Here is a 56,368-nt window from a genome sequence, read left to right on the forward strand (position 1 = left end):
AGAGAGAAGACGGACAAACCCCGTTTTACGGGGCATGCACATGCGGCATTTCGATTCACTCAAAACTTTCCCCGGACAGCCCTGCGTAAACGGGGTGAAAGAAGCTGGCCGCGACGCCGGCGCAATCCTTGCGACGTCGGCGACTGGCGAAATCATCGATAAGGCGTCCCTCGCCCCGTTTTACGGGGAGAGGATGCCGGCAGGCAGGTGAGGGGCGGCGCCAGCCTTGGCTAGGCATACCCCCCAAACGGAGACGATTGCGCCGCCGCTCTCTACCCACTCACCTTGAAGAAATCGACAAACGCCCTGAGCGCTGGCCGCATCTGGCGTCGGCTCGGATAATAGACAAAGAAGCCATCGAAAGAGGGGCACCAGTCCTCCAGCACGCGGATCAGCCTGCCGTCGGCCAGCGGGGCACGGACATAGTCCTCGAAGACGAAGGCGAGCCCGGCGCCGTCGACCGCTGCCTGCGCGATCAGATGGTCCTCGCCGACGATCAGCGGACCCTCGACGGAGATTTCGATCTCCTCGCCGTCCTTCTCGAACTCCCAGCGGTAGAGGATGCCGCTGGAGAAGCGGAAGCGGATGCAGCGGTGATCGGCGAGATCGTGCGGATGGCGCGGTTTGGGCATGGTCTCGAAATAGGAAGGAGCGGCAACCACGGCACCCCGGATCGATGGCCCGATCCGCACCGCGATCATGTCGCGCTGCAGGCTTTCGCCGAGCCGCACCCCGGCATCGAAGCCGCCTTCGACCACATCGGTGAAGCGATCCTCGACGACGATCTCCAGCACGATATCGGGAAAGGCCTGGGCAAAGGCGCCCAGCCGTGGCGCCAATGTGAGCTGTGCGGCGGTGCGGGGCACGGTCAGCCTGAGATTACCCGCCGGCCGGTCACGCGCCTCGACAGCCGTCTCCAGCGCCAGGTCGATCTCCGACAGCGCCGGCCGCAGCCGCTCCAGCAATTGCGCACCCTCTTCGGTGGGCGCAACGCTGCGCGTGCTGCGCGACAGAAGGCGAACGCCAAGCCGCGCCTCGAGGCTGGACACCGCATGGCTGACCGCCGACGGCGCGATGGCCAGTTCCCTCGCGGCGCCGCGAAAGCTGCCGCATTGGGCGACGGTCGCCAGCACCGCGAGTTGTGAGAGATGGGCTCGATTCATTGATCTATCTTTTAGTACAGGCCGTGCGGCCGAGCGACGATTATCGAACATAGGGCAAGGCGCTATTTTTGTCGCATCACAACAAGGAGACGCGTGATGCAAACCCGCAAGCTTGGAACTGAATTGAACGTCTACCCGGTCGGCCTCGGCTGCATGGGCATGAGCTTCGCCTATGGCGGCCAGGCGGAAGTCGACGCGATCGCCACCCTGCACCGCGCCGTCGAGATCGGCGTCAACTTCTTCGACACGGCGGAAGTCTATGGCCCCTACGAGAACGAGATTCTGCTCGGCAAAGCGCTGAAACCGGTGCGCAACAAGGTGACCATCGCGACAAAATTCGGCTTCAAGATTTTGGAAGAAGGCACCGGCATCGACCGCATGGCCGGCGTCGACGGCCGTCCCGAGCACGTCAAGGCCGTCGCCGAGGCTTCGCTGAAGCGGCTGGGCACCGACGTCATCGACCTCTACTACCAGCACCGCGTCGACCCCAACGTGCCGATCGAGGATACAGTCGGCGCCATGGCCGAACTGGTGCGCGAGGGCAAAGTGCGCGCGCTCGGCCTGTCGGAAGCGAGTGCCGCGACCATCCGGCGGGCCCATGCCGTGCATCCGATCGCTGCCGTGCAGAGCGAATATTCACTGTGGAGCCGCGACCCGGAAGACGAGGTGTTCGCCGTCTGCCGCGAACTCAGCATCGGCTTTGTTCCCTACAGCCCGCTCGGCCGTGGCCTGCTCACCGGAACGATCGCCAAGCCCGAGGCTTTGAGCGACGACGACTGGCGCCGTGGCCTGCCGCGCTTCCAGGCGGACGCCATGGCCGCCAACGCTGCCGTCATCGCCACGCTGGAAGAGCTGGCGGCTGAAAAGGGCGTGACCTCGGCGCAGCTGGCGCTGGCCTGGGTGCTGCACCAGGGCGATTTCATCGTGCCGATCCCCGGCGCGCGAAAAATCCATCATCTGGAGCAGAACACGGCAGCGGCCGGGATCGAGCTGAGCGTAGCCGAGGTGGCGGCCATCGGCGATGCGCTCTCGCCGGACAAGGTCGTGGGCAAGCGCTATACGGAGGAGTTGCTGGCGCTGGTGAATGGGTGAGTCAGGTCACCGTTGGAGGGGGCGCTTCGGCGCCCCTTTTTCATGCGAACGTGACAGCGAAGGTTGCGAGAAGTCAGCGCGAAATACCCCCCTCTGTCCTGCCGGACATCTCCCCCGCAAGGGGGGAGATCGGATGCCGTTGCTGCTTTCGCCAATCGCCAAGGTTGCAGGAGGAGCGACCAGGCCGAAGCTGCCAATCTCCCTCCTTGCGGGGGAGATGGCCGGCAGGCCAGAGGGGGGTGCCTCGCGCCGACGTCTTTGCTTCGGCATCACTACCAAGGCACCACCGAAATCTCCGGCCAGTGCTCCCTTGCCCGCGCGCCCTTCACCTCATGCGTCCGTTGGTTGTCCAACACCCGGTTCGGCACGATGCGGAACGAGAAGATGTCGTCGAGCCCGAACGGCGCAACCAGATCGAGCTGCCCGTCCGCATCGTATCGGACACCGACCGCATGGGTCTTCGACGCGAAATAGCTGACGGATTCGCTGGAACTCGAATAGCGCGGACAGTGTTGCCCGAACTTGAGCGGATACCACAGATGCACCCGTGCCTGGTTGCGCACCTCGACCGGCAGCCGCAGCCCTTCGAAATGCACCGCCGCCCGGCGGATCACCGCGTCCTCCGCCTCATAGGACAGGTCGCTGTCATCGAAATAGAACAGGTCGACATCTTTGATGCCGTAGCCCGACGGCTTGCCGGTCAGATGGTTCCAGACAGAGTTGTAGAGCGCGCCGGAGACGACCAGCCAGTCGGCAAGACCAAGCGCGCGGGCATGCGTCAGCGCTTCGCGAACAAGCGGATCAGCCGAGACGATCTCAAGAAACGCCGTGCGTTGCGTTTCGAAAGGAAGGCCGGAATAGCGCAGATGGTCCATCGCCCCTTGGAGGGCGATTCGCCACCTGCCTGCAAGTCTTGGTTCCTGCGCAATTCCCAAGGGAAAGCGCTATGCGCTTTCCATTGGAAAATCGCTACGCAGTTTTCCTGGAATTACTCTACCCGCGCAGAACGCCGCCGGTCTGCTTGCCGACATTGTCGACGATGCGCTTGGCCAGCGCCTCGAAATCCTCGTCGGTCAACGTCTTCTCGACCGGCTGGATCGAAACTTCGATGGCGATCGACTTCTTGCCCGCTCCAAGCGAGGCACCTTCGAAAATATCGAAGACCGAAACGCCTGATACCAGCTTCTTGTCGGCGGCGAGCGCCGCGCGCACCAGCGTGCCGGCCTCGACGGTCTTGTCTACGACGAAAGCGAAGTCGCGCTTGACCATCTGGAAGGCGGAGAGCTCGAGCGTCGGCTTGGTCTTCGTCGGCTTGGCCTTGGGCTCGGGCACGGCATCGACGAACACTTCGAAGCCGCAGAGCGGCCCGGAAACATCGAGGCCCTCAAGCGCCTTCGGGTGAAATTCACCGAACGTGCCGAGCACGGTTTTCGGGCCGAGCTTGATCGTGCCGGAACGGCCGGGATGATACCAGGCCGGACCGCCCGCCTCGATCTGCAGCCGCTCGACCGGCGCACCGCAGGCTTCGAGCGCGGCGATGGCATCGGCCTTGGCGTCGAACACGCCGACCGGGCTCGAATTGCCGGCCCAGTTGCGGCCGGAGCCGTCGAGCTTAGCGGTGCCACGGCGTACGCCGGCAGCAACGCGCCGCTGCTGGTCGGCGCCGTCGCCTTCGTAGGTGCCAGAGACTTCGAACAGCGCCACGTCGCCGATGCCCCTGTCGGCATTGCGCTGGGCAGCGGCAATCAGCCCCGGCAGCAGCGACGGCCGCATGTCGGACATATCGGCGGCGATCGGGTTGGCGAGTTTCAATGCCGTCTGGCCGCCACCGAACAGTTCGGCGTGTTTGGCCGGAATGAACGACCAGGTGACGGCTTCCATCATACCGCGCACGGCAAGCGCGCGCTTGGCCGTGCGGGTGCGGACCTGCAGCGTGGTGAGTATCCTTGCGTTGACCGCGTCATGCGCACCGAGCGGCTGCGGGGCGATGTTGTCGACGCCGTGGATACGCATCACCTCCTCGACCAGATCGGCCTTGCCGTCCACATCGGGGCGCCAGGACGGCACGGCGACGTTGACGGTATCGCCCGACCCCTCGGGCTTGAAGCCGAGGCGCGACAGGATGTCGAGGCTTTCCGCCTTCGCCACCTCGATGCCCGTCAGCCGCTTCACTTCCGAAAGCGGGAAGGAGACGATCTTGGGCGTGTGGCCCGCATAGCCGGCCACTTCGATCTCCGTCGGCGTGCCGCCGCAGAAATCGAGCACCAGCCTGGTCGCCAGCTCGACGCCGGGCACCATGAATTCAGGATCGACGCCACGTTCGAAGCGGTAGCGCGCATCGGTGATGATGCCGAGCGTGCGGCCGGTGCGCGCCGTGGTGATCGGATCCCAAAGGGCGGATTCGATCAGCACGTCCGACGTGTTCTCGTCGCAGCCCGAGTGCTCGCCGCCCATGATGCCGGCGATCGATTCGACGCCGTCTTCATCTGATATGACGCACATCTCCGGCGTCAGCGTATATTCGCGACCGTCGAGCGCCTGCACCTTTTCGCCATTGTGCGCCCGCCGCACGGTCAGATTGCCGGCGACCTTGCTGGCGTCGAACACATGCAGGGGCCGACCGCGGTCGAAGGTGACGTAATTGGTGATGTCGACCAGCGCGCTGATCGGCCTGAGACCAATGGCGATCAGCCGCTGCTGCAGCCATTTCGGCGACGGGCCGTTCTTGACGCCCTTGACCAGCCGCAGCGCGAAGCCGGGGCAGAGTTCCGGCGCTAGGATCGTCACCTTGACCGGGCACATGCCGTTGCCGACATGGGGCATGATAGCGCCGCCGACGAGACGGCCAAGTCCACTCGCCGCCAGATCCCTGGCGATGCCGTAGACGCTGGTGGCGTCCGGCCGGTTCGGCGTCAGGTTGATCTCGATGACCGGATCGTCGAGATGCGCGTAGGCAGCGAAGCTGGTGCCGACAGGCGCATCCTGGGGCAGGTCGATGATGCCGTGGTGCTCGTCGGACAGTTCCAGCTCGCGCTCGGAACACATCATGCCGTGGCTTTCGACACCCCTGATCTTGCCGACCGTCAGCGTCACGTCGATGCCGGGCACGTAGGTGCCGGGCGCGGCAAAGGCGCCGATCAGGCCCGCGCGTGCATTGGGCGCGCCGCAGACGACCTGCACCGGTGCCTTGCCGTCGCCGGTGTCGACGGTGAGCACGCGCAGCCGGTCGGCATCGGGGTGCTGCACCGCCGTCAGCACCCTGGCGATGACGAACGGCTTCAGGCTCGACTTGTCGTCGACATGCTCGACTTCGAGGCCGATCGAGGTCAGCCGCTCGACGATCTCGCTGAGCGAGGCGTCGGTCTCGAGATGATCTTTGAGCCAGGAAAGGGTGAATTTCATTGGACTGTTCCGTCTGGTCTTTTGACGCTTGATTTCAGATGTCTCGGCAAGTCGTCGGACATATGCAGGAAGGGAAGCTGCTCGCTGACATAGGCATGCAGCGTCGGCTTGAAATCGGCCGGCATGTCCATGGCGCCGAGCATGAAATAGATGTCATCCTCCAGCCGCTCGTCGACATAGGCGATGGGCGAGCCGCAGGTGCCGCAGAAGGAGCGCGTCACCGGGCCGTTCTCGAACATCTTCAGCGCCTTGCCGGTGAACGCGACCTGACCGGCCAGGAAGCCGACAAAGGCCGATACCGGCGCGCCGCTCGCCCGCCGGCAATCGCCGCAATGGCAATAGCTGACGTGATGCGGTTCGGCCGAAGCCTCGAACCGCACGGCGCCGCAACGGCAGCCGCCGGTGTGCGGCGCTGTCATGCGCTTAGGCCTCCGAACAAGGTCGGCATGTCGAGCGGCCGGAAGCCGTAATGCGACAGCCAGCGGACATCGGCGTCGAAGAAGGCGCGCAGGTCCGGCATGCCGTATTTCAGCATGGCGATGCGGTCGATGCCCATACCCCAGGCAAAGCCCTGATACTCGTCCGGATCGAGCCCGCCATGGCGCAGCACGTTGGGATGCACCATGCCGCAGCCGAGGATCTCCATCCAGTCGGAGCCTTCGCCGAAGCGCACCTCGCCGGGCCGCGAGCGGTCGCACTGGATGTCGACCTCGAGGCTGGGCTCGGTGAACGGAAAGAAGGATGGCCGGAAGCGCATCTTGACCTGCGGCACCTCGAAGAAGGCCTTGCAGAACTCCTCCAGCACCCACTTCATGTTCGCGACATTGGCCGTCTTGTCGATCACCAGCCCCTCGACCTGATGGAACATCGGCGAGTGGGTAGCGTCGGAATCCTGACGATAGGTCTTACCCGGAATGACGATGCGGATCGGCGGCTTCTTCGTCTCCATGGTGCGGATCTGCACGGGTGAGGTGTGGGTGCGCAAAAGCTTGCGCTCGCCCTTTTCGTCCGGCTGGAAGAAGAAGGTGTCGTGCATCTCGCGCGCCGGATGGCCTTCGGGGAAATTCAGCGCGGTGAAATTGTAGTAATCGCTCTCGATATCCGGACCTTCGGCTATGGAGAAACCGAGATCGCCGAAGATCGCCGCGATCTCGTCGATGACCTGGCTGATCGGATGGATGCGGCCGCGCTCAGCCGGCGACTGCCGCACCGGCAGCGTCACGTCGACCTTTTCAGCGGCCAGGCGGGCTGTGATCGCCACATCCCTGAGCTCGGCCTTGCGGGCCGTCAGGGCATCGGTGACGCGGTTCTTGAGGCCGTTGATGGCCGGGCCCTTCAACTGGCGCTCCTCGGCGGTCATGGCGCCGAGCGTCTTCAACATTTCGGAGATGAAACCCTTCTTGCCAAGAGCCGCGACGCGCACGGCCTCGATCGAGGCCTCGTCGGAGGCCGATGCGATGTCGGCAAGCAGCGAGGCCTCCAGGGCTTCAAGATTTCCGGCTGTGTCGTTCACGGCGAAACTCTCTCGATCGGGCGACCGGCACCATTTTGGTTCGTCGTCACCATTTTGGTTACATCAGGTATAAGAAAAACCCGCGCCAGCCGTGCCAGCGCGGGTTCCCCAAATCAGAATTGCGAATGCTTGGGAAGCGCTGGTCTTAGGCGACAGCGCTTTCAAAAGCGTTCGGCGTGGTGTTCTTCAGATATTCGAGCGCCACCTTGGCCTTGGCGACCAGGGCTGCGAAAGCCTGCGGCTCATGGATGGCCATGTCCGACAGGATCTTGCGATCGATCTCGATGCCGGCCTTGTTGAGGCCGTCGATGAAGCGGCCGTAGGTCAGGCCATGCTCGTGGGTCGCCGCGTTGATGCGCTGGATCCACAGCGCGCGGAACGAGCGCTTGCGGTTCTTGCGGTCGCGGTAAGCGTACTGCAGCGACTTTTCCACCGCCTGCTTGGCGATGCGGATGGTGTTCTTGCGGCGGCCGTAGAAGCCTTTTGCGGCTTTCAGGACCTTCTTGTGCTTGGCGTGCGAGGTGACGCCTCTCTTTACGCGTGCCATGTCATGATCTCCTTAAAAGCAATTCCAGGAAAAGTGCCCTTGCGGTTTTCCGTTCGGAATTGCGTAAAACAAATGCGTGTCCGGACCGAATGCCTTATTTGAGCGGGATGTTATCCAAAAAGTCTGCAACTTTTTGGCATCACGCCTTAGAGGCCGTTCGGCAGAAAATTCTTGATGACCTTCTTGCCATCCGGTTCAGCCAGAACCATCGTGCCGCGGGCATTTCGAATGAACTTGTTGGAACGCTTGATCATGCCGTGACGCTTGCCGGCCGCAGCCGACAGGACTTTACCCGTACCTGTGATCTTGAACCGCTTTTTTGCAGCGGACTTGGTCTTCATCTTGGGCATTTTGCTACTCCGTTTCTATGAGGTCCCTGTCGTGCCTCCGGCACTCCACGCCTCTTGTCTTGTTCGCTTCGGGCCGACCAAAGCCCGAAAAGCAAATGAAACCGCCACGGCATGCCCTGCCGGGCGGTTTTCTTGAACGGCGGTCCTATACGTCAAAGCCGGCTGCTGTGCAACACCTGTAGAGATGCGGCTCTGCCCTTGAGTCAGGGCAGCCGGAACAGCACCGGCAACATGCCCGACTGCTGGGCGCCATCGATCAGCTCGAAGGCCGGCAGCGCGACGAGGAACACCAGGCCGTCGAGCAGCGTGGTCAACAGCAGACGCGGCTTGAAGCTGCCGGTATCACCCTCCTGGTAGAGGGAAAGCTTCGGGAAGAAGCGCGGCACTCTCGCCAGATAGGCCTGATATGTGGCGGGAAGCGCTTCCTTGAGGAATTTCTCCTCGCGCAGGATGACGATATGGAAGGCGCCCGCGCACAGCACCGCGAACAAGATGATGCCGGAGAATGAGCCGATCTGGGCGCCGACACCGGCCGCGGCCACGGTCGAGAACACATAAAGGGGGTTGCGGGTGATCGAGTAGGGCCCGCCGGTCACCACCTCGGAAGCCTTGCGCCCACCTATGTAGAGCGTCGACCAAAGGCGCCCGACGATGCCGAGGAAAATCAGCAGCACGCCGAACATTTCAATCGACTCATGCACCGGCGTGTCGGGCGGAAACGTCGATTGGCCAAACAACAGCGCCGCGAACAGCACCGCCACGAGCCCGGCGAGCACCATCCGGCGCGTATGCTGGTAGTTACCCAGCCCGTATTTGAGTTCTTTGTCCAAGGTTGGAATCCGATCGTCGAAGAGCCCGATGCATGTCATGTCACCCAAAGTGGCCCCGGCTTTGGGAAGACGACATGCATAAAAAAGAACCGGCGATCCCAGCCTCTGCCAAGAAAACAGGCGTCCCGCCGATCGCCGGGACGCCTTGGGATGTAATTCAGGCGGATTTAAGCGCGATACCAAGCCTGACGCCATCGCGTCTCAGGTGTGTTGCTCAGCACACCTTAGCGCGGCGACAGCACCATCATCATCTGGCGGCCTTCGAGCTTCGGTTCCGCCTCGACCTTGGCGATGGTCGCCACTTCCTCGCGGACCTTGTTCAGAAGCTGCATGCCGAGTTCCATATGCGCCATCTCGCGGCCACGGAACCGCAGCGTCAGCTTGACCTTGTCGCCTTCCTCGAAGAAGCGGCGAACCGCCTTCATCTTGGTCTCGTAATCATGGCTGTCGATGTTCGGGCGCATCTTGATCTCCTTGATCTCGATGACCTTCTGGTTCTTGCGCGCCTCGGCCGCCTTCTTCTGGTTGGCGTATTTCAACTTGCCGAGATCGAGGATCTTGACGACGGGGGGCACCGCATTGGGCGATATCTCGACGAGATCGAGCCCAGCCTCTTCGGCGAGCAGCAATGCGTCGTTGATGGAAACATCGCCGCGGTTCTGGCCTTCGGCGTCGATAAGCTGGACCCGGGGAACCCGGATATCACGGTTGGAGCGCGGGCCATCCTTGGTCGGCGCCGCTGCTTTGAAAGGTCTGCGAATGGTCGTGGTCTCCTTGGCCGTTTCGTTCAGGGTTTGTCAGTGTTGATGCGTGACGCGTCAATGTGGTGAGCGCGCGGGCGGAGTCAATAGCACAGCATTGACAGAAAATCACCCTGATCGCTGCCCTGCACCAAACAAAGAACATCGCGAGCACTTTCCGCCTCGCCGCTGGCTGTGCCACAAGACCGACGTTGAGGAAAAAGCCATGACTGTCACGCCCCCACTCTTTCTGGATATCGATGGATCGCGCATCGCGGTGCGCCATACTGCTGGCTCCGCCCCCGGCATCGTCTGGCTCGGCGGCTACAAGTCGGACATGCTGGGCACGAAGGCGCAGACGCTGTCGGACTGGGCGGCAAGGGAAGGCCGCGCGTTCCTGCGCCATGATTATTCCGGCCATGGCGAATCCGGCGGCGCCTTTGCCGACGGCACGATTTCGACATGGCTTGCGCAAAGCCTTGCCGTGTTCCGGCATTTCACCAAGGGCCGGCAGATCCTGGTCGGCTCCTCGATGGGCGCCTGGATTGCGCTGCGCATGGTGCAGGAATTGCGCAAGGCGGGCGACAGCAACGTCTCCGGCCTGGTGCTGCTGGCGCCGGCGCCAGACTTTACCGCTGAACTGGTCGAACCGGTGCTGACCAAGTCGCAGAAACGCGACCTCGCCAAAAAAGGCTTCTTCGAGGAGCCGTCGGACTATTCCGCCGAGCCCTACATCTACACACGCGCCCTGATCGAGGATGGGCGCGACAACAGGGTGATGACGGGCCCGATCGACACCCATTGCCCGGTGCACATCCTGCAGGGGCTGGCCGATACGGACGTGCCGACAAGCCATGCGCTGAAGCTGGTCAGCCTGCTGCCGGCCGACGACGTGACCTTGTCGCTGATCCCCGATGGCGACCACCGCCTGTCGCGGCCGCAGGATCTCGACATGCTGGTGCGGGCCGTAGACACGATGGCACAAAGGGGAAACTGATGCGCCTTTCCATTCCGATATCCGCCTTCGTCGCGGCCATCGTCGGCTTCGGCGGCACGCTGGCCATCGTCATTGCCGCCGCCAAGGCGGTCGGCGCGACGCAGATCGAGACGGCGAGCGGCGTTACCGCCATCTGCCTGGCCATGGCGATCGAGTGCCTGTGGCTGTCCTGGCGCACGAAGATGCCGGTCATCACCGCATGGTCGACGCCGGGCCTGGCGCTGATCGCCGCATCGAGCGGCTTTTCGATGAACGAGGCGGTCGGCGCCTTCATCGTCACCGGCATCCTGTTGATCGCCACCGGCCTGTTCGGACCGCTGACGCGGCTGATCGCCAGGATACCGGCGTCGGTGGCATCCGGCATGCTGGCCGGCATCCTCGTCAGCTTCGCCATCAACGCGGTCAAGGCCATCCCCGCCGATCCCTGGCTGATCCTGCCGCTGATCGCGGCCTTTTTCGTCATCAGGCTGTTCAATCCGGCGGTGTCGGTGCTGGTCGTGCTGATCGGCGGCGGCCTCGCGGCATTTCTCACCGGCCGCGTCGGCGGCCTGCCGACACTGGAACTATCGACGCTGACGCTGATCGCGCCGCAGTTCAGCGCCGCCGCGATCATCGGCCTGGCGCTGCCGCTCTATCTCGTCACCATGGCTTCACAGAACCTGTCCGGCCTCGCCGTGCTGCGCGCCGCCGGCTATCACCCGGAGCCAGGCCCGCTGATCGGCGTCACCGGCCTGTTTTCGCTGTTGTCGGCGCCGTTTGGCGGCTCGACCACCAATCTGGCGGCGATTTCGGCGGCGATCTGCACCGGGCCCGACGTCCATCCGGACCCCACCGAGCGCTGGAAGACCGGCCCGTTCTATGCGCTCGCCTATCTCGTCTTCGCCATTTTCGGCGCGTCGCTGGTGGCGATCTTCGCCGTCCTGCCGCAGAGCCTGATCGTACTGGTGGCGGGTCTCGCGCTGATGTCGCCGCTTGCCAATGCTTTGTCGATCGCCTTGAAGGACGAAGGCGAACGCATACCCGCCACCGTCACCTTCGCCGTCACCGCTTCGGGGCTGACGCTGTTCGGCGTCGGCGCGGCATTTTGGGGACTTGTCGCCGGGTTGGTCGTGCTTTTCCTCGAAGCACTCAAAAAGCAACAATCATTTCAGCCGCTTGTCCGGATTTGGCGGACATTGTCTTGAATCGCCGTTTTCTTCTTCCCATTTCGATTCCACGCAGCCGGTCTTGGCTGTCTCCAACCGAAGGAATGGGAGAAAATGAACACATCCGCATTGATCCGCCCGGCCTGGACGCCGGCAACCATCGCGTTGATGGTGATCGGTTTCATGGTGTTCTGGCCACTCGGCTTCGCCATGCTCGCCTACATCATCTGGGGCGACCGCCTCGAGGGCTTCAAGCGTGACGTCAACCGTGCCACCGACGGCATCTTCGCCGGCTGCCGCCGCGGTTCCGACAAGGCCGCGCGCTGGGGTCACGGCTCCGCCCGCACCGGCAACGTCGCTTTCGACGACTGGCGCGAAAAGGAACTTGAGCGCCTGAACGAAGAGCGCCGCAAGCTAGACGAGATGCTCACCCAGTTCGACGAGTACGCCCGCGAATTGCGTCGCGCCAAGGACCAGGACGAGTTCGACCGCTTCATGGCCAACCGCAACAAGTCGACGGCGCCGACGAAGACCGACCCGGGCACCGGAACGACCACCAAGCGTGGCAAGGGCTCGAACCTGCTTGACGACTAGCGCATCGGCCCGAAAATCGACTTCGATTTTCTGAAAGCACGATGCGTAGATTCAAAAGTGTTAGAGCGTACTTTGTGCGTCCGATTGGACGCACGTCGCTCTAATGACCCGGCGACTGGTCACATCGTGAAAAAACGGCGTCGCGAATGCGGCGCCGTTTCTTTTTTGTTCTATTCGTTTTCCTCGAATCACGTATCGTCCGGCCATGTCTTTCGGCTTCTTCCGCAATTTGACAAAGACCAAGCCCGCGCCCGAAGAGCGCGAGCATATCGTTGCCGGCCGCTCGCTGCCGCTCAAGATCGTCGAGAACGACCGCGCAAGGCGGCTGACGCTGCGCATCGATTCCGGCGGTCGCGGGCTGCGCATCACCGTGCCGCCGGGCCTGCGCCGAGGCGAGGTGGAAAAATTCCTCGACCGCCATCAGGACTGGCTGGAACAGCGGCTGGCCAAGGTCCCGGCTCGGCCGCAGGTGCGTCCCGGCATCAAGATCCCGGTGCGTGGCGTGGCGCACCGCATCGTCCACGAGCCTTCAAACCGCGGGACCGTGACGGTGTCGAGCGATGAGCGCGGCCCGCTACTGATCGTGCATGGCGACCGCATACACCTGCCGCGCCGGATCGCCGACTTTCTCAAGCGCGAGGCCAAGAAGGAGATCGAGAAGCTGGTGCTCAAGCACACGCATGCGCTGGGCAAGCGCGCCAAGGCCGTCCGCTTCAAGGACACGTCGAGCCGCTGGGGCTCCTGCACCTCCGACGGCAATCTGTCGTTCTCCTGGCGGATCATGATGGCGCCGTCGCCGGTCATCAATTACCTCGTCGCGCACGAGGTTGCGCATCTCAAGGAGATGAACCACGGTCCGAAATTCTGGAAGCTGTGCGAGCAGCTTTGCCCGGACACCGAACGCTGCAAGGCCTGGCTGAAGCGCAATGGCGGCGCGCTTCAGGCGATTGCGTTCGAGTAACGTCAATCGTCATTCGCGGCGTTGAGTTCATCCGGTCGCAACCCCTCGTCGCCATGATGCGGCCACGGCAAAAAATTGCCGTCGAAGGCATCGCTGCCGAAATAGTCGAGCGCGCGGTGCGCCTCGGCGCCGTTGAAGGCGGCCTTGTCCATCAGGTGCGCGATGACCTCGCGCGCCTGCGAAATCTTCTGCCTGAGTTCGGCAACGGTTCTCTCGGTCATGATCCTGCTCCCGCCTTGTCCATCCATAAGTAGCGCCTTTGGCCTTGCCGGCAAACAGTATGCTTTTTCTCGACTCTTTTCGCTTTTCATGCCAATTCCCGCGCATGGCACTCGACATCAAGATCTGCGGCTTGAAGACCGACGGGGCAATGGCCGCGGCGCTGGCCGGCGGCGCCAGCCATGTCGGCTTTATTTTCTTCCCGAAAAGCCCACGCTATGTCGAGCCTGCCGAGGCTGGCCGCCTGCGCGAGGCTGCGCGCGGCAAAGCCAAAGCGGTTGCCGTCACCGTCGATGCCAGCGACGCCTTCCTGGACGAAATCGTTGCCAAGATGCAGCCCGATATGCTGCAGTTGCACGGCTCGGAAACGTCGGAGCGGGTGGCCGAGGTCAAAGCCCGCTATGGCCTGTCGGTGATGAAGGCACTGCCGCTCAGCGAGGCCGCCGATCTCGAACGGATAAAGCCGTTCGTCGGCATCGCCGACCGCTTCCTGTTCGACGCCAAGCCACCGAAAGGCTCCGAACTGCCGGGCGGCAATGGCGTTGCCTTCGACTGGCGCATTCTTGCCGGCCTTGACGGCGGTGTCGATTACATGCTTTCCGGTGGGCTCAACGCCGCCAATATCGGCGATGCCCTTCGGCTTGCCAACCCGCCCGGAATAGACATCTCCTCAGGCGTGGAAAGCGCGCCGGGCGTCAAGGATCCGGCGCTGATCGAACAATTTTTCCGGGCCGTCAGGGCAGCGCGAGACAACCGCGCCGCCTGACCGGTTCAATCCAGAGCATGTTGGGAACCGGTTTTGCGACAAGGACATGCTCAAGACATCAAGATGCCAGGAGATCGGCGATGAACAAGCCGGCGACACCCAATTCCTTCCGCACCGGACCCGACGAACAGGGCATGTTCGGCATTTTTGGCGGTCGTTTCGTTGCCGAAACGCTGATGCCGCTGATCCTCGACCTGGAGCGGCACTGGAACGAGGTCAAGAATGATCCGGATTTCAGGGCTGAACTGACCGATCTTTCGACCCACTATGCCGGGCGGCCCTCGAAGCTCTATTTCGCCGAGGGACTGACTAGGCATCTCGGTGGTGCAAAAGTCTATTTCAAGCGCGAGGATCTGAACCACACCGGTTCGCACAAGATCAACAACTGTCTCGGCCAGATCCTGCTGGCCAAGCGCATGGGCAAGAAGCGCATCATCGCCGAAACCGGTGCCGGCCAGCACGGCGTGGCCTCGGCCACGGTCGCGGCCCGCTTCGGCTTTCCCTGCGTCGTCTATATGGGGGCCACCGACGTTGCCCGGCAAAGCCCCAATGTCTTCCGCATGAAGCTGCTCGGCGCCGAAGTGCGGCCGGTAACCGCCGGTCATGGTACGCTGAAAGACGCCATGAACGAAGCCCTTCGTGATTGGGTGACCAATGTCGAGGATACTTATTACCTGATCGGCACCGCCGCCGGACCGCATCCCTATCCGGAGCTGGTGCGCGACTTCCAGTCGGTGATCGGCATCGAGGCGCGGGCGCAGATCCTCGAACAGGAAGGCCGGCTGCCGGACACCATCATTGCCGCTGTCGGCGGCGGTTCCAACGCCATCGGCCTGTTCCATCCGTTCCTGGACGACAAAGAGGTCCGCATCATCGGCATCGAAGCCGGTGGGCGCGGCCTCGACGGCATCGAGCATTGCGCCTCGATGAATGCAGGAAAACCCGGCGTGCTGCACGGCAATCGCACCTATCTCCTGCAGAATGCGGACGGCCAGATCATGGACGGGCATTCGATCTCGGCCGGTCTCGACTATCCCGGCGTTGGGCCAGAGCATTCCTGGCTGCGCGACTCGGGCCGCGTCGAATATGTACCCATTCTCGACGACGAGGCGCTGGAGGCCTTCAAGCTGACGACGCGCGTCGAAGGCATCATCCCGGCGCTGGAATCGGCGCATGCCATCGCGCATGCGGTGAAGATCGTGCCTGGGATGGATAAGGACCAGATCGTCATCGTCAACCTGTCCGGTCGTGGCGACAAGGACGTGCATACGGTGGCCTCGATGCTGGGCATGGAGATCTGATCATGGTGACCCGCATCGATCGCCGCATGGCGAAGCTGAAGACCGAAGGCCGCCCGGCGCTCGTCACCTATTTCATGGGCGGCGACCCGGACTACGACACCTCGCTGTCGATCATGAAGGCACTGCCGGGCGCGGGCGCCGACATCATCGAGCTCGGCATGCCGTTTTCCGACCCGATGGCCGACGGTCCGGCGATCCAGGCCGCGGGCCTCAGGGCGCTGAGAGGCGGCCAGACGCTGGTCAGGACGCTGAAGATGGCGTCGGAGTTCCGGACGGGCGACAATGAGACGCCGATCGTGCTGATGGGCTACTACAACCCGATCTACATCTACGGCGTCGACCGCTTCCTCACGGATGCTATTGCCAGCGGCATCGATGGGCTAATCGTCGTCGACCTGCCGCCGGAGATGGACGAGGAACTGTGCATTCCGGCGCTCAAGGCCGGCATCAACTTCATCCGGCTGGCGACGCCGACCACCGACGACAAGCGCCTGCCCAAGGTGCTGCAGAACACGTCGGGCTTCGTCTATTATGTGTCGATGACCGGCATCACCGGCTCGGCGCTGGCCGACACCGGCAAGGTGGCGGCGGCGGTCAAGCGCATCAAGAGCCATACCGACCTGCCGGTCTGCGTCGGCTTCGGCGTCAAGACCGCCGAGCAGGCTCGCGTGATCGGCGCCAATGCCGACGGCGTCGTCGTCGGCACCGCGATCGTCAATGCCGTGGCCAACGTGCTGGGGCCGAAAGGCGAGAAGACCGCCGACCCTGCCGAAGCCGTCGCCACGCTGGTCAGCGGCCTTGCGCAAGGTGTGCGCTCGGCCCGCCTTGCTGCCGCCGAATAGTTCTCCTACCTCAGCTTTGCGCATGTCGTTATCCCAAAACCGGTTTCCACTTTTGGGCGACATGCACTAACTCTTCGTCAGGACAGGAGCCGAAGCGATGAACTGGATCACCAATTACGTTCGTCCGAAGATCAATTCGATGCTCGGCCGGCGCACCGACATGCCCGAGAATCTCTGGATCAAGGATCCGGAGACCGGCGAGATGGTGTTCCACAAGGATCTGGAATCCAACCAGTTCGTCATCCCTTCGTCAGGTCATCACATGAAGATCTCGGCCAAGGAGCGGCTGAAATTCTTCTTCGATGACGGCAAATACGAGACCCTGGACAACCCCAAGGTCATGCAGGATCCGCTGAAATTCCGCGACGAGAAGCGCTATGTCGACCGGCTGAGGGACGCCAAGGCCAAGACCGGCCTGGAAGACGCGATCATCAACGCGCTGGGGACCGTCGAGGGCCTGCCGGTTGTGGTCACGGTGCAGGACTTCGCCTTCATGGGCGGATCGCTCGGTATGGCCGCGGGCGACGCCATCGTGCGTGGCTTTGAAGCGGCCCTGCAGCGCAAGCGGCCGTTGATCCTGTTCGCCGCCTCCGGCGGTGCCCGCATGCAGGAAGGTATTTTGTCGCTCATGCAATTGCCGAGGACCACGGTCGGCGTCGACAGGCTGAAGGAAGCAGGCCTTCCCTACATCGTTGTTTTGACCAACCCGACCACCGGCGGCGTCACTGCCTCCTACGCCATGCTGGGCGACGTACATATCGCCGAGCCCGGCGCGCTGATCGGCTTTGCCGGACCGCGCGTCATCGAACAGACGATCCGCGAGAAATTGCCGGACGGCTTCCAGCGCTCCGAATATCTGATGGAGCACGGCATGGTCGATATGGTGGTATCGCGGCTGGAACTGCGCGAAACCATCGCGCGGCTGCTCAAGATGCTGCTCAAGCTGCCGGAGGAGCAGAAGCCGCTGGAGCCGGAAATCCTGCCGCCGGCCACCATTGCGACGGAAGCCCGACCGCAAGCCTGACGCGACATCGTGCGCCGCGACCGCGATTGCGCGCGCCTCGCGACCCGCATAGGATTCTCCCATGATGACGCTTGCCGCCGACCGCGAAATCGATGCCCTGATGGCGCTTCACCCGAAAGGCTTCGACCTTTCGCTCGACCGCATTTCGCGGCTGCTGGAGCGGCTTGATAATCCGCAGGACCGGCTGCCGCCGGTCATCCACATCGCCGGCACCAATGGCAAGGGTTCGTGCGCCGCCTTTTCGCGCGCCCTGCTCGAGGCGGCGGACTACCGCGTCCATGTCCACACCTCGCCGCATCTGGTCAACTGGCACGAGCGCTACCGGCTGGCCGCCGATGGCGGCGGCAGGCTGGTCGAGGACAGGGTGTTCGCCGATGCCATCGCCCGCGTCGCCAGGGCCAACGAAGGCGAGACGATCACCGTCTTCGAGATCCTCACCGCTGTCACCTTCCTCTTGTTTTCCGAACACCAGGCCGATGCCGCCATCATCGAGGTCGGGCTCGGCGGCCGTTTCGACGCCACCAATGTCGTCAAGGAGCCGGCCGTATCGGTGATCATGCCGGTGTCGCTCGACCATGAGGCCTATCTTGGCGACCGTGTCGAACTGATCGCCGCTGAAAAGGCCGGCATCATCAAGCCTGGCTGCCCGGTGGTCATCGGCGCACAGGAAAGCGAGACGGCGCTGCAGGTGCTGATCGAAACCGCCGAGCGACTCGAGTGCCCGACCTTCGTCTACGGCCAGGACTTCCTCGCCTATGAGGAAAACGGCCGTATGGTCTACCAGGACGAAGACGGGCTGATGGACCTGCCGCCGCCCAGGCTGCCCGGGCGCCACCAGTTCGCCAATGCGGCGGCGGCGATCGCCGCGGTCAAGGCGGCCGGTTTCGAGATCAGCCATCGCGCCGCCGAAAAGGCGATGATCAATGTCGCCTGGCCCGGCCGCATGCAGAAGCTGGCGCAGGGCCGGCTGGCCGAACTGGCGCCGAAGGGTGCCGACATCTGGCTCGACGGCGGCCACAACCCGGGCGCCGGCGTGGTTATTGCCGAAGCGCTGGCGGAGCAGGAAGAAAAGAACCCGCGTCCGCTCTTGCTCATCTCCGGCATGATCAACACCAAGGACCAGAGCGGTTATTTCCGCGCCTTCAAAGGCTTGGCCCGGCATGTCTACACAGTGCCGGTGAGCCTCAGCGAGGCCGGCGTGCCGAACGACGAACTGGCGATCCGCGCGACGGAAGCGGGACTGACGGCCGAGCCGGTGAGTTCCGTTGCCAACGCGCTGATGCTGCTGCGCGACACCTGGGACGGCCCGCCGCCGCGCATCCTGATCGGCGGTTCATTGTACCTAGCCGGCGCGGTGCTGGCCGAGAACGGCACGCCGCCTACCTGAGGTCGGATTTGGCGATCACGCGCGAGGAATCCGTCATGATCAAGGTCAAGCAGCTCGCTCACGTCTGCATCTTCGCGCACGACCTGGAGGTGACGCGAAGCTTCTATCGCGACGTCCTCGGCCTGGACACCCAATTCAATTTCCTGCGCGACGGCAAGATTTTCGGGTTCTACCTCAATTGCGGCGGGCGCAGCCATGTCGAGGTGTTCCAGAAGGACGGAGCTCACTACAGCGACCTGAACCAGATCAACCATCTCTGCCTCGAAGTGGAGAACATAGACGCCGCTATCGCCCACATCAGGTCGAAGGGCGTCGATGTCACGTCAAAGAAACGCGCCTGCGACGACACCTTCCAGGCCTGGATCCGCGACCCCAACGACGTGAAGATCGAGTTGTTCGAATATACCGAAAAAAGTGCGCAATTCGTCGGCGGCGATCGTATCGCCGACTGGTGACCGGAGCAATTGCAGGAAAAGTGTGAGCGGTCCTTGGGAATTGCGTCAGAAAAAGAGAGGGAGCAGTTCGCCGTTTCCGTGAAACGGTGAAATGCTCTAGAAATCCCAAGGCGAGATCAGCTCAAGGTTGGCCGGGCCGAAGTCGTTGAGATTACGTGTTGCCAGCCGACCGCCGTTCACGCGCACTATCGCTGCAATCATGCCATCGGGTGCCGACATGCCCCGGCCCTGACGCGTCGCGGTTCCCATAATCTCGCCATAAGCCAGAGCCGCCTCCTCCGTCAGCCCAAAAATACGGTCGGCAAAGCGATGGCGCCATTGGGAGAGTCCTTGCTCCAGGCGATCGGCACGTTCATCAGGTCGTATCTTCTGGATGCCGAAAGCGATTTCGGCAATCGCCACCGTGGGAAGCGCCAGCTCGGCATCGTTGCGGACCAGCCAAGCCATGACAGCAGCGTCAGGCGCCTTTCTAAGGCTCTCCGAAATCACATTGGTGTCGACGAAAATCAAAGCTCCGGCCCTGTATGGACCTTGCGGCTTTCCCGGATGATTTCTTCCAGATCGATGTCGACGCCAACGCTTGCCGTCAGGCGAGAGTAGAAGGCGGATGCCGGTTCTCGCCCGGCCTCCCGAATCTCATAGGATTCAAGCGCGCGCTCGACGATATCAGCTATTGAGCGGTTTTCGCGACGAGCGAGTCGATGCGCAAGATCACGTGCTTTTGCGCTGCGGACGGAAAGCTGGGGTTCGGCCATTTCAAACTCCCTTTTGAGAAAGATATAGCCTTTCCTGCGGCTGCCATCAAGATGGCAAGTGATGGCATGCCATCACTTCAGTTCGATCTCGATGAAGGCATATTCGCCTTCGTTGGCGTTGATGACGTCGTGTTCGACGCCTTCCTTGCGGAAATAGGGCGCGCCCTTCTTCATCTCGGCGAAGCTCTCGCCGTCCTTGGTCAACAGCTTCACCTTGCCGTCCATCAGCGGCACCACGACATAGTCATGGCCATGGCGATGCCAGCCGGTGTTGTCGCCCGGCGCGAAGCGGTACTCGGTGACGATGACACGCTCATTGTCGATGAAGACGGTGGCCTTGGCGGATCCGGTCATGTCGTTTCTCCCTGCTGGCGCTGCCAACAGAAGACATGGAGTGCGCGGACGTCAGGGCCAGAGCGGCCCAGCGCATGACCCAAGGACGCGCGGCGCTGTAGGTGACGCCAACAAAAAGCCCGGCGCGAAGGCCGGGCTTGATATATCAGGAATTTCAGACGGATCAGGCGAGGTTGCCATTGATCCAGTGCGACAGCGCTGTCTTCGGCGCGGCACCCACCTTCATGTCGGCCATTTCGCCGCCCTTGAAGATCATCAGTGTCGGGATCGAGCGCACGCCGAACTGGGCGGCGAGTTCGGGATTCTCGTCGATGTTCAGCTTGGCGATCTTCACCCTTGCGCCGAGTTCGGTGGCTATGTCTTCGAGCGCCGGCGCGATCATCTTGCAGGGACCGCACCATTCCGCCCAGAAATCGACGACGACCGGTACGTTGGCATCAAGCACATCGGCCTGAAAATTGCTCTTGTCGACCTTGACGGTGGCACCCATGCGGAAATCCTTTCGAAAATTTTTGTCCCACCAAATGTGGTGGTGATCACGCCCTTCTTCAAGCAGGTGTTGTGTCACGCTCCCGTGAGTCGAGCAAGGGCATCATCCATGGCGCTGGCCGGCAGTTCGATCAGCCGCGGCGCTTCGGTGAACAGCAGGGCCGCCTTGACCGCGCGTCCGGGATAAAGCGGCTGCAGCAGGGCGCGATAGAGAGCGAGCTGCAGGACATAGGCCGGCGGGACCTCGGCCAGAGAGGCGGGCGCAGGCCGATTGGTCTTGTAGTCGACGATCGAAATCGCGTCCGGCGTCACCGCCAGCCGGTCGATCTTGCCGGAAATCGAGCGTTTTTTGCCCTTGACCTCCAGGCTGCCCATGATCGCGACCTCGGCACGCGACGACGGCGCAAACAGCGGACCGAAGCTGGCGTCGGCAAGGATTGATGTGACCGAAGCCAGGGCTTTCTCCCGCTCCGACGGGGACCACTGTGCGCCCGTTCGTGCGAGATAACGTTCCGCCGCGCCCAGGCGCTCGGGCTCGGCGATGCCGGGCAGCATCTGCAGCAGTTTGTGCAGGGCAAGCCCGCGCAGCACGGCAAAGCCCGGCTCGGTTTCGGCATCCAGCACCGGCGAGGCCTTGTCGACCACGGCTTCCTTGCCTTCGTCGATCAGTGCCGAGGCGCCGGATGGCGACAGCGGACGCGGCAGGTCCTCGAACGGCGGCAAGGGCCGGAACAGGCCCGTCGGCAAAGGCTCGAAAGCGTCGGCCTGCCGTGCCGGCTCGCTGGAAGCCAGCGCAACAGGCGGCAGTCTGGTGACATGGAATCGATGCACCGGCTCACCACCGGCGGGATGCGGACGCTGCTCGCTTTCCGGAGCGCCGAGCAGCGCGCGGCTGACGATCGAGTGCCAGGTGCCGGCGTTCGGCGCCCGCTTGCCGTGATAGCCGCAGACGATCAGCCTATCCTCGGCACGGGTCATGCCGACATAGAGCAGCCGGCGGTATTCGTCGTCGGCGAGTTCTCGTGCCCGCGCTGCCGCTGCTTTGGAAAAGCCGTTGGCAACATCGCTGGCCGAGCGCCAGAGATAGCCCTTGCCGTCCCAGTTTGCGCCGGAACCATCGAAGGGCATCAAGCGCGGCAGATGTTGGTCGCTGAACGGGGCGGAACCGCCATCGACCAGGAACACGACCGGCGCTTCCAGGCCCTTGGCGGCGTGCACGGTCATGACCCGGACCTCGTCGCGGGTCTGATCCATCTCACGCTTGATCTCGGGACCGGCGTTTTCCAGCGTCGACAGGAAGGCTTCCAGCCCCGGCAGGCCGGTTCGCTCCTCGGCAAGGCAGAAACTCAGGAACTCGTCGAGAATGTCGCCGGCTTCAGGCCCGAGCCGGGCGATCATCCTGCGGCGCACGCCATCGCGCGCCAGCAGCCCGGCGTAGAATTCGAACACCGGCTTGAAGGCGGCCTCATTCGTCCAGGTGTCGAGCTGGGTGACGACAGCTGCAAGTCGCTCGCTTTCGCCTGCATGCTGTCGCAGCGATGCGATCAGCGACAGGCCGTGCGGCCTCTGCGAGGCGAGCGCGAACAGCGTCTGCTCGGGCAAATCGAAGACCGGGCTGCGCAGCACGGCGGCGAGCGACAGATCGTCCTGGGGCTGGATGAGGAAATGGCCGAGCGCGATCAGGTCCTTGACCGCGATATGGCCGGGCAGGCTCAGCCGGTCGGCGCCGGCGACCGGGATGTCTCGGCGTTTCAAGGCGCGAGTCAACGCATGGACGAAGCGGTCGCGCTTGCGCACCAGCACCAGCACGTCGCCAGGCCGCAGCCGCTTGCCACGGCCTTCGATGATCTCCGTGGTGCCGATCCAGCCGGCAATGGTGGCCGCGACGTTCTCGGCGACGCGCACCGCCGGCGCATGCGCATGGTCGATGGCTTGCGTCCAGTCGTCCGGCTCGTCGACGACATCGGCGCCGACCGACGGCCACACCTCGACATAGCCCGGCGCATCGGTGCGGATCGCCTTGTGGCTCAGCGGATCGGGATCGTGGCTGATGCCGCGCCGCACGACGGGATCGGCGAAGACGCGGTCAACGGCGGCAAGAACGTCGTCGGTCGAGCGGAACGACCAGGTCAGCTTCAAATCGGCGAAGGACGCCTCGGCGTCGCGCACCCTGCCGGCAAACAACAGCCGGCTGTCGGCGAAGGAATCCGGCGCCGCACCCTGGAACGAATAGATGGACTGCTTCTCGTCACCGACGGCGAAGACCGTGCGATGGACCCTGTCGCGGGCGCCGATGCCGGCGAAGAACTCTTCCGCCAGCCGCTTCACAACCTCCCATTGATCCGGGCTGGTGTCCTGCGCCTCGTCGAGCAGGATGTGGTCGATGCCCTGGTCGAGCTTGTATTGCACCCAGGGACCGGCATCGGGCCGCGCCAGAAGGTTGACGGTGCGGATGATCAGGTCGTTGAAGTCGAGAAAGCCGCGGCTGCGCTTCAGCACTTCGTAGCGGGCGATCAGCCAGTCGGCGATGGTCAATGCGGCAACCGTGCCTTCCAGCATCCGGAACAGGGCCAGCCGATCGACTGTTTCAACGATCGTGCTGGCCGCTGAGAGATAGCGCTCCGCCAGATCCGGCAGTCGGTCGACCAGCGCCTTCTTGAAGGCTTTTGGCGGGTCGTAGGCGTCGCCATCGGTCTTGAGGAAGGCTCTTGCGAGCAATTGCAGGCGACGAATGGGATCGCTTTCGACGAAAGCCTGGCGCGCATAGGGTAGGATGTTGTTCAGCACCGCTCTCGCATCGGTGGCGTCGGCGGCCTGGGCGAAGCCGGCAAAATAGTCCGGCAAGAAACCCGGCAGCGGCCAGGCCGATGCCGCTATGCCTTCGGCGGTCTGGCCGGGGCGGAAATGGAATTCGTCGAACAGCGCCTGGAAGCGCGTGCCGTCGCGCCCGACCGCGTCGATGAAATTGCGCAAGCCGTCGCGCTTGCGCACGATCTCGCCCAGCAAGGCGTCGAGCCCGGCTTCGCCGCCACGGTCGAGGATGGTGGCAAAGGCCTCGGCCAGATCCCTGTCGCCGGCGGCGGTTCCGGAGATCATGTCGCGGCGCGCGGCGGCAAACAGCGATGCCTCCATCTGGCCGTCGAGCATCTCGAAATGGGCCGGGATGTTGGCTTCCAGCGGGAACTGGTGCAGCACCGATTCGCAGAAGGCGTGAATGGTCTGGATCTTCAGCCCGCCGGGTGTTTCCAGCGCCTCGGCGAACAGGCGCCGCGCCCGGCGCATGGTCTCGATATCGGGCCGACGCTCTTCCAGCGCCTCGACCTTCGACGCCAGATCCGCGTCACCGAGCGTCGTCCATTCCGACAGTGTCGAGAACACCCGATTGGACATGTTGGCGGCGGCGGCGCGCGTGTAGGTCAGGCACAGGATCTTCGACGGATCGGTGCCGCGCAGCAGCAGCCGGATGACGCGCTGGGCCAGCACATGGGTCTTGCCGGAGCCGGCGTTGGCCGACACCCAGGCGGAATTCTGAGGGTCGGCGGCGCGGGCCTGGCTGGTCGCGGTGTCGCTGGGGATAGGATAGGCCTTCTTCATGCCTCCCCTCCCTCGTCACCGGCGTCGCCGCCGGCCGACCATTCGAGCACGCGGGCCAGATGGTCGTAGTCGCCATCGGTCTCGCCTTCGCGAAACGGCAGTGCGCGCGACAGATAGCCGGTTCCCGGGTCTGCGTAGTGGATCAAGAGCTTTTCCAGCCGCGCCCAGGCCTCTTCGGCCAGATCGGTGGCGGTTCGCGGCTGGCGGTTGTGTTCGAGGATGGATTCTTCGAACACCTCGCCATTCGGCTTCAACCTGATGAAGGCCAGTTGCGAGGGCTCGCGCGCGCCCAAATCCTTGAAGGCGCCGCGCCTGAGCAGCGCGCCCTCCAGTGCCAGTTGCGGCGCCAGCAGCGTGTGCGCCTGCGCCTTGGACGGCGAGGAGCCGGTCTTGTAGTCCAATATGTCGGCCATGCCGCCAGCCAGCAGGTCGACACGGTCGGCGTAGCCGGACAGCGTCACGCCGGACTGGCCGACGACGGTCTTTCCGGCGCGCTCCTCGGCATAGCGCCGGATCACCGCGTCGGCGCGCGTGCGCTCCCATTCGATGATGTTGGCGGCGAGTTTTTCGAAACGCGGCCACCACACCGCCTCGACATCGGCAGGAAGGGCGACTTCGGCAAAACAGGCGCGGCCCGCGGCAATGAGGCCGGCGAGCGCATCGGGCGCGCGCGGGTCAGCCACCCGCGCCGAGAACAGATGCAGGATGGCATGGAACAGCGTGCCGCGCTCGGCCGCACCTGGGTCTCGAATGACCGGGTCGAGCGGCATCAGTCCTAGAATGCGTCTCGCATAGACGGCGTAGGGGTCACGGCGGAGGGTCTCGATCTCGGTGACCGAGAAATGGCCGGGACGCACGGACAGTGGCGGCTTCGGCTGCGGCCGTGGCGCGAAATCCTGCCTTGGACCACTGTCGAGCGCGCGCGCCCAGGTCAGCAGTTCGTCGCCACGCCGGCGCAATTCAGCTGCCTGGTCGTTGCCGATGAAGGTGAGCAGGCGCTGCAGCCAGCGCGACGGCACGGCGGGTGCGTCACCGGCGCGCGCCGAGCGGGCCAGCACCACCTTCCTGGCGCCCATGGCCATCTGGAAATCATGCGCGGCAAGGCCGATGCGCCGTTCGGGCGGCTCAAGATCGATGCCGGTTTTCATCAGCCGCGACATGAAGCGGTCGCTTTCGGGCTTGCGCGGCCACACGCCCTCGTTGAGCCCGCCGATGACCAGCGTTTCGACGGTCTGCAAGCGCGCTTCCAGCGCGCCCCAGATCGCGATGTTCCTGTCGGTGCCTTGCGCCGGCTTGACAGTTTCAGGCGCGATCAGCGCCGCCATCACATCGGGCCACTCGTTCGCCGCGAAGGACAGCGATGCGGAAGCCGCGACCAGCCCGCGCAGCAGTTCGGCAAGCTTTTCGCCGGCGTCACCGGCATAGAGTTCGGCAAGGCCGCCATCGACGGTGCGGCCGAGATTTTCGAGGGCGACGACACTGGCTGTGACCAGCGCGGCAAGGTCGGCGTCCGCTTGGCCACGGAAAGCCGCGAGCGGCGCAAGCGCCTGTCTGAGACGGTCGAGCAAATTCCGAGCGCCTTCGATGGAGCGCACGGTCAGCCGGGAAAACCAGAAGGGCGGCCGGCGGCCGCTGCCCAATTCGGTGAGGCGGCTATCAAACAGTTCCGGCAGCGAAACGATGTCCGGACGGCCGGTGCCGCCACGCAGCGCCACCAGTTCGATCAGTTCCGCCGCATGGCGCACATCGGCACGTTCGAGGCCAAGCCCGAGCAACGGATGCTTGAGCAGCGACAGCAGGCCAACCGGATCGCCTGGCCGGAACACCGCTTCGAGCGCCAGTCTGAGCAGGCTGGCCGCCGGGGTGTTGGCGAGCGGCGTGCCGCCGGAATCGTCGGCGACGACGCCGAAGCGCTGGAGCTCGACCGAAACGCGTCGCGCCAGCGCGCGGTCGCCGGTGACGAGAGCGGCCCTTTGGCCTGATACTTCGACCGCGCGCTTGAGCGCGACGGCAATGGCCACGGCTTCATCGCGTTCGCTGGCCGCTTCGAGCAAGGCCACGCCGGCGAATGCCCCGGCGATGTCGGACGCCGAAAAGCCATTGCGCGTCTCGGCCCACAATTCGGTGGTCTCGGCCGGCCGCAGGGCTTCGCCGACAAGGGCGGCGCGCAGCGCAAGCCGTGGCTCGGCCGCGCCGATCTCCTCGACATCGCCGCGCAACACGCCGATCTTGCCGATCAGCCTGGCGAGACCGTATTGCGGGTGGCCAAGCACGGCCGGGCGGGCACCGGGCGCGGCGATTGCCTGGAAGGACGCCTCGTCCAGCGTCCGGTCGAGGCCGGGCAGCACGATGGCGCCGCCGGGCAAGCGCGAGATCGCGGCAAGCAGTTCGGCGGTGGCTGGTATCGAGCCGGTGGACCCCGCCGCGATGACGGGCCCGGCGGGCGGATTGCGCTGCAGCCGGGCGGCCTCGGCGCGGATGAGCGCGCTGCGATGCGCGGCCGGGTTGGAGCGATCGCTTTCTGCAAGGAATTTCGGCCAGGCGTCGGTGACGATACCGAGGAATTCGAGCGTCACCTGCCACCATCCGGCAAGGTTGCCGGTCACCAGATCGGTGAGCTTGGCCCAGTCCGTGCCTTCCGTCTCGATCTCGTCCATCAGCCCCGCGAGATCGCGCGCCAGCCAGATCGCGTCGGCGGTGGAGGCCGGGATGACGATCTCCTCGGCGAAGAGGGCGGCGACATGTGCCGGCAGCCGGCGTTTCCAGGCGCGCACCAGCGGCGTCAGCAGCAACAGGCGCTCAGAAGCGGCGATCGGCGGCGCGAGATCGATGGCCGCCGCTGCCTCGGTCTCGAACGCCGCCTCGTCCTCGTCGAACTCGCCGAGTGGCCGGATGACCGGCAGGATCGCCGAACCGCCGCCGCCGCGAGTTGCCAGGCTGTCGACGAAGACACCCCGCAGAGCGCGCGCCGCGCGGCGCGTCGGCACATAGATGGTGACATCGGCCAACGCGAGCGGATCGCCGTCAAACCGAAACCCTGGAACGAGGCGGCCGGCAAGCAGCGCCTCGGCAAGCGTCGGCAGAAACGGCGCTCCGGGGGGAATTGAGAAAACGCGGCTTGAGCCGCTCATTGCAACTCGGCTAGCGCGCCGGCGACCGCCGTTTCCGCGAGCGCGATGGCATCGGGCGTGCCGACGGTGATCCAATGGCCATGCATCGGCATGCCGAACAGGCGCCCTGCGGCTATGGCCGTATCGAAATAGGCATTGAGCGAGTGCGGCCCGGCCGGTGCGCCCTTGAACAGACGCGGATGGACGATCGCCGCGCCGGCATAGATCAAGCCCGCCGGATCCCCCTTTGAACGCTGCAAGCGGCCATCCGGCGCCACCAGGAAATCGGTGCTGCCGCAGTGTCCGGTCGCCTGATGGAGATCTGCCAGCATCAGCAGAATATCCATTTTCGCCGCGTCCCATGCAAGGGCGAGGCGCTGGAGATTGAGAGGACCGTCGTCGATCCAGAACGTGTCGGCGTTGAGGATATAGAAGGGCTGCGAGCCCAGTTCCGGCAACGCCTTGACGATGCCGCCGGCGGAATCGAGCAGTCTTTCGCTCTCATCGGAAATGACGATCCGCGGTGCGCGGCGCGCGGCGACATGGGCGACGATCTGTTCGGGAAAATAATGGACGTTGACCACGGCCTTGCCGACACCGGCGGCGGCCAGGCTGTCGAGACTCCAGTCGAGCAACGGCTTGCCGGCGACCCTGACCAGCGGCTTGGGAATGGTGTCGGTGATCGGCCGCATGCGTTTGCCGAGCCCGGCGGCGAGTACGATGGCAGTATCCGGTCTTGCTGTCACAGCGCTCGCTCCTCCAGCAAACCGTTGGCGTTGTAGAAATCGCGCAGGCTTGCCAGCGCCGGGTGAGACAAGGCCCGGCGCAGATAATCGCGAATGCGCGGCAGGTGCTTTAGATAATAGGGCTTGCCGTCACGCTTTTCGAGCCGGACGAAGATGCCGAGGATCTTGGAGTTCCGCTGCGCCGCCATGATTGCGTAGGATTCCAGGAAACTTGCTTCGTCGAAAGTGCCGGCTGCGTGGCGCGCCCCGATATAGGCATTCAGCGTCTGTTTCTCGATCTCGGGTGACATGGTGACGCGCGCGTCCATGGCGAGCGAGGCGACGTCATAGGCGGACGGGCCGATCAGCGCGTCCTGGAAATCGACGATGCCCAGCCGGTCATGTCCGGAACGGTCGCCGCGCCAGATGATGTTGGGCGAATGGAAGTCGCGCAGCATCAGCGTGACTTCGCGGCCGTGCAGCCGGTCGAGAAGCGCGTTCCACTCCCTGTGGTAGCCGGCGCGCAAGCTGTCGCTTGCCGGGCTGCCCGATAGCGCCGGCACGTACCAGTCGACCAGCAGATCGGCTTCGATCATCATGGCGTCGCGGTCGAAGGGCGGCACTTCATGGAAGCCGCCGTGCCCTGTTTCCAGGTGCTGCGGCCAGGTCCTGCCATGCATCATGGCCAGCAGCTCGGCCGCCGCCGCGTAGCGATCGGCCAGCGGCTGACCATCGCCGCCGAGAAACCCTTCGGAACCAAGATGTTCGAGCAGCAAAAACCCCTGCTCCTGGTCGTCGGCATGGATTTCCGGAACGCTGACGCCGCCGGCCTTCAAGGCGCGGTCGATGGCGACGAAGGCGGAGACCGACTGGGCGGTATGAGCGATCTCGGCATAGGGCTTGCCGTCGCGCACCGGCGGGCCGAGCACCAGCCGGGGCGAGTTCATCAGCACTCGCGGCTTCCGGTTCGGCAGCGAAACGATCTCGTAGGAGCGAGCCGAAGCATCGCCGATGAAATGGCGACGCCGCGCTTGCCCCCAGCCTGTATTTTCGAGAAAGTCGCGCATGGCCAGCGATCGTGCCGCCCGATCGAAGGCAGCGCCCTGCCCCGACAATCGCGCCAGCCGGCCGTCGCCTTGCTGGACGAGCTCGATCAGGACCGTGGTCTTCGGCAGATAATCTTCCGCTCGTTCCGGCCATTCGACCAACGCGGCGCCTTGGGCCAGGGCCTCGTCGAACCCGAGCTCATCGATCTCGGCGGCCGAGGACAGGCGGTAGAGATCGAAATGATGGACCGGGACGCGCGTGTCGTAGCTCTGCACCAGCGTGAAAGTCGGGCTCGGCACATCGAGGCCGGCATCGTCGGCCAAGGCCCTGATCAAGGCCCGCGCCAACGTCGACTTGCCGGCGCCGAGATCGCCCTTGAGGGCAAGCACATCGCCCGGGCGCAGCGACAGCGCCAGATCCTCGCCCAGCCGCGCTGTCTGTGTCTCGTCGGCGAGTAAACGCTCCAGCACCAATCCTGTCATCGAGCGCGCTACTCGGCCGCGGCGCGGATGCCCGGCATGTCGGGAAAGGTGCAGATGACGGTCGTGCCCTTGTCCCTGCCGGTTTCGATACGAACGCTGCCGCCATGCAGCTCGACAAAGCTCTTGACGATCGACAGGCCGAGGCCGGCGCCGCGCCGGCGGCCGCCATTGGCGCGCGGCTCGAAACGGCGGAACACCGAATCGAGCAGATCCGGCGGCATGCCGGGGCCGTCGTCATGAACCGAGAATTCCACACCGTCCGCCAGATGGCGGCAAGTGAGCCGGATGGTGCTGGCTTCCGGCGCGTAGTTGGCGGCGTTGCTGAGCAGATTGTAGAGGATCTGGCGGACGCGGATTTCGTCGCCGTGGAACGTCTTCGGCGCGGCGGCGGCGTCGACCTCGAGCCTGATCGAATGCTCTTCCAGCCGGTCGGCGACCAGTTCGGCGGCGGCCGCAATGGTGCGATCGACGTGCACCTCGGAAATGTCGAGCTGCATGATGCCGGCGTCCACCGTCGCCAAATCGAGGATGTCGTTGACGATGGTGAGCAGCACCGAGGACGACGAGCTGACATGCTCGACATATTCGCGCTGCTTCTGCGTCAGCGGACCGGTCGTGGGCAGCGACAGCAGTTCGGTGAAGCCGATGATGTTGGTCAGCGGCGAGCGCAGTTCATAGGAGACGTGCTGGACGAATTCGTTCTTGAGCTGGTCGGATTTTTGCAGCGCCTCGTTCTTGTCCTTCAGCGCCCTTTCGACATGAACGCTGTCGGTAACGTCGACGAAGGTCATCATCACCTGCCCGTTGGGTAACGGGATTATGGCGTAGCTCAGCACATTGCCGTTGTTGAGTTCGGTCTGACCGTGGCGGTCGCGGCGCTCGTCGTCAAAGCCGGTGATGGCGGCTACGAAGCCAGGCCAGGGGCTGTCCGCCGCCTGCCGGTCGCAAAGGTCGCGGATCGTGGACACGTGCACATTCGGCTTGGCCGCTTCGCCGCTCAAACCCCAGAGTGTGGCAAAGGCGGGATTCGACAGCCGAAGCCTGCCGTCGGGGCCGAACACCGCCACGCCTTCGGCAAGATTGTCGAGCGTCTCGCCCTGGACGCGCACCGCTGTCTGGTAACGGCTTTCGAGGTCCATCTTCTCGGTCAGGTTCTCGAACACCCAGGTCACGCCACCCTTGGGCTGCGGATTGGCGACGACGCGGATGGTCTTGCCGTCCGGCAGATGCCACCAATGCTCTTGCGATTCCACGGCACGATAGGCGCCGAGCAGACCTTCCTTCCAGCGGCGCCATTCAGGTTGCTCGGCGATCTTGCCCTCGCTGCGCAGCCGGTCCAGCAGCAGCGCATTGTCGGGAGCACTGTGCAGGAAGCCGCTGTCGAGTCCCCACAACTTCTGGAAAGCCTGATTGAAGAACCGCAGCTTCTCGTCGGTATCGAAAATGGCGACCGCCGTATTGAGCTGGTCGAGCGTGTCGGCGTGGCTCCTGACGGTCCGCTCGTATTCGCCGCGAACCGTCTCGATGGCGCTGGTGTCGCAAGCAAGGCCGGCCGAGCCATCGCTGCCGGCGAAATCGGTGACCGCAAACACACGGCGATCACCTTCGATCACGGTGGAAAGCGACTGCGCGAAGACCGGATGCGTCTTGTGCTGGGCGGTAATCGCGTCGCGTGCCTGGCCGCCGAGGAACTCTTTGGCCTCCCGAACCGCGGCCTCGGCATTTTCGGCCTCGACCGCATCGGCATAGGCCCGGTTGACCCACTTCAGCCGCCCATCCTCGCTGCGAAGCCATGCCGGCATGTTCAGCGCGTCGAGCAGGCCGATCATCGTGTCATGGTCGGCGGCCAGCCGCTGGTTGTCGATCTTCAGCCTGGCCTGGCTGCGCTGCGTCTCCGAAAGCGAGACGAAGCGCACGAGCACATGCGCCGCGCTCTTGCGGCCATGCACTTCGAGCGGCGCGCCGGCCTGCGATTCGATGACGAGGTCGAAGGGCTTCGCTTTTTCGCGCAATCCCGCAACGGCATGTTCAAGTGCTGCCGCCGAACGCGGCATCAGCCAGCGGCCGAAAGCGAGGAAAGCGGCCCGGTCCTCCGGAGCGCCGCTTTCGAGGGGCAATGTGCCGATGAGTTCGGGCTTCTTGTTTTCCGCGGCCCAGACGACCACGCGCTGGTCGCGCAGATTGAGCAGCGCCTCCGAGCGGCGGAGCGCCGCGTTGATGTCGGCGAGGCGGCTCCTGAGTTCGACATTCTCCGCCGAGGTGCGGGCTCTTTCGCGGATGAGGACGATGGCCGACAGAAGTGCGGCACCCGTCACGCCGACAAACACGGCAAGCTGCATCACCTCGACGGCGCTCATCGACAATCCGGCGACGGCGGAACCGGCGGTCTCGGCATGGGCGACCGCACCTGCCAAGGGGCCGGCAAGCGCGGAGGTGGCAAGGAAGATTGACGCACGGGCGCGCCAGGACAGGCCTCCGCTTTGCAAGGCGGAGCCAGTGATCCTCGAATCGTCATGGCCGCCGGAAACGGCCCGTCCCGCTCTGTGCGGGTGTTGCCCCGGCATGTCTTGGTCCTCTCCGCCGCCTGAATGCAAGACCGCCCTGATGCACACCTCTCTTGAACCCCTCTCGGGCTGGAAGCGTCGCGAATCACCTGACAATAACCCCTCGCCGAATCGTCGTGAAGGCGATTGCGCGCAAAAATAAAGCCGGGCGAAAAGTCAATCGCCCGGCCTCAATATCTGGTGGCAATCTTAGGTTTGGTTAATAGCGGTAGTGTTCCGGCTTGAACGGACCCTGAGGCGTGACGCCGATATAGGCGGCCTGTTCATCGGACAATGCGGTCAGGCGGGCGCCAAGCTTGTCGAGATGCAGGCGCGCGACCTTTTCGTCGAGATGCTTGGGCAGGACGTAGACCTGGTTCTCGTACTGGCCGGGCTTGGTGTACAGCTCGATCTGGGCCAGCACCTGGTTGGTGAAGGACGCCGACATGACGAAGCTCGGATGGCCTGTGGCGTTACCGAGATTGAGCAGCCGGCCCTCCGACAGAAGGATCATCCGCTTGCCGTCCGGGAAGGTGATCATGTCGACCTGCGGCTTGACGTTGGTCCATTTCAGGTTGCGCAGCGCGGCCACCTGAATCTCGTTGTCGAAGTGACCGATGTTGCCGACGATCACCATGTCCTTCATCGAGCGCATGTGGTCGAGGGTGACGACATCCTTGTTGCCGGTGGTGGTGATGACGATGTCGGCGGTGGGGGCCGCATCTTCCAGAGTGACGACTTCAAAACCATCCATCGCCGCCTGCAGGGCGCAGATCGGATCGACCTCGGTGACCTTGACGCGGGCGCCGGCGCCCTTGAGCGAGGCCGACGAGCCCTTGCCGACGTCGCCATAGCCGCAGACGACGGCGACCTTGCCGGCCATCATCGTGTCGGTGCCGCGACGGATACCGTCGACCAGCGATTCCTTGCAGCCGTACTTGTTGTCGAACTTCGACTTGGTGACCGAGTCGTTGACGTTGATGGCGGGGAAGGGCAGCAGGCCCTTCTTCTGCAGCTGGTAAAGCCGGTTGACGCCGGTCGTGGTCTCTTCGGTGACGCCGCGGATCGCAGCCTTCTGCTTGGTGAAGAAGCCGGGCGAGGCCTTCAGGCGCTTCTTGACCTGCGCGTAGAAGTACTCTTCCTCCTCGCTCTGCGGGTTGGACAGCACGTCCTCGCCGGCCTCGGCGCGGGCGCCGATAAGGATGTACATGGTGGCGTCGCCGCCATCATCGAGGATCATGTTGGAGAGGCCACCGTCGGTCCACTGGAAAATCTTGTCGGTGTAGTCCCAGTACTGCTCGAGGCTCTCGCCCTTGACGGCGAATACCGGGATGCCAGCCTCGGCGATGGCCGCGGCCGCGTGATCCTGCGTCGAGAAGATGTTGCAGGAGGCCCAGCGGATATCGGCGCCGAGCGCCTTCAGCGTCTCGATCAGCACCGCCGTCTGGATGGTCATGTGCAGCGAGCCGGTGATGCGCGCGCCCTTGAGTGGCTGCTTGTCGCCGAATTCCTCGCGGCTGGCCATCAGGCCCGGCATTTCGGTCTCGGCGATCTCGATTTCCTTGCGGCCCCAGCCGGCCAGCGAGATGTCGGCGACCACATAGTCCTTGCTACCCGTCATGGCAGTGCTCCGAATTGTTGTGCTGCGAATTGGTTGCGGATGCGCCCGCGCCGGTCGGCGCGTCGAAGGGCGCGAATTGCCGGCCTGACTAGCAGATCAGGGCGAAGACGACAATGGGATATAAAGAAATCTTTATCCCTGCATGTCTCCCGGACATGCATTGGCGGTTTTGCGGATCAGCTTTCCTCGCCGAAGCGGGATGCCACCAGCTGCTCCAAAGCGTCGATGACCTCCTGGGCCTCCGGCCCGCTGGCGGTGACGCGGATCGAGTAGCCGGGGCTTGCCGCCAGCATCATCAGGCCCATGATCGAGGTGCCGCCGACCTTGACGCCGTCCTTCTCGACGTGCACCGAGGCGTCGAAGCCGCTGGCCAGCTGGACGAACTTCGCCGAGGCGCGCGCGTGCAGGCCGCGCTGGTTGATGATGGGAAAGTCCCTGGTGATGGTATCTTTGGCGATCTGAGCTTTTTCCGGGGACAGCGCGTTCATTTGCTGCTCAAGAGCTGGCTGGCGACATTGATGTATTTGCGGCCGGCCGCCTGAGCCTCGTCGAGTGCGGCGGCCATATTGTCGCCCTTGCGGATCGAAGAGAGCTTGATCAGCATCGGCAGGTTCATGCCGGCGATCACCTCGGTGCGGCCGGATTCCATTACCGAGATGGCGAGGTTGGAGGGCGTGCCGCCGAACATGTCGGTCAGCACGATGACCCCCGTCCCGGTGTCGACACGGGCAACGGCGTCGATGATGTCGCGGCGACGCTGCTCCATATCGTCGTCGGCGCCGATCGCCACGGTTTCGAAATTGTCTTGTGGCCCGACGACATGTTCCACGGCATGTCGAAACTCGGCGGCCAGTTGACCGTGCGTTACAAGCACGAGTCCGATCATTCTTTGGTGGCTCCCGTCATCGCCGCTTCACAGGCGCATTTTATGCTCGCCAGCCATTCCAGGCAGCGGGAGCGCTATCTTGTCGACGCACGGCCCGTTGACAAGCCCAAAATTGCGCAGGGCCATGCCATTTTGACGCATTGCAGCAAAAAACCCGGGGCGGATCATAGAAAAGGCGCGATCGACAGCCGCGCCATCACGGCGGGCAAGGCCGTGGCGGCGTTACGCTCGGCAAGGTCGATACGCGGCACTGGGCAGCCTGCGACCGGCTCGCTGATTTCCTCCTGGAAACGGGCCATCTCTGCCTTCGGCACCAGCCTCACATGCAGGTCGATCACTCCGCCTGGCTCGAATGGCAGCGGGCGCGGCATGAACCCAGGCACTTCGGCGAGACCGGCGATGGTCGCCGGCACGCGACAGACCAGCCGCCCGGCGCGGGCCGCGGCAAGCAGCCTGTCGTCGCCGATCAGCCGCGAGAACAGCCCGCGCGCGCGGCAATGGTCCAGGAGTGTGAGCGCCAGCGTCGTCTTGCCGGCGCCGGACGGCCCGGTGATAAGGACGCCGCGCTCGCCGATCAGGATCGCGGTTCCGTGAATGTTTTCAGGCTGCGCAACTGGATCAGGCACGATCTTGCACGATCATGTTTTTGGTTGAAGCATGATGATCTTGTCCGAAACCCGGTTTCCACTTTGCTGGATCATGCCTGTTGGATGAAGCATGATCTTGTCCGAAAACCGGTTCCCACTTTTCGGGATCATGCCTGTTGGATGAAGCATGATCTTGTCCGAAAACCGGTTCCCACTTTTCGGGATCATGCTTCGGCCGGCAGCGTCACGACAAAGCGCGCACCCTTGATCTCGCCGGGTTTGGTGCCCGGGATGTTCTCGGCGGTCAGCGTGCCGCCATGGGCCTCGACGATCTGCCTGGATATCGACAGGCCAAGGCCAGAATTCTGGCCGAACGCCTCGCCGGCCGGCCGGTCGGTGTAGAAGCGTTCGAAGATGCGGTCGATGTTGTCGGCGCGGATGCCGGGACCATTGTCGTCGACGGTGACGATGTTGAACTTCCCGGCGCGCGCCAGCGACAGGCCGATGTGGCCATGGTCCTCGGGAACGAAGGAGCGGGCGTTCTCGATCAGGTTGGTGATGACCTGGCCGATGCGCAGATCATGCCCGACGACGAAATAGCCTTTGACGCCCTGCGGCAGTTTGGCGACCTTGAACTCGATCTCGACCGCCTTCTTGTTGCGCGTGGCTTCACGCGAAACGGCGACGAGATCGGTGATGAATTTCTTCAGGTCGACGTTCCCGGCATCTTCGCGCGCGAGCTCCGCATCAAGGCGTGAGGCGTCGGAAATATCGGTGATGAGCCGGTCCAGCCGCCTGACATCGTGCTGGATGACGTCCATCAACCGGCCGCGCGAATCGTCGTTCTTGGCAAGCGGCAAGGTTTCCACCGCGCTGCGCAGCGATGTCAGCGGGTTCTTCAATTCGTGCGACACGTCGGCCGCGAAGCTTTCGATCGCCTCGATGCGGGCGTAGAGCGCGTTGGTCATGTCGCGTATGGCGATCGACAGATTGCCGATCTCGTCCTGGCGGTCGGAAAAGTCGGGGATTTCCTCACGGCTCTTGACGCCGCGCCGCACCCGCACGGCCGCCGCCGACAGCCGGCGCAGCGGATTGGCGATGGTGGAGGCGAGCAGCATCGACAGGATGGCGGTGACCAGGGCCGCGATACCGAAGACGCGCAGGATTGCCTTGCGTTCGGCGGCGACGATCTTGTCGATGTCGCCGCCTTCGGTCGACAGCATCAGCACGCCGAGAACGGCGCGGAAGCGCTGGATCGGCACCGCCACGGAAACGATCTGCTCGCCCTGCTCCGAGACGCGCACGATGGTCGACGGGCTGCCGGTGAGCGCCTTGACCACTTCCGGGAAGGCGGCGCCATTGCCGCCCGGCTGCTCGTGATAGACCGGCAGTTCGGTGTTGCGGAAGAAGTCGAAGACGAATTTCTGGATGCGCTCGACCAGATCGGGCTCTTCCTCTTCGACCGGCGGCAGGTCGTAGCGCAGGATCTGGCCGCGCGAGTAGAGATGGCGTGAATCGAGCAGCAGATTGGCGTCGCGGTCATAGATGCGGGCGCGGGTCCGGGTCGGCGAGATCAGCCTTCTCAGCACCGGCGCGACGCGCTCCGGGTTGATCGGGAAGTCGAGATTGTCGAGCTGGTCGGAGCCCGGCCCCAGGCTTTCGCCTGCCTGCAGCTCAAGCAGCTTTTCCGGGTCGATGCTGATCGAATCCGTCTCGACCGTCGCCGACGCCGCGATCGCGCCGGCGATGATCTCGCCCTGTGTCATCAGGCTTTCGACGCGGGCGTCGATCAGCCCGTCGCGGAAGGTGTTGAGATAGAGAATGCCGGTTACCAGGACGGCCAGGCCGGCGAGGTTGAGAAAGAGGATACGCCGCGTCAGGCTGGAAAAGATATGATGGCCGAGGAAGCGGCGCATCGGCACCATGATCTTCGATACGAAGGACGGCATGATCCGCGACGGCCGCCTGGAGGCGCCCGCCGGTCTTGTTCGCTGTGCTTCCACTGCCATCGAATAGCAGCTCCCGCCTAGTCTCTACTTAGATGCATGTCGTTGTCCCAAAACCGGGACCACTTTTGGGCGACATGCACCTACGCTTCGCGGAACCGGTATCCGACTCCGTAAAGGGTTTCGATCATCTCGAAGTCGTCGTCGACGGCCTTGAACTTCTTGCGCAGCCGCTTGATGTGGCTGTCGATGGTACGGTCGTCGACATAGACCTGTTCATCATAGGCCGAATCCATCAGCGCATCACGGCTTTTTACCACACCGGGACGCTGCGCCAGCGAATGCAGGATCAGGAACTCGGTGACCGTGAGCGTCACCGGCTCGCCCTTCCAGGTGCAGGTATGACGTTCCTGGTCCATGACGAGCTGACCGCGCTCAAGCGAGCGGGCCTGTTGGCTGGGTGTCTTGGCGGCGGCCTCGCGGGCACTGGCACGGCGCAGCACGGCGCGCACCCGCTCGACCAGCAGACGCTGCGAGAACGGTTTGCGGATGAAATCGTCGGCGCCCATCTTGAGGCCGAACAATTCATCGATCTCGTCGTCCTTCGAGGTCAGGAAGATCACCGGGAGGTCGGACTTCTGGCGCATCCGGCGCAGCAGTTCCATGCCGTCCATGCGCGGCATCTTGATGTCGAGGATGGCAAGATTCGGCGGGCGTGCCGCCAATCCTTCCAGCGCTGACGCACCATCCGTGTAGGTCTCGACGCGATACCCCTCGGATTCGAGGGCGATCGACACCGATGTTAGAATGTTGCGGTCGTCATCGACAAGCGCGATTGTTGCCATTTCAAGCGGCTCCCTCATGAGCTGTCCCTTCTTTCGTAGAGAAGGGGCTTTTGCAGGACAAATTAGGTACAAAATGTGGCATAGGCCTTGTCCGCTGTCACGCGCGGCATGCCGGCGGCCACAATCCTACCTCGATATGGATTGGACGAACGAACATCGCCAATCCTTTGGGCAACCGCGGAACTTTTTGCACATATAAACGATTTAAACAACTTTCAAAATTTTTAAATCGATTAATGATTTGATATCATTTGGCTTTTCTGGTTCTGACCATTTCAGTCCGCAGTGCGGGCTTGCCGGAAACACGCCGGCAAACGATGCGGCAAATCCAAGAAGGGACCCCCATGTCGGAAGTCGGCAAACGCAATCCTGCCTGCGCGATCGATCATATCGGCCTGAAAACCACCGGCGTAGTGCGCTATAATTTCGGTGCGGCAACCCTTTATGAGGAATCGATCCGACGCGGTGAAGCCAGGCTGACCGCGCATGGCGCACTGCTCGCCGAGACCGGCCAGCACACCGGCCGCTCGCCCAAGGACAAATTCGTCGTCCGCGACGGCGCCACCGAGCCGCATATCTGGTGGGACAACAACAAGGCGATCTCGCCGGCCCAGTTCGACACGCTGCTTGCCGATTTCCAGGCGCATGCCGCGGACAAGGATCTTTACGTCCAGGATCTGGTCGGCGGCGCCGATGAGGAACTGAAGCTGCCCACCAGGGTCATCACCGAGTTTGCCTGGCACTCGCTGTTCATCCGCAATCTGCTCATCCGCCCGAATGCCGCCGAACTCGAGCATTTCGTGCCCGAGATGACGATCATCGACCTGCCGTCCTTCCGCGCCGATCCCGCCCGCCACGGCAGCCGCACCGAAACGGTGATCGCCGTCGACCTCACGCGCAAGATCGTGCTGATCGGCGGCACCTCCTATGCCGGCGAGATGAAGAAGTCGGTGTTCACCATGCTCAACTATCTGCTGCCGGCGAAAGGCGTGATGCCGATGCATTGCTCGGCCAATGAGGGCGCGGCCGGCGATGCAGCCATCTTCTTCGGCCTGTCGGGCACCGGCAAGACGACGCTCTCGGCCGATCCCTCGCGCACGCTGATCGGCGACGACGAGCATGGCTGGGGCCCGCACGGCATCTTCAATTTCGAAGGTGGCTGCTACGCCAAGACGATCAAGCTGTCGGCGGAAGCCGAGCCGGAAATATTCGCCACCACGCAGCGCTTCGGCACCGTGCTGGAAAATGTCGTGCTCGACGCTGATGGCGTGCCGGATTTCAACGATGGAAGGCTCACCGAAAACACGCGCTGCGCCTACCCGCTGGATTTCATCCCCAACGCCAGCAAGACCGGGCGCGCCAATCATCCGAAGAACATCATCATGCTGACCGCCGACGCCTTCGGCGTGATGCCGCCGATCGCCCGGCTGAGCCCGGCGCAGGCGATGTATCATTTCCTGTCCGGCTACACCGCCAAGGTGGCCGGGACCGAAAAGGGCGTGACCGAGCCCGAAGCGACGTTTTCGACCTGCTTCGGCGCGCCGTTCATGCCGCGCCATCCATCGGAATATGGCAATCTGCTGCGCGAGCTGATCGCCCGGCATGGCGCCGATTGCTGGCTGGTCAACACCGGCTGGACCGGCGGCGCCTACGGTACCGGCAAGCGAATGCCGATCAAGGCGACGCGCGCCTTGCTTGCCGCCGCACTCGACGGCTCGCTGAAGACGGCCGAGTTCCGCACCGATCCTCATTTCGGTTTCGAGGTGCCGGTGGCGGTTCGCGGCGTCGACAGCGCCATTCTCGACCCGCGCTCGACCTGGGCCGACAAGGCCGGATATGACCGGCAGGCGGCAAGGCTGGTCGGCATGTTCGCCGTCAACTTCGAGAAATTCGAATGCCATGTCGACGCCGTGGTGCTGGGTGCCGCGCCGCGCATGCAGGAAGCGGCGGAGTAATCACGCCATCGGACTCAGCCGTCGTTGAAAGGCCCGGCTTCGATCGGGCCTTTTCTTTTTCGATCCGCCGCGCCATGACTGCGGCATGGCGAGCGACGACAACATCATCATATCAGGCGATGCGGTGATCCATCCGGGCGACCTGCACGAGGATTTCATCCGTTCGTCCGGTCCGGGTGGCCAGAACGTCAACAAGGTGGCGACGGCGGTGCAGTTGCGCTTCGACGCGGCCAACGCAGAGGGTCTGTCGGAGCGCGTGCGCGAGCGGACGATCAAGCTTGCCGGACAGCGTGCCACCAAGGACGGTGTCATCGTCATCGAGGCAGGCCGCTTCCGCACCCAGGAACAGAACCGGGCGGACGCACGGGCCCGGCTCACGGCGCTGGTCGCCAAGGCCGCCGAACCGCCGCCGCTGCCGCGCAAGAAGACGCGGCCATCGAAGGGTGCGGTGGAGCGGCGGCTGAAGAGCAAGGCCGGACGCGGCACGATCAAGAAACTGCGCGGCCGGGTGGAGAACGATTAAGCACCACGCCCAATGGCGAGCACAAGAAGCTACGGCAAGCGCCAACAACACGGTCGTTTTCGAGGCCATACCGATGTGACCCATGCCGGCAAGATTACCCAGGTGCCGCGGATACCAGACCTCGCCTGATAGGGGGCGATCGTCAATTAGACATGAGCGGCGGCTTTCGGGTCGCCGTTTTCATTCGATCGTGACATTTTACGGTTCCGAACCCTCCGCAAGGTGCCCGAATCCGTGCTCGTCCTGCCCAAAGGCGTCCGCCACATGCCGGCTTACCTGTCACGCAGCGTGCAGGAAGCGCTGGTCGATGAGGTGAGAAGCATCGTGCAGCAGGCGCCGCTGTTCGTGCCGGCGATGCCGCGCACCGGCAAGGAGATGAGCGTGCGCATGACCAATTGCGGCCCGCTCGGCTGGGTCACCGACAAGGAGCAAGGCTACCGCTACCAGCCGACGCATCCAGTGACCGGAGCGCCATGGCCGCCAATCCCGAATAGCCTGCTCGAACTGTGGCGACAGGTCTCGGGCTATCCGCATCCGCCGGAAGCGTGCCTGGTCAATTTCTATACGCCGGAGGCAAAAATGGGCCTGCACCAGGACCGCGACGAGGCCGATTTTTCGGCGCCGGTGGTTTCCGTCTCACTGGGTGATGATTGCCTGTTCCGGGTCGGCCAGACGACGCGTGACGGCGCCACGAAGTCGTTCAGGCTGCAAAGCGGTGACGTCGTGGTGCTCGGCGGCGAAGGGCGGCTGTGCTTTCATGGCGTCGACCGCATCCACCCCTCGACTTCGGCGCTGCTGAAAAATGGCGGCAGGATCAATCTGACGTTGCGGCGGGTCAACCCGTGACTCTCAGTTGATCGAGATGACTTTTCCTGAACCCTTGCGAAGGTAGACGCGAATGTTCTCATCTTCGCTCAGAACTCGATAGTCATTCATGAAGCTCGAAAAATCGTCACGCTGCATGACGCGTGAAATCCAGAAAGTATCCGTTTTCTGGACGATCATCAGGTCGGGCTTCGCGGCCTTCAGCTCGCGTATCTTGGCGTCGAGAAAATTGCGCACGATCGCGTCAAGACGTGCCGCTTCGACCGTGTTGCCCTGCGCACGTGCAATTCTCGCAAAAAGGACAGCGAGGCCGCCAAGCCAATCGCTGCAATAGGCAGATATCCATCGGCCTCCGATCGTCCGAGTAAGCGGATGGCCGCTTTCCATACCCGAGCCGATCAAGCCGATGGTGGGATGATCGACTGCGGCGCGCAGGCTCGCAACAAAGTCTGCCGCGGGTTTCCCGGTATATTTGAAAGGCAACCAATTGACTGCAACGATGGCGGCCAGCAGCATTTTCTGGACAATGTCCAACCGCGCCACGCCGCGTGCCGATGACCGCTCGACAGCACAGCAGGTGATCGCCGCCAGCATCAGCGCCAGCGCCGGATAGGCATGATAGGCCCAACCCTTGCCCTGGTAGACCAGGGGAACAAAGCCGGCAACAGAACCGATCGCCAGCACCATGACCAGTGGCGACAGCGCCCGGCCGTTGCGCAAAAACAGGAGGAAGCAGATCGAAACAAGGTATGCTCCGCCGTAGGTGGCGAGCACCGGCCCGTACTGTTTGTAGCGCAAGTAGGTGTCGGCTAGATTCGGGTAGACGTCGCGCATGAACTCGGGATAAAGCCAGAGCACTGCGGCCAGATAGCTCAGGCAGACAAAGCCGACGATCCAGTATTCGATTGCAAACAGCGACCTGATGCTGCGCTGGCGCCACGCCACATAAGATGCCGGCGCTATGATCATGATCGCATAGTAGGGCTTCACCAGCACCATGGCACTGCCGGACAGACCGGCCAATGCGGCTACCCACCATTCCGGCGGCGATGACGGGTCATTCGCCGCGCGCCAGGCCATGAGCACCAGCAACGGCAAGAGCAGGGCGACCCCCAGATTCTCGCGCTCGCTGAAACTGTTGCCGGGAAACAGCACGAGCAAAGCCAGAAACGCCGGTAACAGCGTGTAGAGCCCGGAATTTTCGGGGAATCGGGCGCGACGCGCAACGAAGCTGGCAAACCACAGGCCGAAAATGCACAATGCATAGCTGTAGGCATAGACCAGATATTCCGGCACGACTCCGAGCAGTTTCGCGAGATACACCGCCGGCAGGTATAGCCATATGGTGAAGGGCGGATTGGTCTCGATCACATCGATATAGAGGCGATCGCCGGCCAGCAGCCGCTCACTGATTGTGATGTTCCAGCTCGTATCGCCATTGACGCCCCAGTGCATCTGCCAAGGGACGGCAATGGCCAGAACGGCCATCGACAGAACAAGCGGCCAAAGCCGCTCGGTCCGGCCGCTGGCGGCGCGAGCATCAGGACCAGGACGGACCGCGATCGCGCTCATCCCGGCCAACCAATGTGAATGAAAGGCGCGTTCATTGCCTGTCGGAGCCCGCGAAGTGTCCTCGGTTCGACAGTAGGAAAGCGGGGTTAAGATGACTTTAAGGGCCCAGAAATCAAGGAACGTCCGGGAAATTCAGAGTTTCCTGAGCGCCACTTCCTCGATCAGGTGGTCGGCGCCCTTGCGCAGGATCAAGTCGGCGCGGGCCCGCGTCGGCAGGATGTTCTCGCGCAGATTCTTCAGATTGATGTTGGTCCACAGACCCTCGGCGATGGCGCGCGCCGAACCCTCCGAGAGCTGCGAGTAGCGGTGAAAGAAGGAGTCCGGATTGCGGAAGGCCGTCTCGCGCAGCCGCATGAAGCGGGAGATGTACCAGTTGTGGATCAGCTTCTCGTCGGCGTCGATGTAGATGGCGAAGTCGAAAAAATCCGACAGGAAGGGCACGATCTTGCCGTCCTGCGGCAGCTTGCCGGGCTGCAGGACATTGATGCCTTCGAAGATCAGGATGTCGGGCCGATCGATGGTGACGAACTCGCCGGGAATGACGTCGTAGGTCAGATGCGAATAGACCGGCGCGCGGATATCGGGCAGCGCCGACTTGATGCCCGAGAGAAAGCGCAGCAGCGCGCCGACATCGTAGCTGTCGGGAAACCCCTTGCGTTCCATCAGGTTCTCGCGGCGCAGAACCTCGTTGGGAAGCAGGAAGCCGTCGGTGGTGATAAGGTCGACCTTGGGGCTCGACGGCCAACGCGCCAACAGCTCCTTCAACACGCGCGCGGTGGTCGATTTGCCGACCGCGACGGAACCGGCAATGCCGATAATAAAGGGCGTCTTGACGATGTCCACCGCGTTGAAGAAGGCCTGGCGCTGCCTGAACAGCAGCTGGCTCGCCTCGACATGCGCGGACAAAAGCCGCGACAGCGACAGATAGATGCGCTTGACCTCTTCGAGGTCGATCGGGTCGTTGAGCGAACGCAGGCGGCGGAATTCGTCCGCGCTCAGCGTCAATGGCGTGTCGGCGCGGAATTGCGACCATTGCTCGGCGGAGAAGAAACGAAAGGGGGAATATTTCTCGGTTGGCGCGAGCTGATCCATCGAGATACCTGCCCTCCTCGCGGTCAGCCCTTGGGCCGTGACGCCTTCTCGGCGATGCCCGAACGCCTGGTGCGGCCTTCGAGTTCCCTAAGCACGTCGCTCAGCGGAACCCCGGAGAGGCCGAGAACGACGAGCCAATGATATACAAGATCGGCGCTTTCCGAAACGAGGGCCTGCTTATCGCCCTTGACGGCGGCAATGACAGTCTCGACCGCTTCTTCACCGAGCTTCTGCGCCGCCTTGTCGATGCCGCGCGCAAACAGGTTTGCGGTCCAGGAGTCCGGATCACCGGAATGGGCGCGTTCCCCGACGATTTTTTCCAGGTCGGATAGCGAAAACTCGGTCATGACCGTCATCTATCTGCTTGTTTAAGCATGATCTTTTTTCGAAAGCCGGTTCCCGCTTTTCGGGATCATGCTTTAAGGCCGATTACCGAGGGAGTCCAGCCGCATCGGCAGCCCCGCGGCGGCCATATGCGCCTTGGCCTGCGCTATCGTGTAGGTGCCGAAATGGAAGATGGAGGCCGCCAGCACCGCGCCGGCATGGCCATCGCGAATGCCTTCGACCATGTGATCGAGCGTGCCGACACCGCCGGAAGCGATGACCGGCGCCCGCACCGCGTCGGCGACGGCGCGGGTCAGCGCGATGTCGTAGCCGGCCTTGGTGCCGTCGCGATCCATCGACGTCAGCAGGATCTCGCCGGCGCCGCGATCGACCATCAGCCGGGCGAATTCGACCGCGTCGATGCCGGTCTTCTCACGCCCGCCATGGGTGAAGATCTCCCAGCGGTCGGCCTCGCCGACGCCAGACACCTGCTTGGCGTCGATGGCGACGACGATGCACTGGTTGCCGAACTTGTCGGCCGCCTCGGCGACGAAGTCCGGGCTCTTCACCGCCGCCGTGTTGATCGACACCTTGTCGGCGCCGGCCAGCAGCAGCTTCCTGATGTCGGCGACCTGGCGCACGCCGCCGCCGACGGTCAGCGGCATGAAGCATTGTTCGGCGGTGCGGGCGACGATGTCGAAGATGGTCTCGCGATTGTCCGACGAAGCGGTGATGTCGAGAAAGCAAAGCTCGTCGGCGCCGGCCGCGTCATAGGCCTTGGCCGCCTCGACCGGATCGCCGGCATCGATCAGATCGACGAAGTTGACGCCCTTGACGACACGGCCGTTCTTGACGTCGAGGCAGGGGATGACACGGGCTTTCAGCATCAGCAGCCCTCTATCGTGGCGATGAGATCGTTGAGCATTTGGCCGACCAGCGGCGGGACATCGCCCTGCGCGTCGAAGGCCGGATCATAGGCGGAAACAGTGATGCCGACGACCGGCACCGCAAGCGCCACGGCGCAAGCCGCGTCGCGCAACTGTTCCGGGCTCGGCCCGCCGGAACTGACGTAGCGGTTGGCCTGCAGCTCCTGGGGATCATGCACGTCGAGATCGAGATGCATGTGCACGCGTCTGGCGCCGGCGACCTTCAATCTTTCGGTCGCCTGGGCCACCCCAGGACATTCCGTCCGGATGATCGGCAATGTCTCGAGGACCTGCTTTTCCGCCCGATCGAGATCGCGTGCGTTGACGAGCACGCAGCGTGACGGATCGATCGGCTTGAAGCCGGGAATGGCCGCCGCCATCGGCCGCCAGCACAGGCCCAGAACAGTGGCCAGCGCCATTCCGTCGAGAAAGCCATATATGGATGTCTCGGGTGTGTTGAGGTCACCATGCTGGTCGGCCCAGATGATCGCATCGGCGCCCTCACCGGCGACCGCGCCAGCGCTGGTCAGGCAGTTTCCGGCGAGAACGATGGGAAAGCGGCTACCATCCAGGGCAAGGCGAACCTCGGTCGCAACCGCGTTGCAGACGGCAAAGCCGGTGGCGATCTCGCGCTCCTGGTTGTCTCCGACCCTGCCGATGTCTTCCACGGCAACATCGTGGCCAGCCATGGTCAGCGCATCGACGAGACCGCCCGATATCAGCGCATCCGGGCCTTGGCCCATGCCGTCGTGGTAATGGCCGCTGTCATAGGAGGCCAGAATGATGGAGATCTTCACGACCGCGTCTCCGCCGCCGGCCGGCCTTTCAGGATCGCCAGCGCCTCGGACGGATCGATGCGGCCATCATAGAGGGCACGGCCTGAGATCGCGCCTTCGAGCTTTCGCGCGTCGGGCATGGTCATGCGCACGATGTCGGCGATCGAGGCGAGGCCGCCGGACGCGATCACCGGGATCGACACGGCGTCGGCGAGATCGATGGTGGCATCCCAGTTGATGCCGGTCAGCACGCCGTCGCGGTCGATGTCGGTGTAGATGATGGCGGCGACGCCGGCGCCCTCGAATTTTTTCGCCAGTTCGATGACGCCGAGGCTCGACGCCTCGGCCCAGCCCTCGACGGCGACCTTGCCGTCCTTGGCGTCGATGCCGACGGCCACCTTGCCCGGGAACGTCTTGCAGGCCTGCTTGACCAGGTCGGGATCGCGCACCGCCACCGTGCCGAGGATGACGCGGGCCAGCCCGCGATCGAGCCAGTCCTCGATCTGCGCCAGCGAGCGGATGCCGCCGCCGAGCTGCACCGGGTTTTTCGTCGCCTTGAGGATGGCACCGACCGCCGCACTGTTGACGCTCTGGCCCTGGAAGGCGCCATTGAGGTCGACGACATGCAGCCACTCGAAGCCCTGTTGCTCGAAGGCCTTGGCCTGGGCCGCCGGGTCGTCATTGTAGATGGTCGCGGTGGCCATGTCGCCGTGCTTGAGGCGCACGCATTGGCCGTCCTTGAGATCGATGGCGGGGAAAAGGATCATCCGTTCAGGCGCCTTCAACGATGACGAAATGGCCTGATGAGGCGGCAAGCCGGAACTTCGAGGCGTGCTGATATTCCGGCGAATGATAGCATTCGACCGCCTTGTCGTAGGAGTCGAACTCGACCAGCACATGACGGTTGCCGGTCGGTCCTTCGGGATTCTCGTAGCGACCGGCCCGCACTGGGAATTTCGCGCCGTATTTCGCAAAGGCCACCGCATTCGCCTCGATATACTGCTTGTAAACCTCGGGATCGCGGACATCGATCATCGCCATCCAATAGCCCTTCTTGCTCATGTGTTTCAGGGCCTCCAGCGCAGGAAATTGGTGATCAGCGCCAGGCCCAGCGCCTGGCTCTTTTCAGGATGGAACTGCGTGCCGACGAGATTGTCGCGGGCGACGGTCGCCGTCACCGGGCCGCCATAATCGGCGACCGCCAGGACTTCATCCGCCTTGCGCGCATCGAGATGGTAGGAATGCACGAAATAGGCATGCAGCCCGTCCGGCCCGGTCGGAATGCCGGCAAACAGCGGATGCTGGCGCTTGAGGTCGATCGTGTTCCAGCCGATCTGCGGGATCTTCAGCGCCGGATCGGCGGGCGTGATCTCCTTGACGTCGCCCGATATCCAGCCGAAGCCGTTGGTGACAGTCTTTTCCAGGCCGCGCTGCGACATCAGCTGCATGCCGACGCAGATGCCGAGGAAAGGCCGACCCTTGGCAATCGCGACCTCCTCGACCGCTTCCCACATGCCTTCGACGGCATTCAAGCCGGCCGCGCAGTCGGCATAGGCGCCAACGCCGGGCAGGACGATGCGGTCGGCCGTGCGCACCCTGCCTGCATCGGCGGTCAGGTCGATTTCCGCGGATATGCCGGCTTCACGCGCGGCGCGCTCGAAAGCCTTGGTGGCCGAGCGCAGATTGCCCGAGCCGTAATCGATGATCGCAACCCGCATGTCAGCTTCTTCCCGGAATATGCGTCAGCCCCAGCGCGATGCCCGGCTGCGACGGCCGCGCCAGGGCAGCGTCCGGGACCATGCGCCGTGCCGGTGGAGGCTGATCGGAAAGCGCTTCCGTCTCCAGCGCATAGCGCGTATCGGCATCATCGAGCCATCCGGCCTCGACCACGCCCCATTCATGCCAGCCGCGCCGGCGAAGCGCCGATATGCGCAGCACCTGTCCTTCCAGTCCGACATAGAGCGAAACCAGCAGCGACAGCAGCGATGCGGCCGGCCCAAGGCCGAGCTTTTGGCCGAGCATGGAAAGCAAGCCCATGACGACGAAGGCAAGGCCTGCTTCGATCCACAGCCGATGCCAGGCGAACCAGAGTGGCGGCACCAGAAAACCCAGCCAGGCGAAGCCGTCGCGGACAAAGGCCGTCGTATCGGCCTTCTCGTCGCGGCCGGGCGGTTCCATGACGACATAGGCGGCCATGACGCTATCCCTTCAAAGATCCCTTGGTGGAGGGTACCGCGTCCGGCTGGCGCGGGTCGCGTTCAAGTGCCGTGCGCAGCGCACGCGCCACCGCCTTGAAGCAGGTCTCGGCGATGTGGTGGTTGTTGGCGCCATAATGGTTGGTGACATGCAGCGTGATGCCGGCATTCTGCGCCAGCGCCTGGAAGAACTCTCGCACCAGTTCGGTGTCGAACGTGCCGATTTTCGGCGACGAGAAAGAAACGTTCCAGACCAGGAACGGACGGCCGGACACGTCGATCGCCGCACGCGTCAGCGTCTCGTCCATGGCAAGGTCGATCGAGGCATAGCGCATGATGCCGCGCCGTTCGCCGAGCGCCTTGGCCAGCGCCTGGCCGAGCGCGATGCCGGTGTCCTCGACCGTGTGGTGATCGTCGATATGCAGGTCGCCCTTGGCCGTGACCGTCATATCGATCAGCGAGTGGCGCGAAAGCTGGTCCAGCATATGGTCGAAGAAGCCGACGCCCGTCGAAATGTCCGACTTGCCCGAGCCGTCGACATCGACCGATACCGCGATATCGGTTTCCTTGGTCTTGCGGCTGGCTTCGGCGGAGCGGGGCGACATGACCTTGTCCTTGTCCCAGGGTTTCACGCTTTCAAGCCCTCACCGGCTTGAAAACGAGAGCCTTCTAGCAGCATGATCCGGCGATTGCCAGTTGCCATCCGGGTCGGTATCGAGCGGTTTGCAATCATCGGGCCCATGCATACATATGGCCGATCAAGTTACTCGTACCGCGCCAATCGCCTTTTGGGATAGCGCCGCTCGGAGCCAGGAAATGTCGAACGAACTGACCATGCACGCCACGACCATCGTGACGGTGCGCAAAGGCAACAAGGTGGTGATCGCCGGCGACGGCCAGGTCAGCCTTGGCCAGACCATCATGAAGGGCAACGCCAAAAAGGTTCGTCGCATCGGCAAGGGCGGCAATGTGATCGCCGGTTTCGCCGGCGCCACGGCCGACGCCTTCACGCTTCTGGAGCGGCTTGAAGCCAAGCTCGAACAATATCCCGACCAGCTGACGCGCGCCTGCGTCGAACTCGCCAAGGACTGGCGCACCGACCGCTATCTGCGTCGGCTGGAAGCGATGATGCTGGTTGCCGACAAGTCAGTCTCGCTGGCGCTGACCGGCACCGGCGACGTGCTCGAGCCCGAACATGGCGTCATGGCCATCGGTTCGGGCGGCAATTACGCGCTGGCCGCGGCGCGTGCCCTGATGGACAGCGACAAGGACGCCGAGGAGATCGCCCGCAAGGCGATGCAGATCGCATCCGATATCTGCGTCTACACCAACAACAATTTCGTCTTCGAAACGCTCGATGCCGGCTGACCCGGCCGCCGACCATGATCCCGAAAAGTGGCAACCGGTTTTTTCGGGAAAGATCACGGTGCAACAAGAAGATAGGTATGATTTTCGGCCGGTGACGGAGAAGGACTTGCCGATGATCGCCGGCTGGCTCGCCGAGCCGCATGTGGCGGAGTGGTGGGACGATCCCGAAACGGAAATCGCCGAGATTCGCGATCATATCGACTCGATTTCGGTCGAGCCGCTGATCGTCGAATTCGACGGCAAGCCGATCGCCTATCTGCAGAGCTACGACCCGCATCTGGAAGACGACCACCCCTATGCCGACCAGCCTTACGGAACGCTCGGCATCGACCTGTCGATCGGCCGTCCGGAACTGCTCGGGCTCGGCCACGGCTCGGCAATCGTGCGCCAGTTCGTGGAACAACTGTTCGAGGAAGGCGTGCCGCGCGTCATCATCGACCCGGATCCCGCCAACGGGCGGGCTATCCGCGCTTATGAAAAGGCCGGCTTTGTTGCCTTTGACACCAGAATATCGGAATACGGGCCAGCATTGATGATGGCGCGCGACGCGCCACAGGAGCCCGATTGATCCGCGCGGAAACACTCGACAAGGCAATCGCCTCGGGTCTGATTTCGCAGGCGCTGCGGGATCAACTTGAGGCCATGGAACGCTCGGTCGCGGCTGAGGCCCAGCGCGTCGATGATGAGGGTGACGAGGAAAACCTGCGACTGGTCGGCGGCGGCAATGATCTGTTCATCACCGTGGGGACTGTTCTGCTCAACGCCGGTATTTTCTTCGTCCTCATCACCATGCTTCCTGGTCAGACGTTCTGGATTGCCTGCATTCTTGCGGTTTTCGCCTGGGCGCTCGCCGAAATTGTCACGCGCCAGCACCGGATGAAATTGTCTTCTTCCGTGCTTGCCCTGATCTTCATTGTCGCCATCCTGGTCGCGCTGGCGCTGGGGGTTAGGGCCAGCTTTGACATCCGCATGCCGGAGACCATCTGGCAGCTATTGGCGTTGCGCCAAACGGCTTCCCGGGCCGGATATCTGTTTCTCGGCGGGGGAATAGCGGCGGCGGTGATCTATTTCTGGCGCTTTCGCGTTCCCGTCCTTGCCGGGGTCATCGCCATCGCCTTCACCCTACTTGCTTTCCTGCAAACGGCGATAATCCTGTACGACGGCGTGACGACGGGCGCGGTTGCGCCGCCAAGCCTCGAGGATGTTCCCGAATTGCTCCGCGCGGCACTCTACATGCCGCTGATCTGCGGCCTAATCGTATTCTCGACGGCCGTGGCTTTCGACATCCACGACCGAGATCGACGCAAGATCTGGTCCGATTGTGCGTTCTGGCTGCATGTCGTATCGGCGCCCATGCTGGTGCATCCGCTCTTTATCATGGCAACTGGCCAGAACGTCGCATTCGGACATATCGCACCCGACGCCAATGCGACCATCATGCTGACGATCCTGATCCTTAGCTTCGTTTATGTTGCGCTCGCCATAGACCGCCGTTCGCTGTTAGTTCCCACATTGGCCTATTTCGGCTCGCTGGGCATCTACTATCTGGTCAACTCCGCCTCCCATTCGACTGGCATTCCGCCTTTTGCCTTGATTTTGGTCGTTGTCGGCGCGTTGATCATCCTTTTCGGGGCGGGCTGGCAGCGTATCCGGCGAATTTGTCGTCAAGCCCACTTTGCCGGCGGCCGTAATCCGCTGGCTGCCGCCGCTGAAGGCGTAGCGGGCTGCGATGACCGAAGAGTTCGAAGGGCATGAGGGGGAATGACGGCATGAAAGCATCCGGCGAGGACAAAAACCTATCGGCCTACGAAAACAGTTGGCGGATGGGGGTTCTCATCGTGCTTGGACTGATCACCGTCCAGGCCGTCACGCTCTATTTGATGGGACGGACACCGATCTGCACCTGCGGCTACGTCAAACTCTGGCATGGTGTCGTGCAGAGCTCGGAGAATTCCCAGCATATTTCCGACTGGTACACGCCATCGCATTTCATCCACGGCTTCCTGTTCTATGCCTTGGCGCGGTTTTTGTTTCCACGCTCACCGATCGGACTGAGGCTGGCATTCGCTGTCCTCATCGAAGGCGGCTGGGAGCTGGTCGAGAACAGCCCGTTCATCATCGACCGCTACCGCGCCGGCACCATCTCGCTCGATTATTACGGCGACAGCATCATCAATTCGGTGTCCGACACACTGGCCATGGTGCTGGGATTTGTGATGGCGCGAACGCTACCTATATGGGTGATCGTCAGCCTGGCCGTCATCTTCGAACTGGGTACCGGCTATCTCATCCGGGACAATCTGACACTCAACGTGATCATGCTGCTGCATCCGTTAGAGGCCATCAAGCAGTGGCAAAGTGGAATTTAGTCATATGAGCACATTTTCTCCCCGCGAAATCGTTTCGGAACTCGACCGTTTCATCATCGGCCAGAAAGACGCCAAGCGCGCCGTGGCCATCGCCTTGCGCAACCGCTGGCGCCGCCAGCAGCTGGAAGGCCAGATGCGCGAAGAGGTGATGCCGAAGAACATCCTGATGATCGGGCCGACGGGCGTCGGCAAGACCGAGATTTCGCGCCGCCTGGCGCGGCTGGCCGGTGCGCCCTTCGTCAAGGTCGAGGCGACCAAGTTCACCGAAGTCGGTTATGTCGGCCGCGATGTCGAGCAGATCATCCGCGATCTGGTCGAGATCGCCATCGGCCTGGTGCGCGAGAAGATGCGCGAGGACGTCAAGGCGCGCGCCCATATCAATGCCGAGGAACGCGTGCTGGAATCGCTTGTCGGCAAGACGGCGAGCCCGGCCACCCGCGATAGCTTTCGCAAGAAGCTGCGCGACGGTGAGCTCGACGACAAGGAGATCGAGATCGAAGTCGCCGACACCGGCACTGGCGGCATGCCCGGCTTCGAGATTCCCGGCATGCCGGGCGCCAATATCGGCGTGCTCAACATCAACGACATGCTGTCGAAGGCGATGGGCGGCAAGAAGACCAAGTCGCGCAAGACGACGGTCAAGGAATCCTACGCGCTGCTGGTCAATGATGAGTCCGACAAGCTGCTCGATCAGGACGAAGTGGTGCGCCGGGCGCTCGACGCGACGGAAAATGACGGCATCGTCTTCCTCGACGAGATCGACAAGATCGCGTCACGGGAAGGCGGCATGGGCGCCGGCGTTTCCCGCGAAGGCGTGCAGCGCGACCTGCTGCCGCTGATCGAGGGCACGACGGTGGCGACCAAATACGGACCGTTGAAGACCGACCACATCCTGTTCATCGCCTCGGGCGCGTTCCACGTTTCCAAACCGTCCGACCTTTTGCCGGAATTGCAGGGCCGACTGCCGATCCGCGTCGAGCTGCGGGCGCTGGAGAAGGACGATTTCGTCCGCATCCTGACCGAGACCGAGGCCAGCCTGATCAAGCAATATATCGCGCTGATGAAGACCGAAGGCGTCGACCTGACCTTCACGGACGACGCCATCGATTCGCTGGCCGGCATCGCCGTCGACCTCAACGCCAGCGTGGAGAACATCGGCGCAAGGCGGCTGCAGACGGTGATGGAGCGGGTGCTGGACGAAATCTCCTATGACGCGCCGGACCGCAACGGAACGAGCGTCACGATCGACGCCGCCTATGTGGAAAAGCACGTCGGCGATCTGTCGCGCAACACGGATTTGTCGCGATTCATCCTTTAAACGGCGGCGCCGGGTCATCCCGGCGCCGGTCCAGGCGACACGTCGGGCAAACAAGTTTCGGGTGTGGCCAGATGGTACCATCTGGCCATCTTTCGTAATGCTGGGTGAAGGGGTGCTCTCGACTCGAGAGAGAGCTTTACCTAGTTTGCGCGGCATTCTCGATCTCTTGGTTGACGCAATTCCGGACGTAAAACCGTTTCACACTTTTCCTGGAATTGCTTGGGCGGCGGCGCATGAAAAAACTGATCCTCCTCATTCTCGGCTTGACGCTGGCGGCGACGCTGTTCGCCACTGAGGCGGCGACATTGGTGCCGGCGGGAAACCGCAATGCCGTACAGCCGGACATTCCCGGCGCTTCAAGCCGGCGCACGCAGGCGACCAACACCACCTTCCAGGCGAAGTACCGCAAGGTTTACGCCTTGCTGCAGAACGACGCCGACCTGCGCGGCAAGATCAAGAAGGCAGCGGCCACCTACGGCATCGATCCCCTGCACATCGTCGGCGCCATCGTCGGCGAGCACACCTACAATGTCGACGCCTACGACCGGCTGCAGACCTACTATGTCAAGGCGATCTCCTATCTCTCCAGCAAGCTGTCCTTCGCCTATGACGGCGAGGACATCACGGATTTCGTGCAGCGGCCGGAATTCAAGAAATGCGCCGGGGTGTCGGACAGCTACGATCTGTGGGAATGCCGCGAGCAGGTGTGGAACCATTGGTTTCGCGGCAAGACCGTCGGCGGGACAAGCTTTCCCGACGACCGCTTCGGCGCCACCTTCTTCCAGCCCTATTATGCCGGCCAGACCTTCGGCCTCGGCCAGCTCAATCCGCTGACCGCCCTGCAGATGAGCGACCTGGTGCACAAGGTTTCCGGCCTGCCGAAGCTCGACGTCGGCGATCCCAACTCGGTCTACAAGACCATCATGGATCCCGACCTGACGCTGGCTTACGTCGCCGCGACAATCAGGAAATCGATCGACGCCTACAAGAGCATCGCCGGCTTCGATATTTCGGGCAATCCGGGACTGACCGCCACGCTCTACAATGTCGGCAATCCGGAGCAGCGCGCCCATGCGCTGAAGGCGGAGAACGACAGGCGCCGCGCTGCCGGCGAGCCGGAGAAGCTGCCGGAGGAGAATTACTACGGCTGGTTGGTCAACGACAAGCTACCGGAGCTGAAGGCGCTGTTTTAGGGCGCGTTGCGGATTCAGCAGCGAACTCGCTGACGTTTGCGCCGCCCCTCATTGCCCTGCCGGGCATTTCTCCCCGTATAGTGACGGGGAGAAAGTAGCTGGCCGCGACCTCGGCGCCTTCTTGCAGTGCTGGTGACTGGCGAAACCGGAGATGATAGCCCCCTTCTCCCCGTCACTATACGGGGAGAAGATGCCGGCAGGCAGATGAGGGGCGGCGCCGATCTCGAAAAGCGGCGCGGTGGCTCAAGCCGCCAGCAATGACTTCAGCTTGACGGCCTGCGATCCCAGCGCCTCCGGCGTCGGCTTCGCGCGCTTGCCGATCAGCATTTCGGCCAGCCGGATGTCGCGGGCGACAGCGTTGCCGGGGCCGATGCCGCTGGCGGCCACCAGCCGGCCGTCCTCGGCCAAATGGAAGAGGATGAAGGCACCATCGTCGAGATCGCGGCGCACCGTGCTGCGGCCCTCGTCGGAGAGCCCTGCGATCTGCAGGCTCAGGCCGTACTGATCCGACCAGAACCATGGCACCGCCGCATGCGCCTCGCCGGCACCCAGCATGTTTTTCGCCGCCAGCGCGCCCTGCTCCTGGGCGTTGCGCCAGGCTTCCAGCCGCACGCGCCGGCCGCCATAAACGGCGAGCGGAAACGAGCAGCAATCGCCGGCGGCAAAGATGTCGGGATCGCTGCCGCGCAATTGCGCATCGACTGATATGCCGTTGTCGATTGTCAGCCCTGCTTCGGCGGCAAGCCCGGTCACCGGCACGGCCCCGATGCCGATGACGGCGAGGTCGGCTGATATCTGCTGTCCGCCGGCAAGCGTCACGCGCACCTCGTTGCCATCGTCGGTGATGGACGCGATGCCGGTCCCGCACAGGATCGTCACGCCCTCGGCGACATGCGCCTCATGGATGATCTCGGCGATCTCGGCCGGCACGCCGCGCATCAGGATGCGCGGCTGCGCCTCGATGACGGTAACCGACGCTCCGAGCTTGCGCGCCGCAGCGGCGAGTTCGAGGCCGATGAAGCCGCCGCCGATGATGGCGATCCGATTGCCGACCTTGAGATGCGCGCGAATGGCGAGCGCGTCAGTGAAGGTTCGGAGATAGACACAGCGCGAACCCAATCCGGGCATCGGCAGCTTGCGCGGCGTCGAACCGGTCGCCAGCAGGAGCCTGTCATAGGGCAGGACCGAGCCGTCCGACAGCCGCACCGCATTCGCCGCGCGATCGATCGCCACGGCCTCGACGGAATGGATATGCCGGATCGATTTCTCGGCCAGAATCGCGTCGCTGGCGATCGCCTTGATTTCGGGCGTATCGCGGACCATCGCGTCCTTGGACAGCGGCGGGCGCTCGTAGGGCAGATGCGGCTCGTCGCCGACCAGCATCACCGGCCCGTCATAGCCCAGCTCCCGCAGAGCCAACGCTGCGCGCCCGCCGCATTCGCCGGCGCCGATGATGACCATTCCCCGCGCCATATCAGTCATCCGATCTGGATCAGGACTTTGCCGGCGTCGACCTTGACCGGATAGGTCTTCAGGTTGACGCAGACCGGCGCGCCGCGGGCGTCACCCGTCTTGTAGTTGAAACGGCCATTGTGCTTGGGGCATTCGATGATGTCGTCC

The 56,368-nt window shown here is 63.5% G+C and carries 57 protein-coding genes (1 of these 57 cut by a window edge); 20 read left to right on the forward strand and 37 right to left on the reverse strand.

The window, feature by feature from the left end:
- Positions 1–272: 272 nt before the first annotated feature.
- Complete coding sequence (locus NKH19_RS17930) at positions 273–1,163, reverse strand: LysR family transcriptional regulator (protein ID WP_352870676.1); 891 nt, start codon at positions 1,161–1,163, stop codon at positions 273–275.
- A 96-nt stretch (positions 1,164–1,259) separates the two neighbouring features.
- Between NKH19_RS17930 and NKH19_RS17935 the strand changes: the two genes are divergently transcribed.
- Entirely contained in the window at positions 1,260–2,255 is a 996-nt protein-coding gene (locus NKH19_RS17935) for an aldo/keto reductase (RefSeq protein WP_352870675.1), read from the forward strand.
- 272 nt (positions 2,256–2,527) lie between these two features.
- Here NKH19_RS17935 and NKH19_RS17940 read toward each other — a convergent pair whose 3' ends face one another.
- The 8 genes from NKH19_RS17940 to infC all read right to left on the reverse strand — a co-directional run bounded on the left by NKH19_RS17940 (position 2,528) and on the right by infC (position 9,658).
- Complete coding sequence (locus tag NKH19_RS17940) at positions 2,528–3,130, reverse strand: nucleotidyltransferase family protein (protein ID WP_352982561.1); 603 nt, start codon at positions 3,128–3,130, stop codon at positions 2,528–2,530.
- A 118-nt stretch (positions 3,131–3,248) separates the two neighbouring features.
- Positions 3,249–5,657 (reverse strand): phenylalanine--tRNA ligase subunit beta, encoded by a 2,409-nt coding sequence (gene pheT / locus NKH19_RS17945; RefSeq protein ID WP_352870673.1) that lies wholly within the window; start codon positions 5,655–5,657, stop codon positions 3,249–3,251.
- Positions 5,654–6,076, reverse strand: a complete 423-nt coding sequence (locus NKH19_RS17950) for a GFA family protein (protein WP_352870672.1) — start codon at positions 6,074–6,076, stop codon at positions 5,654–5,656. Before NKH19_RS17950 ends, pheT begins: the two co-directional genes overlap by 4 nt.
- On the reverse strand, positions 6,073–7,170 hold the full coding sequence (gene pheS / locus NKH19_RS17955) for a phenylalanine--tRNA ligase subunit alpha (protein ID WP_352870671.1): 1,098 nt from the start codon (positions 7,168–7,170) through the stop codon (positions 6,073–6,075). Before pheS ends, NKH19_RS17950 begins: the two co-directional genes overlap by 4 nt.
- 145 nt (positions 7,171–7,315) lie before the next feature.
- Positions 7,316–7,717 carry a 50S ribosomal protein L20 gene (gene rplT, locus NKH19_RS17960; RefSeq protein WP_006201247.1) on the reverse strand — a complete coding sequence of 134 codons (402 nt, stop codon included), beginning with the start codon at positions 7,715–7,717 and terminating at the stop codon, positions 7,316–7,318.
- Between the two features lie 146 nt (positions 7,718–7,863).
- Positions 7,864–8,067, reverse strand: coding sequence for a 50S ribosomal protein L35 (gene rpmI, locus NKH19_RS17965; RefSeq protein WP_006201248.1), 204 nt, complete (start codon positions 8,065–8,067; stop codon positions 7,864–7,866).
- Positions 8,068–8,270: 203 nt separating this feature from the next.
- Positions 8,271–8,897, reverse strand: coding sequence for a methyltransferase family protein (locus NKH19_RS17970; RefSeq protein WP_352870670.1), 627 nt, complete (start codon positions 8,895–8,897; stop codon positions 8,271–8,273).
- A 224-nt stretch (positions 8,898–9,121) separates the two neighbouring features.
- Positions 9,122–9,658, reverse strand: coding sequence for a translation initiation factor IF-3 (gene infC / locus NKH19_RS17975; RefSeq protein ID WP_013528312.1), 537 nt, complete (start codon positions 9,656–9,658; stop codon positions 9,122–9,124).
- Between the two features lie 205 nt (positions 9,659–9,863).
- On the opposite strand from infC, the gene NKH19_RS17980 reads away from it, so the two are divergent.
- From NKH19_RS17980 to NKH19_RS17995, 4 genes are all read left to right on the forward strand, one after another.
- A complete protein-coding gene (locus NKH19_RS17980) occupies positions 9,864–10,634 on the forward strand; it encodes an alpha/beta hydrolase (protein WP_352870669.1) in 771 nt (256 codons plus the stop codon).
- Positions 10,634–11,818, forward strand: a complete 1,185-nt coding sequence (locus NKH19_RS17985) for a benzoate/H(+) symporter BenE family transporter (protein ID WP_352870668.1) — start codon at positions 10,634–10,636, stop codon at positions 11,816–11,818. The genes NKH19_RS17980 and NKH19_RS17985 overlap by 1 nt, the downstream gene beginning before the upstream one ends.
- A 75-nt stretch (positions 11,819–11,893) precedes the next feature.
- Entirely contained in the window at positions 11,894–12,373 is a 480-nt protein-coding gene (locus NKH19_RS17990; RefSeq protein WP_352870667.1) for a DUF2852 domain-containing protein, read from the forward strand.
- A 205-nt stretch (positions 12,374–12,578) separates the two neighbouring features.
- Positions 12,579–13,334 (forward strand): M48 family metallopeptidase, encoded by a 756-nt coding sequence (locus tag NKH19_RS17995; protein WP_352870666.1) that lies wholly within the window; start codon positions 12,579–12,581, stop codon positions 13,332–13,334.
- Positions 13,335–13,336: 2 nt separating this feature from the next.
- On the opposite strand, the gene NKH19_RS18000 is transcribed toward NKH19_RS17995, so the two are convergent.
- On the reverse strand, positions 13,337–13,555 hold the full coding sequence (locus NKH19_RS18000; protein WP_352870665.1) for a hypothetical protein: 219 nt from the start codon (positions 13,553–13,555) through the stop codon (positions 13,337–13,339).
- A gap of 104 nt (positions 13,556–13,659) precedes the next feature.
- Between NKH19_RS18000 and NKH19_RS18005 the strand changes: the two genes are divergently transcribed.
- The 6 genes from NKH19_RS18005 to NKH19_RS18030 all read left to right on the forward strand — a co-directional run bounded on the left by NKH19_RS18005 (position 13,660) and on the right by NKH19_RS18030 (position 19,328).
- A complete protein-coding gene (locus NKH19_RS18005; protein ID WP_352870664.1) occupies positions 13,660–14,319 on the forward strand; it encodes a phosphoribosylanthranilate isomerase in 660 nt (219 codons plus the stop codon).
- Positions 14,320–14,399: 80 nt separating this feature from the next.
- A complete protein-coding gene (gene trpB / locus NKH19_RS18010; protein WP_352870663.1) occupies positions 14,400–15,620 on the forward strand; it encodes a tryptophan synthase subunit beta in 1,221 nt (406 codons plus the stop codon).
- Between the two features lie 2 nt (positions 15,621–15,622).
- On the forward strand, positions 15,623–16,462 hold the full coding sequence (gene trpA / locus NKH19_RS18015) for a tryptophan synthase subunit alpha (RefSeq protein WP_352870662.1): 840 nt from the start codon (positions 15,623–15,625) through the stop codon (positions 16,460–16,462).
- A gap of 97 nt (positions 16,463–16,559) precedes the next feature.
- On the forward strand, positions 16,560–17,486 hold the full coding sequence (gene accD / locus NKH19_RS18020) for an acetyl-CoA carboxylase, carboxyltransferase subunit beta (protein ID WP_352870661.1): 927 nt from the start codon (positions 16,560–16,562) through the stop codon (positions 17,484–17,486).
- Between the two features lie 61 nt (positions 17,487–17,547).
- Complete coding sequence (locus NKH19_RS18025) at positions 17,548–18,873, forward strand: bifunctional folylpolyglutamate synthase/dihydrofolate synthase (protein ID WP_352870660.1); 1,326 nt, start codon at positions 17,548–17,550, stop codon at positions 18,871–18,873.
- A 35-nt stretch (positions 18,874–18,908) separates the two neighbouring features.
- Positions 18,909–19,328 carry a VOC family protein gene (locus NKH19_RS18030; RefSeq protein WP_352870659.1) on the forward strand — a complete coding sequence of 140 codons (420 nt, stop codon included), beginning with the start codon at positions 18,909–18,911 and terminating at the stop codon, positions 19,326–19,328.
- Positions 19,329–19,424: 96 nt separating this feature from the next.
- Here the strand turns inward: NKH19_RS18030 and NKH19_RS18035 are convergent, their stop codons facing one another.
- The 15 genes from NKH19_RS18035 to NKH19_RS18105 form a co-directional block, all read right to left on the reverse strand.
- Positions 19,425–19,838: a type II toxin-antitoxin system VapC family toxin gene (locus tag NKH19_RS18035; RefSeq protein ID WP_352870658.1), complete on the reverse strand. Its 414-nt coding sequence runs from the start codon at positions 19,836–19,838 to the stop codon at positions 19,425–19,427.
- Positions 19,835–20,083 (reverse strand): hypothetical protein, encoded by a 249-nt coding sequence (locus NKH19_RS18040; protein ID WP_023761145.1) that lies wholly within the window; start codon positions 20,081–20,083, stop codon positions 19,835–19,837. The genes NKH19_RS18035 and NKH19_RS18040 overlap by 4 nt, the downstream gene beginning before the upstream one ends.
- 72 nt (positions 20,084–20,155) lie before the next feature.
- Complete coding sequence (locus NKH19_RS18045) at positions 20,156–20,437, reverse strand: cupin domain-containing protein (RefSeq protein WP_095083181.1); 282 nt, start codon at positions 20,435–20,437, stop codon at positions 20,156–20,158.
- Positions 20,438–20,600: 163 nt separating this feature from the next.
- Positions 20,601–20,927: a thioredoxin gene (gene trxA / locus NKH19_RS18050; RefSeq protein ID WP_352870657.1), complete on the reverse strand. Its 327-nt coding sequence runs from the start codon at positions 20,925–20,927 to the stop codon at positions 20,601–20,603.
- Positions 20,928–21,001: 74 nt separating this feature from the next.
- A complete protein-coding gene (addA, locus tag NKH19_RS18055; protein WP_352870656.1) occupies positions 21,002–24,520 on the reverse strand; it encodes a double-strand break repair helicase AddA in 3,519 nt (1,172 codons plus the stop codon).
- Positions 24,517–27,651, reverse strand: coding sequence for a double-strand break repair protein AddB (addB, locus tag NKH19_RS18060; RefSeq protein WP_352982568.1), 3,135 nt, complete (start codon positions 27,649–27,651; stop codon positions 24,517–24,519). Before addB ends, addA begins: the two co-directional genes overlap by 4 nt.
- Positions 27,648–28,376, reverse strand: a complete 729-nt coding sequence (locus tag NKH19_RS18065) for a nucleotidyltransferase family protein (RefSeq protein ID WP_352870654.1) — start codon at positions 28,374–28,376, stop codon at positions 27,648–27,650. The genes addB and NKH19_RS18065 overlap by 4 nt, the downstream gene beginning before the upstream one ends.
- Complete coding sequence (gene tsaE / locus NKH19_RS18070; protein WP_352870653.1) at positions 28,373–29,884, reverse strand: tRNA (adenosine(37)-N6)-threonylcarbamoyltransferase complex ATPase subunit type 1 TsaE; 1,512 nt, start codon at positions 29,882–29,884, stop codon at positions 28,373–28,375. Before tsaE ends, NKH19_RS18065 begins: the two co-directional genes overlap by 4 nt.
- Positions 29,885–29,892: 8 nt before the next feature.
- Positions 29,893–32,448, reverse strand: coding sequence for an ATP-binding protein (locus tag NKH19_RS18075; protein WP_352870652.1), 2,556 nt, complete (start codon positions 32,446–32,448; stop codon positions 29,893–29,895).
- A 199-nt stretch (positions 32,449–32,647) separates the two neighbouring features.
- Complete coding sequence (gene ahcY, locus NKH19_RS18080) at positions 32,648–34,048, reverse strand: adenosylhomocysteinase (RefSeq protein ID WP_352870651.1); 1,401 nt, start codon at positions 34,046–34,048, stop codon at positions 32,648–32,650.
- A gap of 176 nt (positions 34,049–34,224) precedes the next feature.
- On the reverse strand, positions 34,225–34,536 hold the full coding sequence (locus NKH19_RS18085; RefSeq protein WP_352870650.1) for an HPr family phosphocarrier protein: 312 nt from the start codon (positions 34,534–34,536) through the stop codon (positions 34,225–34,227).
- On the reverse strand, positions 34,533–34,934 hold the full coding sequence (locus NKH19_RS18090; protein ID WP_352870649.1) for a PTS sugar transporter subunit IIA: 402 nt from the start codon (positions 34,932–34,934) through the stop codon (positions 34,533–34,535). The genes NKH19_RS18085 and NKH19_RS18090 overlap by 4 nt, the downstream gene beginning before the upstream one ends.
- Before the next feature lie 164 nt (positions 34,935–35,098).
- On the reverse strand, positions 35,099–35,560 hold the full coding sequence (locus tag NKH19_RS18095; RefSeq protein WP_111545059.1) for an HPr kinase/phosphorylase: 462 nt from the start codon (positions 35,558–35,560) through the stop codon (positions 35,099–35,101).
- A 185-nt stretch (positions 35,561–35,745) separates the two neighbouring features.
- Positions 35,746–37,530, reverse strand: coding sequence for a sensor histidine kinase (locus tag NKH19_RS18100; protein WP_352870648.1), 1,785 nt, complete (start codon positions 37,528–37,530; stop codon positions 35,746–35,748).
- 80 nt (positions 37,531–37,610) lie between these two features.
- Positions 37,611–38,312 (reverse strand): response regulator transcription factor, encoded by a 702-nt coding sequence (locus NKH19_RS18105; RefSeq protein ID WP_013528337.1) that lies wholly within the window; start codon positions 38,310–38,312, stop codon positions 37,611–37,613.
- Between the two features lie 344 nt (positions 38,313–38,656).
- On the opposite strand from NKH19_RS18105, the gene NKH19_RS18110 reads away from it, so the two are divergent.
- From NKH19_RS18110 to NKH19_RS18120, 3 genes are all read left to right on the forward strand, one after another.
- Positions 38,657–40,267, forward strand: coding sequence for a phosphoenolpyruvate carboxykinase (locus NKH19_RS18110; RefSeq protein WP_352870647.1), 1,611 nt, complete (start codon positions 38,657–38,659; stop codon positions 40,265–40,267).
- Positions 40,268–40,352: 85 nt separating this feature from the next.
- Positions 40,353–40,790 carry an alternative ribosome rescue aminoacyl-tRNA hydrolase ArfB gene (gene arfB, locus NKH19_RS18115; RefSeq protein WP_352870646.1) on the forward strand — a complete coding sequence of 146 codons (438 nt, stop codon included), beginning with the start codon at positions 40,353–40,355 and terminating at the stop codon, positions 40,788–40,790.
- Positions 40,791–41,024: 234 nt separating this feature from the next.
- Positions 41,025–41,636: an alpha-ketoglutarate-dependent dioxygenase AlkB family protein gene (locus NKH19_RS18120; RefSeq protein ID WP_352870645.1), complete on the forward strand. Its 612-nt coding sequence runs from the start codon at positions 41,025–41,027 to the stop codon at positions 41,634–41,636.
- A 3-nt stretch (positions 41,637–41,639) separates the two neighbouring features.
- Here NKH19_RS18120 and NKH19_RS18125 read toward each other — a convergent pair whose 3' ends face one another.
- The 10 genes from NKH19_RS18125 to hisB all read right to left on the reverse strand — a co-directional run bounded on the left by NKH19_RS18125 (position 41,640) and on the right by hisB (position 49,105).
- Positions 41,640–43,187 (reverse strand): hypothetical protein, encoded by a 1,548-nt coding sequence (locus NKH19_RS18125; protein WP_352870644.1) that lies wholly within the window; start codon positions 43,185–43,187, stop codon positions 41,640–41,642.
- A 132-nt stretch (positions 43,188–43,319) separates the two neighbouring features.
- Positions 43,320–44,279, reverse strand: a complete 960-nt coding sequence (coaA, locus tag NKH19_RS18130) for a type I pantothenate kinase (protein WP_352870643.1) — start codon at positions 44,277–44,279, stop codon at positions 43,320–43,322.
- A 23-nt stretch (positions 44,280–44,302) separates the two neighbouring features.
- Positions 44,303–44,626 (reverse strand): phosphoribosyl-ATP diphosphatase, encoded by a 324-nt coding sequence (locus tag NKH19_RS18135; protein ID WP_352870642.1) that lies wholly within the window; start codon positions 44,624–44,626, stop codon positions 44,303–44,305.
- A 72-nt stretch (positions 44,627–44,698) separates the two neighbouring features.
- On the reverse strand, positions 44,699–45,490 hold the full coding sequence (gene hisF, locus NKH19_RS18140; RefSeq protein ID WP_352870641.1) for an imidazole glycerol phosphate synthase subunit HisF: 792 nt from the start codon (positions 45,488–45,490) through the stop codon (positions 44,699–44,701).
- Positions 45,490–46,326 (reverse strand): arginase family protein, encoded by an 837-nt coding sequence (locus NKH19_RS18145; RefSeq protein WP_352870640.1) that lies wholly within the window; start codon positions 46,324–46,326, stop codon positions 45,490–45,492. The genes hisF and NKH19_RS18145 overlap by 1 nt, the downstream gene beginning before the upstream one ends.
- Positions 46,323–47,072: a 1-(5-phosphoribosyl)-5-[(5-phosphoribosylamino)methylideneamino]imidazole-4-carboxamide isomerase gene (gene hisA, locus NKH19_RS18150; RefSeq protein ID WP_352870639.1), complete on the reverse strand. Its 750-nt coding sequence runs from the start codon at positions 47,070–47,072 to the stop codon at positions 46,323–46,325. The genes NKH19_RS18145 and hisA overlap by 4 nt, the downstream gene beginning before the upstream one ends.
- A 4-nt stretch (positions 47,073–47,076) precedes the next feature.
- Positions 47,077–47,367, reverse strand: a complete 291-nt coding sequence (locus NKH19_RS18155; RefSeq protein ID WP_352870638.1) for a DUF1330 domain-containing protein — start codon at positions 47,365–47,367, stop codon at positions 47,077–47,079.
- A 5-nt stretch (positions 47,368–47,372) separates the two neighbouring features.
- A complete protein-coding gene (hisH, locus tag NKH19_RS18160; protein ID WP_352870637.1) occupies positions 47,373–48,023 on the reverse strand; it encodes an imidazole glycerol phosphate synthase subunit HisH in 651 nt (216 codons plus the stop codon).
- Between the two features lies 1 nt (position 48,024).
- Positions 48,025–48,501, reverse strand: coding sequence for a DUF2628 domain-containing protein (locus NKH19_RS18165; protein WP_352870636.1), 477 nt, complete (start codon positions 48,499–48,501; stop codon positions 48,025–48,027).
- A 4-nt stretch (positions 48,502–48,505) separates the two neighbouring features.
- Complete coding sequence (gene hisB, locus NKH19_RS18170) at positions 48,506–49,105, reverse strand: imidazoleglycerol-phosphate dehydratase HisB (protein WP_352870635.1); 600 nt, start codon at positions 49,103–49,105, stop codon at positions 48,506–48,508.
- Between the two features lie 211 nt (positions 49,106–49,316).
- Here hisB and hslV point away from each other — a divergent pair, with 211 nt between their 5' ends.
- The 6 genes from hslV (at position 49,317) to NKH19_RS18200 (ending at position 54,748) form a co-directional block, all read left to right on the forward strand.
- The gene (hslV, locus tag NKH19_RS18175) at positions 49,317–49,868 is read left to right on the forward strand and encodes an ATP-dependent protease subunit HslV (protein ID WP_352870634.1); all 552 of its coding nucleotides are present in this window, start codon (positions 49,317–49,319) and stop codon (positions 49,866–49,868) included.
- Positions 49,858–50,436, forward strand: a complete 579-nt coding sequence (locus tag NKH19_RS18180; RefSeq protein WP_352870633.1) for a GNAT family N-acetyltransferase — start codon at positions 49,858–49,860, stop codon at positions 50,434–50,436. Before hslV ends, NKH19_RS18180 begins: the two co-directional genes overlap by 11 nt.
- The gene (locus tag NKH19_RS18185; RefSeq protein ID WP_352982575.1) at positions 50,433–51,623 is read left to right on the forward strand and encodes a hypothetical protein; all 1,191 of its coding nucleotides are present in this window, start codon (positions 50,433–50,435) and stop codon (positions 51,621–51,623) included. Before NKH19_RS18180 ends, NKH19_RS18185 begins: the two co-directional genes overlap by 4 nt.
- Positions 51,624–51,637: 14 nt before the next feature.
- On the forward strand, positions 51,638–52,237 hold the full coding sequence (locus NKH19_RS18190) for a DUF2585 domain-containing protein (RefSeq protein ID WP_352870631.1): 600 nt from the start codon (positions 51,638–51,640) through the stop codon (positions 52,235–52,237).
- Positions 52,238–52,241: 4 nt separating this feature from the next.
- Complete coding sequence (hslU, locus tag NKH19_RS18195; protein WP_352729331.1) at positions 52,242–53,555, forward strand: ATP-dependent protease ATPase subunit HslU; 1,314 nt, start codon at positions 52,242–52,244, stop codon at positions 53,553–53,555.
- A gap of 233 nt (positions 53,556–53,788) precedes the next feature.
- Positions 53,789–54,748: a DUF1402 family protein gene (locus NKH19_RS18200; RefSeq protein WP_502910970.1), complete on the forward strand. Its 960-nt coding sequence runs from the start codon at positions 53,789–53,791 to the stop codon at positions 54,746–54,748.
- 243 nt (positions 54,749–54,991) lie between these two features.
- Here NKH19_RS18200 and NKH19_RS18205 read toward each other — a convergent pair whose 3' ends face one another.
- Both NKH19_RS18205 and NKH19_RS18210 read right to left on the reverse strand, forming a co-directional pair.
- Positions 54,992–56,230 (reverse strand): NAD(P)/FAD-dependent oxidoreductase, encoded by a 1,239-nt coding sequence (locus tag NKH19_RS18205; RefSeq protein WP_352982577.1) that lies wholly within the window; start codon positions 56,228–56,230, stop codon positions 54,992–54,994.
- A protein-coding gene (locus NKH19_RS18210; protein ID WP_352870629.1) for a Rieske (2Fe-2S) protein crosses the window boundary here: on the reverse strand, positions 56,227–56,368 show its 3' end. 173 nt of this gene lie beyond the right edge of the window; the window shows 142 of its 315 coding nt (coding positions 174–315); its start codon lies beyond the right edge, outside the window; it ends in the stop codon at positions 56,227–56,229. The genes NKH19_RS18205 and NKH19_RS18210 overlap by 4 nt, the downstream gene beginning before the upstream one ends.

Source organism: Mesorhizobium sp. M1338 (assembly GCF_040318045.1).
In the GTDB taxonomy this organism is placed as follows: domain Bacteria; phylum Pseudomonadota; class Alphaproteobacteria; order Rhizobiales; family Rhizobiaceae; genus Mesorhizobium.

Bases quoted from the DNA above. Each gene is read 5' to 3' on its own strand.
- NKH19_RS18155 (WP_352870638.1), bottom strand. From the start codon at position 47,367: ATGAGCAAGAAGGGCTATTGGATGGCGATGATCGATGTCCGCGATCCC.
- arfB (WP_352870646.1), top strand. From the start codon at position 40,353: ATGGCGAGCGACGACAACATCATCATATCAGGCGATGCGGTGATCCAT.
- NKH19_RS18025 (WP_352870660.1), top strand. From the start codon at position 17,548: ATGATGACGCTTGCCGCCGACCGCGAAATCGATGCCCTGATGGCGCTT.
- NKH19_RS18100 (WP_352870648.1), bottom strand. From the start codon at position 37,530: ATGGCAGTGGAAGCACAGCGAACAAGACCGGCGGGCGCCTCCAGGCGG.
- NKH19_RS17930 (WP_352870676.1), bottom strand. From the start codon at position 1,163: ATGAATCGAGCCCATCTCTCACAACTCGCGGTGCTGGCGACCGTCGCC.
- trxA (WP_352870657.1), bottom strand. From the start codon at position 20,927: ATGGGTGCCACCGTCAAGGTCGACAAGAGCAATTTTCAGGCCGATGTG.
- addA (WP_352870656.1), bottom strand. From the start codon at position 24,520: ATGAAGAAGGCCTATCCTATCCCCAGCGACACCGCGACCAGCCAGGCC.
- NKH19_RS18045 (WP_095083181.1), bottom strand. From the start codon at position 20,437: ATGACCGGATCCGCCAAGGCCACCGTCTTCATCGACAATGAGCGTGTC.
- NKH19_RS18090 (WP_352870649.1), bottom strand. From the start codon at position 34,934: ATGATCGGACTCGTGCTTGTAACGCACGGTCAACTGGCCGCCGAGTTT.
- hisB (WP_352870635.1), bottom strand. From the start codon at position 49,105: ATGTCGCCCCGCTCCGCCGAAGCCAGCCGCAAGACCAAGGAAACCGAT.
- trpA (WP_352870662.1), top strand. From the start codon at position 15,623: ATGGTGACCCGCATCGATCGCCGCATGGCGAAGCTGAAGACCGAAGGC.
- NKH19_RS18165 (WP_352870636.1), bottom strand. From the start codon at position 48,501: ATGGCCGCCTATGTCGTCATGGAACCGCCCGGCCGCGACGAGAAGGCC.
- pheT (WP_352870673.1), bottom strand. From the start codon at position 5,657: ATGAAATTCACCCTTTCCTGGCTCAAAGATCATCTCGAGACCGACGCC.
- NKH19_RS18200 (WP_502910970.1), top strand. From the start codon at position 53,789: ATGAAAAAACTGATCCTCCTCATTCTCGGCTTGACGCTGGCGGCGACG.
- NKH19_RS18075 (WP_352870652.1), bottom strand. From the start codon at position 32,448: ATGCCGGGGCAACACCCGCACAGAGCGGGACGGGCCGTTTCCGGCGGC.
- NKH19_RS18085 (WP_352870650.1), bottom strand. From the start codon at position 34,536: ATGAACGCGCTGTCCCCGGAAAAAGCTCAGATCGCCAAAGATACCATC.
- hisF (WP_352870641.1), bottom strand. From the start codon at position 45,490: ATGCTGAAAGCCCGTGTCATCCCCTGCCTCGACGTCAAGAACGGCCGT.
- ahcY (WP_352870651.1), bottom strand. From the start codon at position 34,048: ATGACGGGTAGCAAGGACTATGTGGTCGCCGACATCTCGCTGGCCGGC.
- hslU (WP_352729331.1), top strand. From the start codon at position 52,242: ATGAGCACATTTTCTCCCCGCGAAATCGTTTCGGAACTCGACCGTTTC.
- NKH19_RS18180 (WP_352870633.1), top strand. From the start codon at position 49,858: ATGCCGGCTGACCCGGCCGCCGACCATGATCCCGAAAAGTGGCAACCG.
- NKH19_RS17990 (WP_352870667.1), top strand. From the start codon at position 11,894: ATGAACACATCCGCATTGATCCGCCCGGCCTGGACGCCGGCAACCATC.
- NKH19_RS18190 (WP_352870631.1), top strand. From the start codon at position 51,638: ATGAAAGCATCCGGCGAGGACAAAAACCTATCGGCCTACGAAAACAGT.
- NKH19_RS18000 (WP_352870665.1), bottom strand. From the start codon at position 13,555: ATGACCGAGAGAACCGTTGCCGAACTCAGGCAGAAGATTTCGCAGGCG.
- trpB (WP_352870663.1), top strand. From the start codon at position 14,400: ATGAACAAGCCGGCGACACCCAATTCCTTCCGCACCGGACCCGACGAA.
- NKH19_RS17940 (WP_352982561.1), bottom strand. From the start codon at position 3,130: ATGGACCATCTGCGCTATTCCGGCCTTCCTTTCGAAACGCAACGCACG.
- NKH19_RS18105 (WP_013528337.1), bottom strand. From the start codon at position 38,312: ATGGCAACAATCGCGCTTGTCGATGACGACCGCAACATTCTAACATCG.
- NKH19_RS17950 (WP_352870672.1), bottom strand. From the start codon at position 6,076: ATGACAGCGCCGCACACCGGCGGCTGCCGTTGCGGCGCCGTGCGGTTC.
- hisH (WP_352870637.1), bottom strand. From the start codon at position 48,023: ATGCGGGTTGCGATCATCGATTACGGCTCGGGCAATCTGCGCTCGGCC.
- NKH19_RS18205 (WP_352982577.1), bottom strand. From the start codon at position 56,230: ATGACTGATATGGCGCGGGGAATGGTCATCATCGGCGCCGGCGAATGC.
- rpmI (WP_006201248.1), bottom strand. From the start codon at position 8,067: ATGCCCAAGATGAAGACCAAGTCCGCTGCAAAAAAGCGGTTCAAGATC.
- tsaE (WP_352870653.1), bottom strand. From the start codon at position 29,884: ATGACAGGATTGGTGCTGGAGCGTTTACTCGCCGACGAGACACAGACA.
- NKH19_RS18110 (WP_352870647.1), top strand. From the start codon at position 38,657: ATGTCGGAAGTCGGCAAACGCAATCCTGCCTGCGCGATCGATCATATC.
- NKH19_RS18040 (WP_023761145.1), bottom strand. From the start codon at position 20,083: ATGGCCGAACCCCAGCTTTCCGTCCGCAGCGCAAAAGCACGTGATCTT.
- NKH19_RS18030 (WP_352870659.1), top strand. From the start codon at position 18,909: ATGATCAAGGTCAAGCAGCTCGCTCACGTCTGCATCTTCGCGCACGAC.
- NKH19_RS18135 (WP_352870642.1), bottom strand. From the start codon at position 44,626: ATGACCGAGTTTTCGCTATCCGACCTGGAAAAAATCGTCGGGGAACGC.
- NKH19_RS17980 (WP_352870669.1), top strand. From the start codon at position 9,864: ATGACTGTCACGCCCCCACTCTTTCTGGATATCGATGGATCGCGCATC.
- NKH19_RS17935 (WP_352870675.1), top strand. From the start codon at position 1,260: ATGCAAACCCGCAAGCTTGGAACTGAATTGAACGTCTACCCGGTCGGC.
- NKH19_RS17985 (WP_352870668.1), top strand. From the start codon at position 10,634: ATGCGCCTTTCCATTCCGATATCCGCCTTCGTCGCGGCCATCGTCGGC.
- hslV (WP_352870634.1), top strand. From the start codon at position 49,317: ATGTCGAACGAACTGACCATGCACGCCACGACCATCGTGACGGTGCGC.
- rplT (WP_006201247.1), bottom strand. From the start codon at position 7,717: ATGGCACGCGTAAAGAGAGGCGTCACCTCGCACGCCAAGCACAAGAAG.
- coaA (WP_352870643.1), bottom strand. From the start codon at position 44,279: ATGGATCAGCTCGCGCCAACCGAGAAATATTCCCCCTTTCGTTTCTTC.
- addB (WP_352982568.1), bottom strand. From the start codon at position 27,651: ATGAGCGGCTCAAGCCGCGTTTTCTCAATTCCCCCCGGAGCGCCGTTT.
- NKH19_RS18125 (WP_352870644.1), bottom strand. From the start codon at position 43,187: ATGAGCGCGATCGCGGTCCGTCCTGGTCCTGATGCTCGCGCCGCCAGC.
- accD (WP_352870661.1), top strand. From the start codon at position 16,560: ATGAACTGGATCACCAATTACGTTCGTCCGAAGATCAATTCGATGCTC.
- NKH19_RS17995 (WP_352870666.1), top strand. From the start codon at position 12,579: ATGTCTTTCGGCTTCTTCCGCAATTTGACAAAGACCAAGCCCGCGCCC.
- NKH19_RS18005 (WP_352870664.1), top strand. From the start codon at position 13,660: ATGGCACTCGACATCAAGATCTGCGGCTTGAAGACCGACGGGGCAATG.
- hisA (WP_352870639.1), bottom strand. From the start codon at position 47,072: ATGATCCTTTTCCCCGCCATCGATCTCAAGGACGGCCAATGCGTGCGC.